Consider the following 55,920-nt stretch of genomic DNA (forward strand, 5'->3'; position numbering starts at 1 on the left):
CCATCACCCGGATGCTCTCCGAGCAGGTCGCCTACGCGGGGTCGAACTCGCTGTCGACGGACGACCGTCTCGTCGTCGAGGAGGCCCTGGACCACGACGAGTACGAACGACACTACTACGTCCACTCGGGCTACGGCCGGCGGCTCAACGACGGCTTCTCCCGCCTGCTCGCGTATCGCGTGGCTCAAGCGACCAGCGCCAACGTGAAAGTCGCCGTCGCGGACAACGGCTTCACCCTCTCGATGCCGCTCAACCGCAAGGTCGACGTGGAGGGACTGCTGACGGACATCGAACCGGACGACGTGAGAACCGACCTCCGGCGGGCGCTCCAGGGGACGGACCTGCTCCAGCGGTACTTCCGCATCAACGCGACGCGCTCCCTGATGATCCTCAAGCGGTACAAGGGCTACGAGAAGTCCGCGGCCGAACAGCAGGTCAGCTCCGAGATGCTGCTGAGTTTCGCCGAGGACCTGGAGGCGTTCGCCGTCATCGAGGAGACCTACCGCGAAATCCTGGAGGACAAGCTCAACGTCGCCGGCATCGAGGAGGTGACCGGCGCCATCCAGGACGGGGACCTCTCGGTCGAGACGGTCCGCGTCGACTCGCCGTCGCCACGGGCGTTCGGCCTCGCGACGCTCGCCGCGACGGACGTCGTCCTCGCGGAAGACGAGTCGGCCGTCCTCCAGGAGTTCCACCGCCGCGTCCTCGACGAGATAGACGGGGACGGGAGCACCGGACAGAGCCCGCCCGTCGAGAGCGAGTGACGGGACGGAAGCTGCGCGGGTAGCCCGACCGGTCCACCGGGACCGACGGCAACCCTTTTTGACCTCCCCTGCGCCGTTCGGCCCATGGAACGCCCTCACTCGCGGGTCAGGCTGCTGTGGATCGGTCGCGCCCTCCTGACCGCCACGGTGCTGGCCGTTATCGCCTTCGTCGTCGGCCGGGTGGTCCCCGAGCGGTTCTTCGCCGTGAGTAACGCGCTCGTCGCGGCGATATGGGTCGCTGCCGCCCTGCTCGGCGCGGTCCACGCGCTGCTGTACTACCGGAGCTGGCGGTTCGAGATACAGGACGACGCGCTGTACCTCGTCCGCGGCGTCGTCACCGAAGTCGAGACCGCCGTGCCATACGTCCGCGTCCAGCACGTCGACACCCAGCGGGGGCCCGTCGAGCGACTCGTCGGCCTGTCGAGCCTCGTCGTCTACACCGCCGGGACGCGGGGCGCGGACATCTCCATCCCAGGTCTCACGCCGGACCGAGCGAATCGACTGCGCGAACGCCTGCGCGACCTCGCCATCGAGAGCGAGGGATCCGACGCCGTATGAGGCGACTCCACCCACTCAGTGCCGTCCAGCGAGTGATCGCCACGGCCTTCCGGTTCGGGAGCACCGGCTTCTTCCTCGGCATTCTGCTGTCCGGCCCGCTCGACCTCGCGCCCTTCTGGGCTACGTTCGCGCTCGGTGGTGTCGGTGCCCTCGCCGGCGCCGCCTACGGCGTCGCTCGCTACCTGCGGTTCACGTACGAGACGGCCGGCGACACCTTCGCCGTCTCGTCGGGCGTGTTGAACCGCCAGGAGCGGGAGATTCCGCTCGGCCGGATCCAGAACGTCGACGTCACGCGGAACCTGATCCAGCGGGCGCTCGGCCTCGCCGTCGTGAACTTCGAGACGGCCGGCGGCGGCTCGACGGAGGCCGTCCTGAACGCCGTCGACCTGGAGGAAGCGCGACGACTCCAGGAGTTCGTCGCTGCCCACGGTCGCGAAGCGGTGGACGAAGCCAGTGGAACCATCGGTGAAGACGGCGAATCGGCGCCGTCGACGGCATCGGCCGGGACCGACCGAGCAGGCGCCGTCGAGACAGGTGGCGACGGAGCGGCCGGCGGTGGCGTGGCCGGTGACGCATCGAGCGACGAGCCGACGACGGCCCGGCGACGAGCGCCGGAGGAAGAGGATCTCTACCGACTCGACCACGCCGACTTGCTCCGGCTCGGTGCGATGACGGCGAAACCGGGCGCGCCGGTTCTCGTCGTCGTCGGGACGCCCTTCTTCGGCGACCTCGCGCTGGCCGTCCTGTCCGCGACGACCGCGGCTCTCGGTGGTCCCGAGCGGGTGGCCTTCGAACTCCTGCCGACGTACTCGCCGACCGAACTGGCCATCGTCGCGGGCGTGACGCTCGTCGAATTCGCCCTCGCCACGCTGGTAGTCAGCGCCGTCCTCACGATGGTCGAGTTCTACGACTTCCGGCTCAGGCGCGTCGGGGACGAACTCCGCTACGAGCGGGGCTTCCTCAACCGATACAGCGGGTCGATCCCCGTCGAGAAGATACAGACGGTGTCGATAAAGGAGACGGCGCCGATGCGATCCCTCGGCTACGCCGGCCTCTCCGTCGAGACCGCGGGGTACGGTCCGGGCGCGAACGACGGCCAGGCGTCGAACACGGCCATCCCGCTCGACGACAGCGCGACAGTCACCGAGCTGGCCGAATCGCTCGGGGAGTTCGAGACGCCGCCGGTCGAGCGGCCACCCCGGCGCGCGCGCCGGCGATACGCCGTCAGGTTCGCACTCCTGCCACTCGCGGTCGCCGCACTGGCCCTCCTCGTCGACCAGTTCCTCCTCGACGTCGGCTGGTGGTACGCGCCGCTGGCGCTGCTGGTCCTCGCCCCTGTGGCCGGCCACCTCACGTGGAAACATCGTGGGCACGCGACGACTGACGACGTCTTCGTCGCCCGGAGCGGCTTCTGGACCCGGACGACGCGTTCGGTCCCGTACTACCGCGTCCAGACGGTCATCGGAAGCCGGAGCGTGTTCCAGCGGTACCGCGACCTGGCCAGCGTCACCGCCGACACCGCCAGCACGTCGAGCCTGATGGGCGGCGACGCGACGGCCCACGACGTGGACGACGCGACGGCCCGGACGCTCCACGACGTTCTTCGCACGCGTCTCGGAGAGGACATCCAGCGTCGACGCGCCGAGGAAGACGACGGGAGCACCGACGCACTCAGGTGACTCCGCCGGGACGAGTCGGGTCTCGAACACGCACCCCTCGCCGAGCGCTCGCGGGTCTGAAAAGACGGGTTCTCCAGACGGCGTGTCCACCACGTCCGGACGGACGAGCGTTCGATTCCCGGTATTATCGCGGCTTCGACGCTCGCCGGACAGCGTCCAGCGGGAGGCGGTGGACGAGCGCGGGCAAGCGGAGTATCCCTGCGACGAGAAGCGTGTACGCGAGGACGACGAGCACCGGTTCGACGAGTCCGTCGGCGAGTGCGTCGGTCAAGAAGACGAATGGAACACCGACTGCAGTCAGGACGACGCCGTGGAAGCGAGACTGGAGTTCCGCCAGGCCGTCCAGACGGAGACCTCCGAGCACGCCGCCGAGGCTCCCGCCGAACGCGAGCAGCGCCTCGGCCCCGAGTCCGGTGACGGCGAGCGCGGGAACCGAGAGCAACGCCGCGAGCGCGAACCCACGAGTCGGGTCGTCGCCGACGAGGCGCACGCAGACGGCGAGCAGCGCCAGTCCGAGCGCGGTCCCGACAACCACGTCGCCAACGTAGTGCATCCCGAGAACGACTCTGGAAAGTCCGACGAGGGCGACGACGACGGCGACGCCGGTGACGGCCCGTCGGTCGTCGAGGCGGTCCCGGACAGTGACGAGGCCGCCGTAGACGACCACGGCGGCGACGGCATGCCCGCTGGGGAACCCGTATGGGTCCGCGTGGAGGGCGATCAGCCTGACGGCTTCCGGCGGTCGCGGGAGCGCGAGCGCGGCCTTGAGCCCGACGACGACGGCCAGCGCGATCAGCGCGTAGCTGACCACGGCGGCCGTCGACCGCCGCTCGTCGAGCCAATAGAGGAGCGACAGCGCCAGCAGCAGGAACGTCGCACTCCCGAGCGCCGTTATCACCCCGAACGGCGCCGCCGCGCCCGCCGGGACCGACTCCCAGATCAGTCGCGACAGCCCTTCGAGCCGAAACATGGTCGACGCATCCCCGGCGGGCCACATAAATCGGGCGACAACAGCGTCAGCGCGCCCACTCGACCATGCGACCGTACACTTCGTCGGTCGCCAGCGCGTCGGCGTCGCCGACCAGCACGAGCGCCTTCTTCGCCCGGGTCAGCGCGACGTTGATCCGGCGGTAGTCCTCGAAGATCGGTCCGTCGAGTGATCCGGTGGCGGTGAAGGAAACGACGATGACCTCCTTGCTGGAGCCCTGGAATCGGTCGACGGTGTCGACGGCGACGCTCTCGGGGACGTGTTTGCTGATCTCGGCGACCTGGGCACGGTAGGGCGCAATGACGCCGATATCGCTCGGGTCGAGGCCCGCGTCGACGTATTCGGACACCACCCGTGCGACCTCGGCGGCCTCCGTCGGGTTGGTGTTGCCCTCGGCGCTCCCGTCGGGGTCGACGAACGCCGCGCCGTCTCTGAGGTTCTCGGGCAGGGCCTCCGGGTCGACGTCCGGCAGGTCACCGATGCGCTGGGCGGCGACCTCGCCCGTGGCGGGGCGCAACTGGTTGTCGTAGAACTCCCGCGAAGAGAACGCCTGGATGCGCTGGGCCATCCGGTACTGGCGGTCGAGCAGGACGCTGGCGTCGGGATACTCGTCGATTAGTCGTTCGAACAGCGACTGGCCGAGCACCTCGTTGGCCTTCTCGGAACTGACGACGGGTGGCAACTGCTGGTGGTCGCCGACCAGCACGAAGCGGTCGGCCCGCGCCGTCGCGGCGAGGGTGCCCGGTTCCGTCAGCTGACCCGCCTCGTCGACGACGGCGGTGTCGAACTCCTGGGTCCGCATGATACGCGAACTGCACGAGGCCGTCGTCGCCGCGACGACGGCGGCGTCTTCGAGTTGACTCACGCACTCGTCGGGGTCGCCGGCGGTGTCGAGGCGGTACGCCTGCATGTCGTCGCGGACGCCGCTCTCGGTGCCGACGCGGACGACGTCTTCGAATCCCTGGTCCTCTAGGGCTTCCAGGCAGTTGTCGACCGCGCGGTTGGTGAACGCCGAGAGGAGGACCTGATCCCCTCTCGCCACGCAAGCCCGAACGACCTGAGCCAGCGTGTACGTCTTGCCCGTGCCCGGCGGGCCGTGGACCAGCGCGAAGTCCTCGGCGCCGACGGCCAGTTGCACGGCCTCGTTCTGGGCCGCGTTGTTGTCGACGAACGTCTCGGTCACCTCGGCGAACTCGGGCTCCCTGCGGCCGAAGAGGACGTCCTTCTGCTCGGGCGGCCGGGTGAGCACCGCGTCGTGGAGCGCCGTGAGCATCCGGTCGGTGCCGATCTCCGAGGGGTAGACGTCGAGCCGGCGGAGTTCGACCGGTTCGTCCGACGTCACGATCACCTCGTCCTCGTCGAGTCGCTCGATCCGGCAGAGTTCGGCGGCGCCCGTTATCGGGTTTCCGTCGCTCGCCAGTGCCAGGTCGCCCTCGCGGATCTTCGAGACGGCAGTCGTTCCCTTCGCCCGCAGTTCCCACTGGCCGTCGTCTAGCTGGGTCTGTCCGGCCGGTTCCAGATCCACGAGCGCGCGGTCGTCGTCGGCCCGTTCCTGGGGCGTCTGGTCCCAGAGCTTCGCGTACTCGCGGTGGACGGCCCGGCGCTCCTGCTCGATTGCCTGGTAGAACCGGTCAAAGTACTCGCGCTCTTCCTCGGGGATCGCCGACCCGATCTTGCCGGCCTTCGACTCCTGGTCGAGGCGGCCGGAGACCACCATGCAGGTGTCCTGCTCGAAGCAGTACTCGCACCTGGCGTCGGCCTCGTAGCCGGTCGGGACGCTGGCGTCGTACTCCATCGCCGCGATCTCGTTGCGCGTCCGGACGACGAAGTTCAGCAGGCCGCCGTTGATGGAGAACTCCTTGGCCGGCGAGAGGTCGCCCGACTCCTCGGTGCGCTCGACGGCGGCGTTCTTGGTGTACAGCAGCGTGCCCGTATCGGGCGCCTCTCCGTTTCGCTCTTCGAGAATGAGCGCGTAACAGGCGGCCTGGATCTTGTCCTGGAACCGCGGGTCGCGCTTGGTGTTCTTCCCGGTCTTCAGTTCGACCGGCATCCCGCGGCGGACGGCGTCGGCCCGCCCCTTCATCCCGAAGCGCTCGGAGACGAGCGTCATCTCGGAGCGCCACTCGTCTTCCTCGGTGAGGAGGCCCTGCTGGAGCCACCCCTCGATGGCAGAGGCGTGGTCCCGGACCTCCTGGCGTACCTCCTCGGCGTCCCGGCCCAGGAGGCCCAGGTCGAGGCCGGCGTCGTCGACGTGGTCGTCGATGGCCTCGTCGAGGTCCCGGCCGCGGAGCAGGTCGCCGAACACCTCGTGGACGATGGTCCCCTTGACGACCGGGTAGGCGTGGTCGGTGCCGCCGATCTTGTTGAGGTAGTACATCCGCGGGCACTGCACCCACGAGCGGACGTCGGTCACGTCGACGAGGAAGTCGGGTTCGACGACGAGCGTCGAATCGCCGCCGACGGAGTACTGGGTCTCGCCCTGGTACTCGCGTTCGTCGGGGTCGTAGACGGCGACCTCCATCCCGGGTTCGAGGTAGTCGGCCGTCTCCGCCCACTTGCCCCACAGCGTCGCCGTGACCGGTTCGGCGACGCCGCCCTCCGGCTTGAACGTCACCTCGCAGAGGTCGCTCTCCCCGTACTGCGTGTTCACCGTCTTGGCGTCGGATACGTCCACGACGACCCCACGTAATTGCACGGGAGAAGGCAAGAGAGCGGTCGGAAAAACCCTGTCGGTCGTCGGCCTGGATGTCATAGTACCGGTTGTAACTACGCTCGACCTGCATCGGCTATCGAGGACAATCTGGGACTGCACCAACCATCGGCAGCAAACTGCCGGGACAGAATTACAACCGGTACTATCAGTCGACCTGGGACGGGCTATCGGCGAACGCGTCTCCCTCGCCGGGTGATCCGTCGGTCTCGGTCGTCCCGTCGGAGTCTGGCTGGTCTGTGGCCGGTTCGGCCGCGTCGGCGTCGCCAGCGGAGCCGTCCGCGTCCGTCGGTTCGCTCCCGTCCGCTGACTCGCTCGCGTCCGGCGACACCGCGGGGACGTCGAGCGAGTCGAGCGCGTCACGAATCACGTCACCGGGCTGGACCCCCTCGACGGTCGCTTCTGTCGTGAGCACGAGCCGGTGGGCCATCGTCGTCTCCGCGAGACGCTTGACGTCGTCGGGGGTGACGTACCGGCGCCCGGCGACGAGCGCCGCGGCCCGGGCGGCCTCGAACACGCGCTGGACGCCGCGGGGCGAGACGCCGACGTCGACGCGGTCGTCCGTCCGCGTCGCCCGCGCGACGTCGACGATGTACCGCCGGACCTTCTCGTCGACGCGGACGTCCTCGGCCAGGTCCTGTAGCTCGACGACGCGCTCGCGGTCGACGACCGGTTCGACGCTGGGCGAGAGCGTCCGGCGGCCGGCCCGCCGGTCGAGCAGGGCCATCTCCCCGTCGACGTCCGGGTAGCCGAAGGAGGTCTTCACGCTGAAGCGGTCGCGCTGGGCCTCCGGCAGGCGGAAGGTCCCCTCCTGCTCGATGGGGTTCTGCGTCGCGATGACGACGAACGGCTCCGGGAGGTCGTAGGTCGTCCCGTCGACGCTCACCTGGCCCTCCTCCATCGCTTCGAGCAGTGCGGCCTGCGTTTTGGGGGGAGCGCGATTGATCTCGTCGGCCAGCACGACGTTGGCGAAGATGGGGCCCTTCGAGAACTCGAACTCCTTCGTGTGCTCGTCGTAGACGTTCGACCCGGTGACGTCGGCCGGCAACAGGTCCGGGGTGAACTGGATGCGCTTGAACTCCAGGCCCAGCGCCTCGGCGAACACCCGCGCCGTGACGGTCTTGCCCGTCCCGGGGACGTCTTCGAGGAGGACGTGACCCTTCGAGACGACGGCGGCCAGGATAGCCAGCAGGACCCCCCGCTCGACCACGGCGGCTTCTTCCACCCGTTCGACCACGTCGAGGCAGGTGTCGGCGGCGGCCTCGACCGTCCGACCCTGCAGCTCGTCTGTCATACGAACGACCTCTATGCCGACCACTATCAATCCCGTGACTGACTTCGAGACGAGAAGTGGCGACGGGACCTCACCCGCGGACGGGGATCAGGAGCAGGAGGACGGCGACAACGGCGAGCAAGATGGCGGGGCCCGCCACGAGGCCGCCGGCGACCGCCGTCCGCAGGAGGTCGACCCCCGCCAGGACGGCGACGACGACGATACCGACGCCCACGCCGAGGACCCCGTGGAACAGTTCGAGGCGACGCGTCTCGGGGATGTGGCCCAGGTCGGCCGTCACGCCGAGGCCGAACGCCGAGACGTCCCAGGCGACCATGCCGGCGGTGATGCAGGCGAAGACGGCGACCGGCGGGACGCCGGCGAGACCCGCGCCCACGGTCGCGACGACCATCCCCGCCGAGGCCACGGCCGGGCCGCCGGCGCGGTCGGGCAAGACCCCGACGGTCACACCGCCCAGGAAGGCGAGCCCCGCGACGAACAGCGCTGGCGGGCCGAGGATTACGAGAAGGACCGCCACCACGACGCGAAGCAGGGGCATGCCCGGGACGACGGAGAAGTAGAACGGGATGGTGAGCACCGTGAACGCGAACCCCGCGACGACGGCGGCGAGCAACTGGTTGGCGCGCCTGTCGGTCGGCCGGGTCACCCGGCGGAGCGCGAGCGCGACGAGCGCGGTGGCGAGGACGGCGACGCCGACGAGCAACAGCGGCCCGAGGACGAACGGCGAGGAGAGGCCGCCGAATACGGCCGAGGACGGCGGGAGCGCCGCGTACAGCCGGTCGAATCCGCCCAGAAGCCAGGCGACCACTGCGACGACGATCCCGGCGAAGGCGACGAGCGCGACGACGGCGGTCACCAGACGGAACCGGCCGAGGTTTCGTTCCAGACGCGGGCGACGGTCGCGCGGCGTGAGCTGTCGGAACGGGAGCCACCGCGTCCCGAGCCAGACCAGGACGCCGGTGACACAGAGTGCGAACAGGAAGACGATCAGCGACGGCGTCGGCGGAACCGACGTCGCCGGGCCGGTGAGGAACGTCCACAGGGCCAGCACTGTCCCGGCGACGACGATCAGACAGACGAACCAGACGAGCATCGACACGAAGGAGGCGCCGCCCTGGAACAGCGCGGTTTTGGTACTCTCGGCGTCGGCCACGTCGGCCCAGGTCGTCGCCAGCCCGGTCAGTGCAAGGGCGAAGCCGGTGAGCACGAGCCCGTACGCCGGCGCGAGGAGGAGCACCAACAGGGCGAACCCGACCAGTCCCGTCCCGCCGAGCACGTAACAGAGCTGACCGAGGAACAGCGCGAGGAACCGCTCGCGGTTCAGCAGCGAGAGTCCGACGGTGAAGAGCCCGACGAGCGTCCCGAGCGCGAGCGTCAGGCGCATGAACCCACCGGCCCAGCCGGTTGCGGCGACGACGGCGAAGACGACCACCGAGGCGATGGTGAGACTGGTCGCTCGCGGTCGCCCCTCGTCGCCGATGGCCGACGGCCTGTCGAGTCGCGGACCGAACAGCGGCATCAGGCGTCACCTCCAGTGCCGGCGCCGGTACCGGCGTCCGCGCGGCGGCGCGCCGCGTGGCCCGCGTCGGCGGCGAAGGCGTACTCCAGCGCGACCGGGAGCGGCGTGCCGCGACGCCAGTCGAGCGCGCGAGCGCCAGCGGCCTGACAGCGCGCCAGTCGGGCCCCCCTGCGGACCTGTTCGTACTGGCCGCTGACGGTGTTGCCGGTGATCACGTCCGGCGAGAGCACGACGACGGAGTGGTCGTGGGCGAGCCACGCCTCGACGGCGTCGGCCGGCGTGTCGTCGAGCAGCGGCGAGAACAGCGCGATCTGGGCGCCCGGCGGCGCGAGCCCGAGCAGTTGCGTGAACTGCGCTTCGGGGTCCTCCACCGTCGTCTCCGCGTCGGCCGCCAGTTCGAACCGGTCGAGTGCGCGCGAGCGCTGGCCGTCGCCACCGCCCGGCGGGAGCCAGTGGAGTCCCGCGGGCCCCGGCCCGTCGAGGCCGACGACGGCGACGGCGACGTCGTGGCCGGTGCGCAGGAACTCGCCGACGGCGTGGGTCGCGGCGTAGGCTTCCAGTTCGACCGCAGTCGGGCGACCCGGTCCGGGGACGACGCGACACACCTCGCGGGCGTCGACGACGGCGACGATGGAGGCCGACCGGTGTTCCCGGTAGTTGACAGTCGCGAGGGTGCCGCGCTTGGCGTAGTGGCGCCAGTCGATCCGTTTCGCGTCGTCGCCGTGACGGTACTCGCGCGTCGAGTGAAACTCCAGGCCCCGGCCCGGGCTGTCGGTCGTGATCTGACCCACGTGGTTGCTGGCGTCGTCGGCCAGCGGCGGCGCCTCGGCGTCGAGCCGGCAGACCAGTTCGACGTCGCCGTCGACCGGGAGGTCGGCCGTCGCCGCCGCGCCGGCGCCGAGACTCCGGAGGCGGACTCGCGGCGGGTCGAAGGCGTGCTCCCCGCGCCGGGCCACCATCGTGTATTCCAGGGTCACGGACTCGCCGGGTTCCAGCGTCGTGCCGACGCGCGGCGACCCGTCCATCACGGCCAGGTCCCCGGGGACGCCGTCGACGACGCGGACGTCCGAGAGCGTCCGGTCGGAGTCGTTCGTCACGGTCAGCGTGACGGCCACCGGACGGCCCGGCGGCGCCGGCGTCGGCTCGACGGTTCGGCTCGCCGTCAGCTCCGTCGGAAGCTCCGCCGTCGCGAGCGACCCGTAGGCGACGTAGGCGAGCGGAACGACCGCCGCCAGGAGTATCGGTCCGTTGCTGGTCGCGAGGCCGACGACGGCGAGGACGATAGTCGCCGCGACGCCGCCGCGCCAGCGCAGCGTCGGGTTGCTCATCGACGGGACACCCCCTCTCCCTCCTGGTCCTCGTCCACCGCTTCGTCGGCGACTACGTCGTCGGCCGCCGTTCCGTCCCGCTGGCTCCCGACCCGAATATCGGCCAGTGAGTCGGTCGCCGAACGGCGACGGGGCTCCCCGGCCGCTGGGTCGTCCTGCTGTGACTGACTGAGGCCGCCTCCGGCCGGCTCGTCGGTGGTACTGCCAGTGTGGTGGGCCGCCCGTCCGCCGTCGACGTCGCCATGGGTACGGCCACCGAGCGGCTCGACGGCACGCTGGAGGTGGCCATCGGCGCCGCGACGGAGATCTTCGAGCGTCGGCGCGAGGACTGGCACGGTGCGGGGAGCGTGCTGGCCGGGAACGGTCGGGAGTTCACGGTCCGCGACCGTCGCGATGGCCTGCATCGCCCGCCGGACCTCCTCACGGAGGACCTGTTCGGGGAAGAGCCACGCCTCGAACCGTTGCAGCACGCTCCAGCCCGGGTGGTCGACTGCGTCGTCGAGCACGGCGGCAGCCGTCGCGTCGTCTGTCCAGTCTCCCCGAGCGAGCAGGGCCTCCGCCGTGGACCGGTCGGTGCCACCCTGGACGAACACGCCCAGGAGTGCCTCGCGAAGGTGGGGTCGAACCACGTCGACGCCGGCGGCCACCGTGCCGTCGTCACGTGCCGCCTCGCCGGCCGCCGCGACGACGTCGGCGAGCGCCTCTCCCGAGAGGTCGGACGCCGCCGGCGAGCGCTCGGGCGCGCGCTCGACGAGGACGCCCGATTCCTCCCAGGGGGCGGCCGCCACGCCCCCGTCGGACTCGGAGCCCGCGACCTTCACGAGCGCGCCGATGACGCCGACGACGCCCACGAGGACGGCCATCGAGAGGAGCAGGGCGCTGTCCGAGACCGTCCCGGAACTCGCCAGGAGTGCGACGACCGCACCGACGATGGTCGCGACCCCGAACACCGCAGCGAGGGCCGCTCTCACGACCCGCTCACCTCGCCGCCGTCGTCGGCGTCGGTCGCTCCGTCGCCGTCAGTCCCATCAGACTCGTTCTCCCCGGCGTCGAGGGCGTCGTACGCGCGCTGGGCCTGCAGGTACCGGTCGTCGGAGAGGGACTCGCCGCCGTACTCGACGTCGCGGAACACCGACGTGAGTTCCACCACGGAGTCTCTCGGGAAGCCCGCGTCGATGGCCTGGCGCGACACCTCGCCAGGCGTCCGCTGGGGCCAGCGGTCCGGAACGACGCGCCGGGCGAAGCGACGCCAGAGTTCGCGAATCGCCGGGCCCGGCGGTCGGCGCTCGGGGGTCGGTTGCCCCGTTGGGTCGGTCACTTCCGACTCGTCGTCGGACGACCCGGGCAGTATCGATCCGAGGAGGCGCCGGGGAAGGCCGACGAGGAACCGGATCCCGGCCACGAACCGCCGAGGGAGCCCACCGAACAGGGTCCGGACGTCTGCGAGGAGTGCGGCGAGTTCGAACTCGCGAAGCCGACGGAGGACCGCACCCAGACTCGTCTCGATCCGGTCCACGAGGCGCTCGACGCGCCGCGTGATCCAGAGCACGCCATCGGTCACGCGGTCGATCCACGAACGGGCGACGTCACCCGCCGATCCGCCGGGCGTCACCAGCGCCGTGAGCCTGTCGCCCGCCCCGGAGACCAGGTCGGGCCGGCGGACGGCGAGGACGAGCGCCAGCAGTAACAGCGTCGAACCGACGGCGACGAGGGCACCGTCGCGGCCGGCCACGACGTAGCCAGCGGTCCCGGCGAGAAGGTTCGCGGCGAGGGCGACGAGCACGGCGAGGCCGCGCCGGCCGTCCGCCCAGTAGACGGCGAGCGGGCTCCCGACGAGCAGGAGGAGGGCGGCAACGGGAGTGACGATCGTCGGCGCGAACACCGACAGCATCGACCTGCTCGCGGTCCGGTCGCCGGTGGTCACGGTCACCGTCGCCAGCGGATCCCCGGGGAGCGTGATCGCTGCCTGCCCCGTCGCGTTCGTCGTGGCGACCCGCTCACCGTCGAGGGTCACCGCGGCGTCCGCGGCCGCGTCGGTGCCGATGGCCGCCCGGACCGTCGCGGACTGGCCCGGGAGGGGGAACCGCTCGCCCTGGACCGCGACGCGCAACAGCCTGACGTCGACGAACGTCCGGCCCTCTATCTCCCCGCGCTGGACGTTCACCCGGAGCCGTTCGGTCCCGTCGTCGGGAATCGTCAGCGCGTACTCCCCGTTCTCGTCGGTCCGTCCGACCCGGTCGCCGTCGACGGACACCGTCGCCGCGGGGACCGGGTCGCCCCGGATAGTGGCGACGAGCGTCACGGTCTCGCCGGGGTTGGGTTCCCCCACCACGTCGACGCCGATGGGGCCGAGGAAGCGGAACGAGTCAGAGACGTTGACCGCGTCTGTCGGCCGCGTGGGGGTCGGACTGTCGGTCGCCTGCGCGGCGGCCTGTCCCGTGGACTGACCCGTCTCTGGCGCGGCGTTCCCGGCGAGATTCGACGAGCCGGCTGGGGCGCCGAGCGCGGCAGACTGGTGCTGCACCGCGGTTCCTCCAGTCACCGTTTCGAACTCGCAGGACCCGCCGCCGGGCAGCCCCACTTTCACCGACAGTTTCCGAACGTAGGGCACCGTGCCCGTGACCTGGCCGGACCGGTTCGTGACGCCGATAGACCGGTCGTCGAACCACACGCGAACGTCCTGGATCGGTTCGCCACCGCGACGGACGGCGACCGTCACGTCGCGTCCCGGGACGGGATTTTCGGAGAGGAGGACGACGCAGTCGCCGGTCTGCCCGGACTCGTTGCCGAACAGGTCCCCGAGGGGGACGTCGGGGGAAGACGACCCCTGAGCGGTCGGCGGGGCCGCGAATGCAGCGACGACGAGTGCGAGGCTACACAGCGCGAGGAAGACGAGCTGTCGGGGCTCGCCTGCCAGCTTCGGGAGGGGTCCAGCCGGGTTCGTGTGTGACATTGGCGTTGTCTGCACGCCGCCGGTTCGGCTCTCGCTCGTCTGACTCCCGCACCCACGACGGGAGGCCGACCGAACGGCGGCGTACTGGAACTAGTCCCACTGTCACTTTCGGTAGTAAAGAAGCCCCGGGTCTCGATGCAGGCTGTGCAGTCGACGGTCCTCCGGGGCGCACCGTCGCGGGAACCGACACGTACTTTTCTGCCGGGACGCATGCGATATCTATGCGCGTTCGCGACTGGCAGGACATCCTCGACGACGTGGTCGAATCGAACGCCGACGCCGGGCAGTGGCGCGCGGTGGGCGGGGACCGCGCCAGCGGTATCGGCGAGGACCTCTACCTGGGCCACCCCTCTGCCGGCGTCTTCCAACTGAAGACGTACGCGAAGAACCCCTTCGAGGTCCAGGGCGTCGGGTCACAGGTCGCCCGGAAGATCGACGACGAACTCGAGCCGCTCTTTCCCGACCGGGGCGCTGGCGGCTTCGGCGTCCAGCAACCCGTCGAAGACGAGGACGAGGCCGAGGCGGTGGCCGGGAAACTGGAGAGCGTCCTGGAAGCCCACGCCGACGCGCCGACGACGCCGGACGCCCTCTTCGAGGACGTGATGGACGCGATGGACTCGCCGGCCTACGGCCCGATGGAGTTCGACCAGTACGACCGACCCGAGCAGATGGACGACCTGGCCGACACCTTCGAGGAGGCCGAGGAACTGCTCGAGGCGGAGTTCGACGACGTGGTCGAGGAGGACGTCGACCGCGGATTCTACTGATTTATACCGCCGGGATTACTCTGATCTCGTATGAGCGACGACGCCGTCGGGACGGAGTCCAGCGCGCGGGAGACGGTCCGCGCGTACTACGACGCGCTCCGCAACGGTGACCCGCTGGGACCGTTCTTCGCGGACGACGAGGACCTGGTCAAGTTCGGCATCTCCGAGCGACTCGTCGGCGGGGAGGCGGTGGCCGACGGACTGCGCGAACAGACAGAGACGACCAGCGGCTGGACGGTCGACAGCCGTGCGCTGGCCGTCACCGAACGCGACGACCACGCCTGGTTCTCGGACGAGGTGTTCCTGGGCTGGACCGGCTCCGATCCGCCGATCCGGTACGAGTTCGAGACACGCTGGAGCGGGACGCTCGAACGACGCGAGGGGGACGGTTCACCCTCCGCCGACGGCGACTGGCGCGTCGTCGGGATGCACGTCTCCACGGCGGGCGATATCTGATGGTCGGCCCGTCGATCACCGACGAGGAACGAGAGCAGTTTCTCTTCCGCCTCCGCGTCGGGTTCTCGCTGTTCGTCGGCGCGTCGATGGCCCTGGTCGTGGTGGCCGGCGACGGGTCCCTGCCGATGCTCGCGGGAGCCTTTCTGGCGGGCACCGCCGCAGGCGCTGCGCTCGCGTGGTGGGTGTTCCCGGACAGCATGGCCACGGGCCCGCGCGGGCGGCGGTAGACGGGGCCAGAGCCGAGAGAGGCGCCACCACCGGGCTCGTTGCTATCGCACGGACGGTATCCGTTACGACCCGCGTACCCGCCGATAGCTCTTTGCGTCCGCCGGTCACAGTTCCCCGACGTGACTGACCATCGGGAGGACGACGAGGACGCGGCCGAGACGGACGTGTTCACGCCGAGCGACGCGTTCCAGAGCCTCGGCGGCGAGGCGCGTACCGCCGTCCTTCGGGCGCTCGCCGCCGACGGACCACAGCAGTTCTCCGAACTGCACGACGCCAGCGGCGTCGACACCTCTGCCGGCTTCGCCTACCACCTCCGGCAACTGGACGGCCATTTCGTCCGCCAGCGCGCGGACGACAGGTACGAACTGACCTGGGCCGGCCGGGAAGTCGCGCGCGGAATTCGGGCCGGCGTCTACACCGATAGCGTGGCCGTCGGCCCGGTCGAACTCGACGAACGATGCCCGTTCTGCCAGGAGACCGGTCTCGTCGCGCACGCGGCGGACAACGTGACAGAGGTCGCCTGCGAGGACTGTGAGACGCCGGTACTGGGCCTGTCACTTCCGCCCAGTGGATACGCCAAGCGAGACGACGGGTCGCTCCCGGCCGCGCTCGACTCGTTCTATCGCCACCGGATCCGCTCGTACGGCGACGGCGTCTGTCCGGACTGCGGGGGCGCCGTCACCGTGGCCGTCGAACCCGCGTCCGGGGGCGAACTCGCGGACGGCGGCGAGCGGGACCGGGACGAGACGGCACACGGACCGGTGCAGGCGACCTTCGACTGCGAGGGGTGCGGGAGGGGCCTCCGCTGTCCGCTGTCGCTGACAGTCCTCGACCACCCCGCCGTCGTCTCGTTCTACCGTGACCACGGCGAGGACGTCCGCGACCGGCCGGTGTGGAACGTCGGCCCCGAGTGGCGCGAACACGTCGTCTCGCGCGAGCCGTGGTGCGTACTGGTCAGTACTCGTCTCGACAACGACGTCCTCGACCTGTACGTCTCCGTCGACGGAAACATCGTCGAACACCGTCGACGCACCGTTAGCGACGCCGGTCTCGGCGCGAACCGTGCGAACCTGGACCCCACCGGTTCGGCAGGTGGCGAGAACGGGCCCGCCGACGAGATGCGAGAAGACGACGCCACTGCGTGAGCGGAAACCGACTTACGACGCCCGGGAGAGCCCGGCCTCGTCGAGTGCACGCTGGCGGCGGCCCCGGTCGAACGATTCGAACCCGTCGGCGTCGACGGACGCGAGGGCGAGGTCCGACGCCGTCAGGTCGCGGTCGATTCCCTCGGCGAGCGACCGAAGTGCCAGCGTGAGTCCGGTCTCGACGTCGACCTCCCGGTCGTACTCGGCTTCGAGGTGCGATCGGATCGCCTCGCTCCCGGCGCCGACGGCCGTCGCCCGCCACTCGGTGGGCGTCCCGGACGGGTCGAGTTCGTAGAGAGATGGAGCGTCGTCGACGGCACCCCCGAGAAGCACTGCCGCGCCGAATGGTCGGGTTCCACCGGTCTGAGTCGACTCCTGGACGTAGTCGGCGAGAGCTTTCGCGACGGGTTCCACGCCCGGGGCTTCCCCGTACCGCAGGCGCTCGCGCTGGGCGTACTGTCGACCGTAGTCGACGAGGTGGCGGCCGTCGGCGACGTGCCCCGCCGTGGCCATTCCCAGGCGCCCGTCCACGTCGTGGAGTTTCTCGATGCTCTCCGGTTCGACCAGGGACGACCGGCGGCGCCTGTGCGTCGCGAGGACGACGCCGTCGATCGTGCGAACACCGACGGTCGAACTCCCGCGTTCGACGGCCTCGCGGGCGTACTCGACCTGGTAGAGGCGCCCGTCCGGCGAGAAGATGGTACTGCCCCGGTCGTAGGCTCGCTGGCGATCGGACTGCATTAGCTGGCCCTCCGTTCGTCGAAGGCGACTCCGTCGGCGGTGACCGTGGTGAGAGTGACCCCGTCACCGCTGGCCGTGTCTCGTTCGCACGCCGCCTCGACGGCAGCGACGGCCGTGTCGGCGGCCGCCTCGACGTCCGCGTCGGCGTCGACACGTCGTTCGAGCACGCCGTAAGCGACCTGCATCCCGCTGCCGCCCGCGGCGTAGCTATCCCCCACCACGCTTCCGCCACCGTCGAGTTCGAACACGTGTCCACCCGACTCGTCGACGCCGGCGAGCAGCGGGGCGACGGGCAGTCCCCGAACGTGCTCTCCGGCGGCGTTCGAGAGCGCCGTCATACTCATGGGTTCGTCGCGTCGCGATTCGTACAGGCTCGCCTCGGCCCGGAGCGACTGTATCAGGTCCTGTGCTGGGCCGACGGACCCGGCGATAGCCATCGTCGCCGTCGGGTGGACCTGTTCGATCTTCTGGACGTCCTTGTTCGCTGTGAACTGACCGCCAAGGCTCATGCGCTGGTCGGCGGCCATCATGACGCCGTCCGTCGCTCGCAGCGCGACGATGGTCGTCCCGGTTTCGAATCTCGGGGCATCGTGCGACACGTCGTCCGTCTGCCTACCGGACGACGGACGTTTCGCTAGGGACGCTTCTGGGATCAGTTCGGCGTCTTCTGGCGAGCCAATCGGTCGTGCGGGTGAGTTCGGTCGCAGTTCTGGTCGGGTCATCACCCCGGACTTCGGGCAGGGGTGGAAAATATGTTAGCTAAAATATATTTTAGCTGGTGGGCTGAGACGACCGGGTACCGAACGCGAGAGAAAACGGACCAGAAGTTATTCTGCGACTCGCCCGAGCCAGAGCCGGGGGTGGTCGAGTTCCTCGTCCGTCGGGAGGTGCGAGGGGTCCTCCCAGACCTTGCTCGCGCCCGCGACGCCGCGTTCGTCGGCGACGACGTCGAAGAAGGCCTTGCCTCGCTCGTACTGGCGGCGCTTCATGCCCAGGCCGAGCAGGCGGCGGACCAGCATCGCGATCGGGCCACGACCGCTCCGGCGGGCCTCGAGTTTCGCCCGGAGGTCGTCGTACTCGTCGTCGAAAGCACGGTCCATGACGAGTTCGGCGTACCCCTCGACGGCGGTCATCGTGGTGTCGAGTTCGCCCAGCGAGTCCCGGTCGAGTCGCCCGTCGGTCAGCGCGCCGATGGTCTCCTCCATCGTCTCCTCGAGGTGGGTCGAGAGCCACGGGGCGGCGCCGAACTCGGCGGCGTGGGCCACCTCGTGGAAGGCGATCCACCGGCGGAATCGGTCCCGGTTCACGTCGAGTTGTCCAGCGACGCGCTCGATGTTCGGGTGGACGAAGTACAGCGCGTGGTCGTCGGCCTCGGCCAGGAGGAGCGGGTCGTACTGACCGAGCACGTTGTTGCCGAGGAAGGAGAGCGCGAAGGCCATCGACCCGGTGTTGGCGAGCCGGGCGAGGCCCGGCATGTACTTCGCCTGCTGTTCGAGCGGGCGCATGAGGCGCTCGAACGTCGTCACGTTGGCGTCGATCCAGTGGTGGCGGTCCTGGACCTCGACGGTCCCGGGGAGGTCGAACTCCACCGCGCCGACGTCGCTGACCCGGTCGCGGGCGTCGCGGACGTCCCCCGCGTAGCCCTCGCGTTCCGCCTCGGACAGGTCGACAGAGCCGGGTGCGACCGACCCCTTGGCCGCCTCGGCGACGGCGTGCCAGTCGATAGGACCGTCGCCTGACGCGTTCGCGACGGCCTGGACGCTCCGATACAGTCCCATACCACCGTTTTGGTGTCAGTCGGGATATGCCTTCTCCCTAGAACACCGGGGCCTGCTCGGTCGCTTCGGCGTCCGAGCGGTCGGAACGACCGCGGGAGAGCAGCTTCCGGCCGAGCGCGATGGCGCCGGCCGCGAGGACGAGGCCCGCGAAGAGTGCAGCGGGCGACGTCCCGACGCCCGACGGCTCCGCGTCTCCCTGGAGTCGCTCCTCGATCGTCTCACCGACGCTCTCCGTGGCGCTATCGGCGTCGGCCCCGCTGAAGGGTGCCGCGGCGTTGAACTCCGCACCGTCCAGGTTGACCTCGAACAGGGTGAATCGAACCATACGTACACTTGTTCCGTCTGTCACTTATTCGTTCGTACCGGGCGACGGTTCCACACGCGTCGCTTCTCTGACGGCGGCCCGCTCCCTGATCCGACGGCTGACAGGTCAATGAAGATTTACGTATTGGTTGACTACTATTCCGTGTCAATGGCCTCCTACGAGGTGACCCTCCTCTTCGTCGGTCTCGCGATCATGGGCGCCGTCGCACTGCCTCGCGTCCTGTCTGACAAGCCGATGTCGTTCCCGCTGGTGTACGTGATCGTCGGCTTCGTCCTGTTCGCCCTCCCCCTGGAGACGACCCCCCCGGACCCGATCGAACAGGTCCTCGTCGCCGAACACCTGACAGAACTGGTCGTCATCGTCGCGCTGATGGGGGCCGGCCTGAAGATCGACCGCCCGTTCGATCCGCGGGGCTGGTCGACGACCTGGCGACTCCTCCTGATCGCGATGCCGATCACCATCCTTGTCACCGCCGTGCTCGGGGTGACCGTGCTCGGCACGCTCACCGCTACCGCCATCCTGCTCGGCGCCATCGTCGCACCGACGGACCCGGTGCTCGCCTCGGACGTCCAGGCGACGCCGCCGACCGAAGAAGTCGACGAGGACGTCGACGCAACCAGACAGGAGGGGACGATCCGGTTCGCGCTGACCTCGGAAGCGGGCCTCAACGACGGGCTGGCGTTCCCGTTCACGTACCTCGCCATCGCGGTGGCCGCCGCCAGCGGCACGTCGTCGCTCGTCTGGCTCGCCGACTGGGCACTGTACGAACTGCTCTACAAGATCGCGGCCGGCACGGTGATCGGCTACGTCTCCGGTCGGGTCTTCGCCTGGTTCATCTTCGGCTCGCCGGCGACGACCGACCTGGCGCGCGTCATGGCGGGCGCCGAGGCGCTGGCCGCGACGCTGATCTCGTACGCGGCCGCCGAGCTGATGGGGGGATACGGGTTCATCGCCGTGTTCGTCGCCGCGCTGGTCCTCCGGAACTACGAGTGGGACCACGACTACTACTTCGACCTCCACGACTTCGCCGTGACGACGGAGCGGTTGCTGATGGCGGCCGTGCTCGTGCTGTTCGGCGGCGCCATCGCCGGCGGGTTGCTCGCCCCACTGACCTGGACCGGTGCGCTGGTCGGCCTCGTGGTCGTCTTCGTCGTCCGGCCCGTCGCGGGGATGATCGCCCTCCTCGGCAGCTCCGTCTCGATGGCCGAACGGCTCGTCATCTCGGCGTTCGGCATCCGGGGAATCGGCTCGTTCTACTACCTCGCCTACGCGCTCAACGAGGCGTCGTTCCAGGAGATCGAACTGCTGCTTGCCGCCGACGAACTCTGGGCTATCCTCGGATTCGTCGTTCTGGTCTCCGTCGTCGTCCACGGCATCAGCGCGAACTACGTGATGGACGCGCTCGACCGCCGGCGGAAGGGTCACGAGGTGACCGAGTCGGCGCACTGACGCGAGTGACGACCTGTGCACGGCTCGCAGGCGGTCCGGAGCGGCCGAACGGCCGGCGCCCCTGTTTTTATCACCTCGCCACCGGTCCCGGCTAGTATGTCGCCCGAAATCACGAAGATAGAGAGCGTCGAGTTCGCCTACGAGATCCCGGACGTGGGCACCGACGAGAACGGGTTCAACCTCGTCTACGAACCCGGAACGACGACCGAACGCAAACTGTTCGGCATCAAAATCTACACTGACGAGGGGATCACCGGCGAGTACGTCGGCGGCAACTCCCCCGGCGCCGCCCAGATCAACACCTTCGCCGACTACCTCGTCGGCAAAGACCCCCTCCAGCGGGAGAAACACTGGTCGGAGATCAAACGCGCCCTGCGCAAGTACGACCGGATGGGTATCGGCCCAATCGACATCGCGCTGTGGGACTACGCGGGCAAACGATACGACGCCCCCATCCACGAACTGCTGGGCACGTACCGCGAGCGCCTCCCCGCCTACGCGTCGACCTATCACGGTGACGACGCCGGCGGGCTGGACTCGCCGGAGGCGTTCGCCGACTTCGCCGAGGAGTGCCTGGAGATGGGCTACGGCGGCTTCAAGATCCACGGCTGGGGCGGCGGCGACGAACTCCGCAACCTCGACCGCGAGATCGCGGCGGTCCACGCCGTCGGCGAGCGCGTCGGCGACGAGATGGACCTGATGCACGACCCCGCCTGCGAGCTGGAGACGTTCGCCGACGCGCTCGAGCTGGGGCGCGCCCTCGACGAGGAAGGCTTCTTCTGGTACGAGGACCCGTACCGCGACGGCGGCATCTCCCAGCACGCCCACCGCAAACTCCGCCAGATGCTCGACACGCCGATTCTCCAGACCGAGCACGTCCGCGGGCTCGAACCCGCGACGGACTTCGTCGCCAACGAGGCCACGGACTTCGTGCGCGCGGACCCCGAGTACGACGGCGGTATCACCGGCGCGATGAAGCGCGCCAAAGTAGCGGAAGGATTCGGCATCGACGTCGAGTTCCACGCGCCCGGGCCCGCACAGCGACACTGCATCGCCGCCGCGCGCAACGCCAACTACTACGAACTCGCCCTCGTCCACCCCGAGGCGCCCAACACCCAGCCGCCGGTCTACGAGGGCGACTACTCCGACATGATCGACACCGTCGACGAGAACGGCACCGTCCCCGTCCCCGACGGCCCTGGCCTCGGCGTCGAGTACGAATGGGACTACATCGAGCGCAACGCGACGGGCAGCGTCCACGTCTACGAGTGAACCGTCTCGGTCCCGCGTAGAGACGAACTACCAAGGGGACTTGTCCCGTAGCGAGCGGTATGACACCGTATCGCGCAGGCATCGTCGGCACCGGCGGCATCGCCGGGATGGGCATCCTGGGGATGCACGAGGAGGACGAACTCGGCCAGCAGAAGGTCGAGGCGAGCCACGCGGGCGGCTACGACGCGACGGACGGGATAGAACTCGTCGCCGTCGCGGACGTGGACGAGGAGAAGCTCCGGCGCTTCGGTGACGTCTGGGGAATTCCCCAGGAACGGCAGTACGTCGGTCACGAGGCGATGCTCGCGTCCGAGGACCTCGACGTCGTCTCCGTCTGTACTCCCTCCTTCCTCCACCACGACCACGTCGTCGACGCGGCCCGTTCGGCCGCCGACCCGGCCGTCGTCTGGTGCGAGAAACCCATCGCCGCCGCTGTCGCCGACGCCGAAGAGATGGTCGCCGCCTGTGAGGAGACCGACACGGCGTTGCTCGTCAACCACTCGTTCCGGTTCACCGAGAAACTCCAGCGGCTCCGTGAACTGGTCCAGGAGGAGGGGATTCTGGGCGAGGTTCACTCGGTCACCACCCAGTTCCGCATGGAACTCCTGCGAAACTCGACGCACCTGCTCGACACGCTCGTCTACCTGCTCGACGCCCGCGCCGACCAGGTGTCGGGGTACATCACCGGGGAGAACGAGGCGATCGACTCGCTCGGCGCCGACCGGGAGGTCGACGACGCCGGTGGCGGCGGGTTCGTCGTGATGGACGACGGCACCTTCGTCACCGTCGACTGCACCGTCCCGCGGGCCGACTCGTCGATGCTGCTGAACTTCGTGGGCAGCGAGGGCAAACTGTACGTGAACAACGACGACGGCGAGTGGCGCTACTGGCGACTGGAGGACGGCGACCACGTCGAGGCACCACTCCCGGGCATCGACGGCTCCTGGACCTGGGAGGACGACTACCAGCGGGCGTTCGCCAACGCCGCCCGCCACGTCGAGGAGCTGCTCGACGGAACGGCCACCAATCGGTCGACGGGGCGGGAGGCGACTCGCTCGCTGGAGATCATCGTCGGCTTCTACCTCTCACACTACACCGGCGGCCAGGTCGACGTTCCGCTCGAACGACCGCTCCGGGACGTCGAGATAACCTCCTGGTAGCCGCGGTTCCACGTGTCGGCGCCGCGTCCGGAAGCGCAGGGTTTCTTGGTCGAATGCGACAAGGACCGGCCATGGACGAACGACGACGCGAGTTCCTGGACGACCTGCTGGCGACGGCCAACCCCTCGGGGTACGAGACCGCCGGCCAGCGGGTCTGGATCGACTACGTGAGCGAGTACGCCGACGACGTCCGGACGGACGACTACGGCAACGCCGTGGCCGTCCTGAACGGCGACGGCGACAGCGAGGTCGCCTTCGCCGGCCACGGTGACGAGATCGGCTTCATCGTGCGTGACGTCACGGACGACGGCTTCGTCCGCATCGCTCGCATCGGCGGGTCGGACAAGACCGTCTCGCGCGGGCAGCACGTCACCGTCCACACCGACGACGGGCCGGTCTCCGGCGTGATCGGTCAGACGGCGATCCACCTCCGGGACCGCGACGACGACTCCGTGCCGGAGATCAGCGAACAGCACGTCGACGTCGGTGCGACGGACAGCGACGAGGCCGAGGCACTCCTCGACCGCGGCGACCCGATCACCCTCGACCAGTCGGTCACCGAGCTCGCGAACGGCCGCCTGGCCGCCCGCGGGATGGACAACCGCATCGGCACCTGGGCGGCCGCCGAGGGGTTGCGTCGTGCGAGCGAGCGTGGTACCGACGCGACGGTGTACGCCGTCTCCACGGTCCAGGAGGAGGTCGGCGTCCAGGGCGCCAAGATGGTCGGCTTCGACCTCGACCCCGACGCCGCCGTCGCGGTCGACGTCACCCACGCCACGGACACGCCCGACTCGCCCGGCAAGCACTCCTCCGGCGTCGAACTCGGCGGCGGTCCCGTCGTCGCCCGCGGCAGCGCGAACCACCCGGTCCTCGTCGAGGGGTTCCGCGAGGCGGCCGACGGCGACGACATCGACGTCCAGTTGCAGGCGACGGGGAGCCGGACCGGGACCGACGCGGACGCCTTCTACACCTCCCGCGGCGGCATCCCCTCGCTCAACCTCGGCCTGCCGAACCGGTACATGCACACCCCCGTCGAGGTGATCGACCCCGACGATCTCGACGCGGTCGCGGATCTGCTTGCCGGCTTCGCGGTGCGAGCCGAGGAATTCGCCCCATTTAGCGTCTCGATATAGGAGTGCAAGCGGTACGTTTATGCACGAGTCGCCAGCCCGTTAGTGGTATGAGTGGAAGACCGCTCGACGTGCTGGAGGCGTCGCTGGGCGAGACCGTCACAGTGTCACTCAAGGACGGCGAGGTATTCGAAGGCGAGCTCTCGGGATACGACCAGCACATGAACCTGGTCATCGAGGGCGAAGACACAACGATTATACGCGGCGACAACGTCGTTTCCATCAACACATGACTGGCGCAGGAACTCCGAGTCAGGGCAAGAAGAACACGACCACGCACGTCAAGTGTCGCCGCTGTGGCGAGAAATCCTACCACTCGAAGAAGGGCGTCTGTGCGTCCTGCGGCTTCGGGAAGTCCGCGAAGCGCCGAGACTACGCCTGGCAGAGCAAGTCCGGCGAATAGCTCCACACTATGCACGAAAAGTGCGGCGTCGTCGGCATCGCACTTGACGACCGAGACGCCGCCCGACCTCTCTACTACTCTCTGTACGCCCTCCAGCACCGCGGCCAGGAGTCGGCGGGCATCATCACCCACGACGGGTTCCAGCAGCACGACCACGTCGAGATGGGGCTCGTCGGGGACGCGTTCGCACCCGACGACCTGGCGTCGCTGAACGGCGCCAACGGCATCGGTCACGTCCGCTATCCCACCGCAGGGAGCGTCGACTCCTCGTGTGCCCAGCCCTTCTCCGTCTCGTTCAAGTCCGGCTCGCTCGGGCTCTCGCACAACGGGAACCTCGTCAACGCCGGCGAGATTCGCGAGGAACTCGCGGAACTGGGCCACGCGTTCACGAGCGACGGCGACACGGAAGTCATCGCCCACGACCTGGCGCGCAACCTCCTCGAGGCCGACCTCGTCCGTGCGGTCAAGCGGACGATGTCCCGGATCCACGGCTCGTACTCGCTGACCATCATGCACGACGAGACCGTGATGGGCGTGCGCGACCCCGAGGGCAATCGCCCGCTCTGTATCGGCGAACTGAAGGACGGCTACGTGCTCGCCTCCGAGTCCGCCGCGATCGACACCCTCGACGGAGAACTCGTCCGGGACGTCCGACCGGGCGAACTCGTCGTCCTCCACGACGACGGGTCGGGCTACGACACCTACCAGCTCATCGAGCAGGAGAACACGGCCCACTGCTTCTTCGAACACGTCTACTTCGCGCGGCCGGACTCCACCATCGACGAGAAGCTGGTGTACGACGTCCGGCGGGAGCTGGGCCGGTCGCTCTGGGAGGAATCGGGCATCGAATCCGACGTCGTCCTGCCCGTGCCCGACTCCGGGCGCGCGTTCGCCTCGGGCTACGCCGAGGCGGCCCAGGACGCCGGCAGAGACATCGAGTTCGCCGAGGGACTGATGAAGAACCGGTACGTCGGCCGGACGTTCATCATGCCGACCCAGGACGAGCGCGAGCGGGCCGTCCGGCTGAAGCTCAACCCGATCAAGTCCACCATCGAGGGGCGAACCGTCACTATCATCGACGACTCCATCGTCCGCGGCACCACCTCCAACCAGCTCGTCGAACTGCTCAGGGACGCCGGGGCCGAGGCCGTCCACGTCCGCATCGGCGCACCGAAGATCCTGGCACCCTGTTACATGGGCATCGACATGGCGACCCGCGAGGAACTGATCGGCGCCGAGAAAGGGGTCGACGAGATACGCGAGGAGATCGGTGCCGACTCGCTGTCGTACCTCTCCATCGACGCCGTCGCAGGCGCCCTGGAGACGAGCGAGTCGGACCTCTGTCTCGGCTGTGTCACTGGCGAGTATCCCTACGAGATCGAGGGCGAGGAGACGGACCGGGACGTTCAGCGGCCAGTCATCGGCGGCGGTGAAGTCAGCGCCGACGATTAGATCGCTCCCGGACCAACACGTTCGGCGGGTGGACGTGCCCGACAGTGCGAAATTTTGAGTGGCCCGTCCCCGTCCCTTCGATCACATGAACCTCGAACTCGTGCTGGCGCTCCTGACCGGTCTGGTCGCCGGCGCACTGTTCCGAACGCTCCAGATCCCGATCCCGGCACCGCCGAACCTCGCCGGCATCCTCGGCATCGTCGGCATCTACCTGGGGTACAAACTCGTGGAGTGGGCCGACGTCGGCGTCGACCTGCTGGGAATGCTGAACGAGCTCGTCTAGTACCAGTCGAATTTCTCCCCGTCGAGAGCGAGCACGAGGCCGAGCGTGAGCGGGACGGCGGCGACGGTTACTGCACCGACGCCGGCCAGCATCGCGTCGAATCCGAAGACGCTCCGGATGTCGAGCACGAACGTCGTCGACAGCGCGACGAGCGTCGTGAATGAGGCCACCGCGCCGAAGCCGAAGGAGCTACGGGCGAGTTTTCGTCGTCCCGTGGTTCGATACCGGTCACGTTCGAGGGTGCGAAACACCGCGACGAGAACCGCAGTGAAACCGCCGAAGAAGACGAGACTCACGGCGACAGTGCCGAGCGCGACTGTACCGACCATGTCAACGGGGTCAGTATCGCACGTAATGAGCGTTCCGGCTCAGTAGACCACGTACAGGAGCAGGTAGACGACGATGCCCAGCGCGAAGGAGACGAGCCAGAGGACGGCCGCGACGCGGCCGACGCGGGGGTGGTTCGTGGCGGGGAGTTCGGCGACGGGATAACTGTAGGCGAGCAACAGGACGTAGTACAGCAGGGGGAGACAGACGATGGCCAGTCCCATGTGGACGACCAAGATCGGGAGGTAGAGGGACGTCTCGACCCACCCCGGGCCGGCGAAGTGGGTGGGGCCGACGAGCGAGACGCGGTAGAGGTAGAGCACCAGGAAGGCCAGGAAGAGGCCGAATCCGGTGAGCATCAGGCGGCGGTGGCGGTCGACGTTCCCTCGCTTGATCGCGCGTAGCCCAGACAGGACGACGACGATGGCGAGCGCACTGATCGCGGCGTTGACCGGCGGAATCGCGTCGAGGACGACCTCGGGTGCGCGGGGAAGGACCGCGGCCGGAACGTAGCCGCGGACGGCACCGACGACGAGGGCGAGCGACACGATCGTAAGCAGGGCAGTCAGCGACGGAATCCGGTCGCGGACCTGCAGCTCCATAGTGGGTGGTGGCCGTCGGGAGACAAGCCGGTTTCCTTCTCGGGATGGCCAGCGTTTTGTCCCGCGCGTCCCGACGGCCACCATGCTCGACACCGGCGAAGTCGCTCCCGAGTTCGAACTGACCGACCAGGAGGGCGAGCCCGTCGCCCTCTCGGATTACGCCGACCAGCGCGTCGTCCTCTACTTCTACCCGCGCGCCGACACACCCGGCTGTACGACCGAAGCCGCCGGCTTCCGCGACACCCTGGCTGAGTTCCAGGCACGAGACGTCGCGGTCCTGGGCATCAGCGACGACCCGGTCGCCGACCTGGCGGCGTTCGCCGAGGAGTACGACCTGTCCTTCCCGCTGCTCTCCGACGAGGACGGCGAGGTGGCCAGCGCCTACGACAGCTACGGCGAGAAGAACATGTTCGGCGACACCTTCGACGGCGTCTTCCGGAACACGTACGTCGTCGGGACGGACGGGACGATAACGCACGTCTACGAGGACGTCGACCCGGAAGGCCACGCCGAGGAACTCCTCGACGACCTGGACTGAACGGTCCGGGGTTTTCTCGAACCCTCAGTCCGACGGCTGGCGGCCGTTGCTACCGCGTGAACCAACGGTAGCGCCGGTGAGCGGCGCTATCGGTCTGTCGACGTCGGGATTGCACTCCCGGCAGGTCCACCTGATCGTTCGGTGCGTCATCGATTCTGATCGTTCGCTGTGGCGCCATACCTCCGACACGGTGGCACCGCAGTCGTCGCACTCTGGCATGTTACCTGTTATCACACACCGCCAGTATATACGTCCTTCCCTAAACGGCCATGAACCGGTTGGGAACGGCTGAATATCCCTAATACAATTGAAGGTCACGAAGGCAGCCCACCCCAGTGAGTCTCGGTACCTCGTCACAATAACGCACACAAATCCCCGGCCCGACGTTCGACGCATGCCGGACGCCTTCGGCCGCGCGATCCGCGACTGGGACCGGGACGAGCAGAACGAGCCGCTGCTGCAGCGCGACGGGGAGCAAGTCCTCGAACACCCCATCGAGGCGTTCTACTTCGGCGAGTTCGACGCCGAGAGCGACTACGGCTCCTGGCTCGAATTGTGGCTGGACGGGCCACTGCTGGATCTGGGTGCCGGCGCCGGCCGGGACGCGCTTCACTTTCAGGACCGCTTCGAGACGGTGGCTATCGAGGTCAGCGACCACCTCGTCGAGACGATGGCGTCCCGGGGCGTCGAGGACGCTCGGCGTGGGAACATGTTCGAACTCCGCGAGCAGTTCGAGGCAGGACGGTTCCAGTCGGCCCTCGCCCTCGGGACCCAGCTGTGCCTCGCGGGTTCCATGCAGGGCCTCCGGACGTTCCTCGCCGACCTCGCCCACGTCACGACGCCCGACGCCACCGCCGTCGTTCACAGCTACGACCCAGGTGCCGACGGCATCGAGGACCTGCTCGGATTTCGGGACGATCCGACGCCGGGCCTCGCTCATCGCGTTCAGTGGTTCGAGTACGAGGACGAGGTGGACGAGGCGCTCTACTTCAGACTGTTCAGCCCCGCCAAATTGCGCGAGGCAGCAGACGCTACTGGCTGGAAAGTGTGCGAGGTACGACGACCGTTCGACCCGGTCAGTTACCGGGCGGCGTTGGAAAAACGATAGTGGCGGGGCGGTCGCGGAAGCGGTGAAACGAGCAGACCGCGACCGAAGGTCGCCGAAAGATGCGCAGCATCTTTCGAGCCTTCGCTCACTCCGTTCGCGAAGACGCGGTTTCACTTCTCGCGAGGCGAAGCCGAGCGAGAAGGACGTTGGTAGCGTAGATTTTTACGACGAGAGGTGCCCACAGGGGCGCGAAGCGCCCCGAGGACACCCGAGGTGGTTCGAAAGAGCGCGGAGCGCTCTTTCGTCATCACGAGAGAGCGAAGCTCTCTCGAACGAAAGTAAAAAGGGACTACTGGAACGTCCGGCCGACCGTCTCCTCGTCGCCGATACCGGCCTCGTTGTGGTCGAAGCGCTTCTCGATCTCCTCGTAGCGCTCGCGGACCTCCTCGTCGACGCTGGGGCCGACCTCGTCGAGGGCGTGCTCGAAGTGGTCCATCGTGATACGAACGTTCGAGACCGTGTCACCGATCTCCTCGGGGTCGACGCTGTTGACGAACTCGCGGGTCGCGGCCATGGAGGCCTCGCGGGTGACGGCCTCGATGTCCGCGCCGACGTAGCCCTCGGTGCGACGGGCGAGCTGGTCGAGGTCGACGCCGTCGGCCAGGGGCTTGTTCCGGGTGTGGACCTGGAAGATGGCCCTGCGGGCCTCCTCGTCCGGCACCGGCACGTGGACGTGACGGTCCAGGCGACCGGGGCGGATGAGCGCCGAGTCGATGAGGTCGGGTCGGTTGGTCGTGGCGACCACGACGACGTCCTGCATCTCTTCGAGGCCGTCGAGCTCCGTCAGGAGCTGGGAGACGACGCGTTCGCCGACGCCCGAGTCCGTGCTCGTGCCACCACGTTCGGCGGCGATGGAGTCGATCTCGTCGAAGAAGATCACGGTCGGGGCGTTCTCGCGGGCCTTCTCGAAGACCTCGCGGACGCCCTTCTCGGACTCGCCGACGAACTTGTTCAGCAGTTCGGGCCCCTTCACGGAGATGAAGTTCGACTGGGCCTCGTTGGCGACGGCCTTGGCCAGGAGCGTCTTCCCGGTCCCCGGCGGGCCGTACAGCAGGACGCCCTTGGCGGCGTTGAGGTCCATCGCCTCGAACACGTCGGGGTACTCGAGTGGCCACTGGATCGTCTCGCGGAGGCGTTCCTTGGTGTCCTCCAGGCCACCGACGTCCTCCCAGGAGACGTCCGGGACCTCGACGAACACTTCGCGGAGCGCCGAGGGCGAGATGCCCTTCATCGCGTCCTTGAAGTCGTCCTCGCTGACCTCCAGCCGTTCCAGCACCTCGGCGTCTATCTCGTCCGATTCGAGGTCGAGTTCGGGCCGGATGCGACGGAGCGCGTTCATCGCGCTCTCTTTCGTCAGCTGTTCGAGGTCGGCGCCGACGAAGCCGTGGGTGCTCTCGGCGTACGCGTCGAGGTCGATCCCCTCGGCCAGAGGCATCCCGCGGGTGTGGACCTGCAGGACTTCCTTGCGGCCCTCCTTGTCCGGGACGCCGATCTCGATCTCGCGGTCGAAGCGGCCACCGCGGCGCAGCGCCGGGTCGATGGCGTCGACGCGATTGGTGGCGCCGATGACGATGACCTGTCCGCGCTCCTCGAGGCCGTCCATCAGCGAGAGCAGCTGTGCGACGACGCGGCGTTCCACGTCGCCCTGGGTCTCGCCGCGCTTGGGCGCGATGGAGTCGATCTCGTCGATGAAGACGATGGCGGGGGCGTTCTCCTCGGCCTCCTCGAAGACCTCGCGGAGCTGCTCTTCGGACTCCCCGTAGTACTTCGACATGATCTCCGGGCCGCTGATGGTCGTGAAGTACGCGTCGATCTCGTTGGCGACGGCCTTGGCCATCAGCGTCTTCCCGGTACCCGGCGGACCGTGGAGGAGCACGCCCTTCGGCGGCTCGATGCCGAGCTGCTGGAACAGCTCGGGGTGGCGCATCGGGAGCTCGATCATCTCGCGGACCTGTTCGAGTTCGTCGTCGAGGCCACCGATGTCCTCGTATGCGACGTCGGGCGTCTCGCGGTCACCGCCCCCGCCACCGCGACCGGGGCCGCCGCTGATCTGCTCGGCGGGCTGTTCGGAGACCTCGATGTCGGTCTGGTCCGTGACGACGACCGTCCCCTCGGGTTCGGTCTCGGCGATCTTGAGGGGAATCTTCTGTCCGCTCATGCTCGAGAGCGGGCCGAGGCCGAAGCTCACGGGCACGGTCTGTCCCTGCGTGACGGCCTGGCCGCTGAGGTTGTTGCGGATCATCGGGCCGACGTTGCCCCGGACGCGGAGGTTCTGGGGGAGGGCGACCGTCACGGCCTTGGCGACCTGGACGTCCGCCTTCTCGACGTTCACGTTGTCGTCGATGCCGACGTTGGCCTCCTGGCGGAGCTGGCCGTCGATGCGGACGACGCCCCGGCCCTCGTCCTCGGGGTAGCCGGGCCAGACGCGTGCGACGACGCGGTTCTCGCCGCCCTCGATGACGATGTAGTCACCGTTCTCCAGGTCCATCTCGTTCATCGCGCCCCGGTCGATGGCGGCGAGCCCACGACCGGCGTCCTTCTGCTTGAGTGGTTTGACAGTGAGTTTCATTAGTGGGCCTCCTCGGAGTCGCTCGTCACTTCGACAGTGAGGACCCCGTTTTTGATAAACGCTTGCGCGTCGCCTGCAGGGAGCGCCAGGTCGTACTGGTCGGACCCGGAGACGACGATGGCCGTCTCGTCGACGACGTCGACGGAGGCGTCACCGGCGACGCCGAGGTCTGCCGCGAGTACTCTCGTACCGTCGTCGTACTCGAATCGGCGCACCGGCGCGTCGTCGACGAGCTGCTGGTTTCCATTCATACTAACCAATAGTAAACACCGAGAGTATTTAAAGTTTGCGCCGCCGAACACCACCCGTTGTCGGGATCACGCGGAAGATGACTGAAAGCGGTTCACACCGATCGGTTCGACCGCCCGGCGCTTATCAGTGCTGCTTTCGAACGACAGGTATGGACACCGTCGCCCACGACGGCCGGACCACGGCGTTTCGCCGGACGAGCGGCGCCGGCGAATCGGTCGGTGACGCTACGATCCTCTACGTCCACGGCAGCGGCGCGACGCATCGCGCGTGGGCACACCAGTACGGCCCCGACGGACCTCGCCACCCGGCCGCTGCAGTCGACCTGAGCGGCCACGGCGACAGTGTGGACGTCGACACCGACCCCGGCCCGGAGACGCTCACAGCGTACGTTGCGGACGTCACGGCGGTTGCCAGGGAAACGAACGCCGACGTCTTCGTCGGGAACTCGCTCGGCGGCGCAGTCGTCCTCCAGGCCGTCCTCGACGGCGTGGTTTCACCGTCGGCACTCGTTCTCGCCGGAACGGGTGCGAGGCTCACCGTCCACGAGCACCTCCGGGAGTTACTCGCCCAGGACTTCGGGCGGGCCGTCGACTTCCTCCACGGCGACGACCGCCTGTTTCACGACGCGGGCGCAGAGACCGTCGAACGGTCGAAGGCGGAGATGCGGAACGTCGGTCAGCGGATTACCCGGCGGGACTTCCTGACCTGCCACGCGTTCGACGTCCGCGACAGGCTGGACAGAATCGGCGTTCCGACGCTCGCCGTCTGCGGCGAGTACGACCAGCTAACCCCGCCGGAGTACCACGAGTATCTGGCCGATAACGTGTGGAACGGGCAGTTCGAGACCGTCCCCGACGCGGCGCACCTGGCGATGGTCGAGCGACCGGACGAGTTCGACGAGGCGGTCGCAGACTTCCTCGACTCAGTAGAGGTCGTCTAGCTCGTCCTCGACGTAGCTGTGCTCGTCGGCCGGGAACTCCCCGCTCTCGACGGCGTCGAGGTAGTCGCCGACGGCGCGTTCCATCTCGCCGCGGACGTCGCCGAAGCGCTTCGAGAACGGCGCGGCGCCCTCCGTGAGTCCGACCACTTCGTCCACAGTCAGCACCTGTCCGTCGCAGTCCGGTCCAGCGCCGATGCCGATGGTGGGGATGTCGATGGCATCGGTGACGGCGGCGCCGAGGTTGGCCGGGACGTGTTCGAGGACGAGCGAGAACGCGCCCGCGTCCTCGTGCTCGCGCGCGAGGTCCAGTATCTCCTGGGCTGTCTCCTCCTCGGTCCCCTGCCGGAAGAGGCCGGTCTCGTTCTCGTGCTGGGGTGTCAGGCCGAGGTGGGCCTGAACGGGGACGCCGAGTTGTGTCAGCCGCCGCGTCAGGTCGACGGTGTGGGGGCCACACTCGAGTTTCACGCCGTCGGCCCCGGCCTCCTTGACCATCCGGCCGCAGTTCTCGATCGCCGCGGCCTCGTCCGCGCCGAACGAGAGGAAGGGCATGTCCGCCAGGACGAAGGCGTCCTCGACCACTCGGGCGACCGCTGCCGTCGCGCTGGCCATCTCGTCGACGGTCACCGGCAGCGTCGAGTCGTGGCCGAGGCGGAGGTTCCCCATCGAGTCGCCGACCAGGACGACGTCCGTCCCGGCCTCGTCGACGATTCTCGCGGTGGGCGCGTCGTAAGCTGTGAGCATCGTCACCGGCTCCTCGCCGGCCTTTGCCCGGATGTCTTTGGCCCGCATACCCCCGTCTGCGGCGGGCGACTGGTTAAACACTGTCATGGAACCGCGGCCGACGGGGCGCTCCGGCGACACGTGACGCGCCGACGCCATCCGTAACTGATTACCGCCGGAACGACGAGTGTGGCCGTATGCCCGAGCAGGTAGAGCGGACCGACCCAGAGGGCGTCGACTTCGGGTGGGTGATGCAGGTCACCTTCGTCGTGACGATACTGGTCGGTGCGCCGCTGGTCGCCGTGCTCTCGCTCGGGACGGAACTGCCGACCTGGGGTGCGCGCGCGGAGTTCGCCATCCGCGTCGGCGCCGTCGTCTGGTTTCTGACCGCCGCGAGCGCCTTCGGCTACGCGAAGAAGTACCAGGACTGAGGCTGCAGGTCCGGACCCGAAAATTTAGACGCGGTCCCGGACCCACTGGAAGTCCGTCCCGGCCCGTTCCGCCGTCGTCCTGTCGCTCTCCGAATCGCCGACGAACAGCGCCTGCGACGGCTCGCTACCGAGTTCCTCGACCGCGGCCAGCAGCGGTTCGGGGTCGGGCTTGAACGTCCCGACGGTGTCGCGACCGATCACGACGTCGACGTGGTCGGCCAGGTCGTGGCGGTCGAGCGCGCGCCGGCAGGCGTCCTCGCAGTTGAGCGAGACGACGCCGACGGGCACCTCGTGGGGCAGGTCCTCGGCGAGCGCCAGTATCGACGCCGTCTCCGCGCCGTCTCGCTCGTGGGCCGCGATGGCCTCCTCGACGATGTCCCGGTGACCGGTCTCGACGGAGCGTTCGAGCACGTCCCAGAGGTCGTGGCCGTCGGTGTCGATATCGTGGTCGGCCAGCGCCGCGTCCACGTCCCGGGCCACCGAGTCCCAGTCGACGTCGAGGCGCACGAGCGTCCCGTCCAGGTCGTAGACGACGGCGTCGTAGTCGGCTGCTGTCACGCCCGTGGATAGTCGGCGGGCCGTCAAATGAGCGTCGGTTAGCCGGCCCGCCTCACCGCCCGGGCTCCCGCCTGGATTCCCCGCCGGACCGCGTGGGCCGCTCAGTCCTCCAGTAGCTCCCTGGCGATTACGTTCCGCTGGATCTGGGTAGTCCCCTCGTAGATGGTCGTCACCTTCGCGTCGCGGTAGAACCGTTCGACGGGGAACTCGGAGACGTAGCCGTAGCCGCTGTGGATCTGGACGGCCTCGTTGCTGACGTCCATCGCACCCTCCGTCGCGAAGGACTTCGCCATACTCGCGAGGCCACGGGCGTTCTCGCCGGCGTCCATCGCCCGCGCGGCGTCCCAGGTGAGGAGGCGGCCGGCGCGGACCGTCGTCCACATCTCCGCGAGTTTGTGCCGGATACTCTGGATATCCGCGATGGGGCCGTCGAACTGCTCGCGGTCCTGCGCGTACTCCACTGCCTCGTCCAGGGCCGCCTGGGAAAGGCCGACGGACTGCGCAGCGATGCCGACGCGCCCGCCCGTGAGAATCGAGAGCGCCGCGGCCAGCCCGTCGCCCTCGTCGGTCAGCCGGTACCGTTCGGGAATCCTGACGCCGTCGAATGTCAGGCTCGTCGTGTCGCTCGCGCGCAGGCCGAGTTTGTCTTCCGGGTCGCCGACGGACAGCCCGTCCGTCTCCTTCGGGACGAGGAACTGCGTTATCGAATCGGGGTCGCCGGGGTCAGTCCTGGCGAAGACGACCAGCACGCCCGAGCGCTCCCCGTTCGTGATCCACTGCTTCTCGCCGTCGAGGACGTACTCGTCCCCGTCGCGCCGCGCGACGGTGCTCATCTCCCGCGGGTTCGACCCCGCGCCGGGTTCGGAGAGGGCGAACGCGCCGACCGGGCGGCCGTCGACCATCTCCGGGAGCCACTCCTCGCGCAGCTCCTCGTCGCCGAACTCCGCGACGCAGGAGGTGGCCAGACAGTGCACCGACAGCGCCGTCGCGACGGCGAGCGAGCCGTAGGCCACCTCCTCGTTGACGAGCGCGTACGTCCGCCGGTCGGCGTCGAAGCCGCCGTACTGTTCCGGCACCGTCAGTCCGGTCAGGTCCAACTCGGCGAGTGCGTCCCAGACGTCCTCGGGGAACCGCTCCTCCCGGTCGCACTCGGCGGCCGTCGGCCGTATCTCCTCGACGGCGACCTCGCGGACGGTCTCGCGTATCGCCGCCTGCTCGGGCGACAGATCCATAGCTGGCCTACGACGGCCTCCGCAAAAGGTGTGGGCCCGTCGAAACGGTCCGGGCCCGTGGAGGTACCGAGCTCGTCCGCCCGCTCAGGTATCTTCGGCGAGCTGAACGTCGAGGCGCTTCTCGAGCGCGCCGATGACGGAGCCGCCGACGCCGGCCTTGGTCGCGCGGCCCTGTTCGACGGCGAGCAGGTCCGACTCGTCGACGTCGATCTCGTCGGCAAGCTCCTGGGTCTGGAGGCCCGCGTCCTGGCGCGCCTCGGTCACGCGCTCGCCGTAGTCCCTGACGAGGTAGGGAAGCTGGTCGTCGTCGTAGTCCGCGCCGTCCTCCCAGTGGGAGCTGTCGGCCTGCTGGGCGTCGCGCATCCGCGCGGCGTTGCGGGCGGCGCGCCGGCGTCGGTCCGACTCGCTCCCGCTACCGGGCTGTCCGCCACTGGACTGTCCACCGCCCCCGCCGCCTCCGCCGCCCGAACGGCGCGACTGGGCGTCGTCGCCGTGGGTGACGCAGTCCGAACAGAGTTGCAGGGTCGCGCCGGCGACGGTCCCCGTCTGGAGATCGACGCCGTCCGCGCCACAGAGTTCGCAACTGTCGCTCTCGCTCCCACCGCCACTACCGGTGGAGTACTTGGCCATGGGCCGCTTTGGGTCCCGTGTCTATTTGAAACACGCGCTTCACGAGCGGGTGCGAACGAGTGCCGTCCGGACACGCAAACGAAAGCGCTTTTATCCAACCGTCGGATAGCACAGAGTGCAGAGAGACAGCGAGCGTGGGTAGCCAAGCCAGGCCAACGGCGCAGCGTTGAGGGCGCTGTCCCGTAGGGGTCCGCCGGTTCAAATCCGGTCCCACGCATCGCACGGCGGCACACCCGCCGAGAACGATGCAGGTGTTGTCCCTACCCGGGATCAGCACCCACGCACAATTCCTACCGACGCAAACTACAGACTGGCGAGACCATCGACAGAGGACGCTGTCCCGTAAGGGTCCGCCGGTGAGCAATCGCGCCAGCGATTGCGAACCCTGGAAGTCGCAGCCCGCGCAGGGCCGACGGCCCGAGCAGGAACGTCTTCGTCCGGTGAGCAATCGCGCCAGCGATTGCGAACGCCGTCACGAACCGGGTCACCAGCGTGGCGATTCGTACGAATGTTCCTCCCCCAGAGAATCACCAGTGATAATTCGAGGTAGTTGCGTACAGATTTGGCCTATACTGCCTATGACCGCATTCTCGAACCGATCTTCGCGCTACCCATCAAACCAGATCCGATAATCGGCCACAACGGTTTTAATCGTGCAGCCACCAGTTTTCGATAGGCACCATCCCGGTGCCACCCCACCCACCCACCCACCTTTCCTACTTTCGTCACTCGATAGCGCCAGCGGTGGTCGGCGATCGTTCGCACGAGTGTGCACGTACGAATGATGGCTCTCCGGGGAGCGACGGCGAACGGCGAGAAAAGTCGACGGCGGCGGCTCAGTAGGAGCGTTCCTTCGGCTCGTACTCCTTCCACTGGCTCTCCAGCAGGACGGGCTTGTAGTACAGTTCAGGGGTTCCGTCGTTCCAGGCGAGCATCGTGTGCTTGATCCAGTCCTCGTCGCGCCGTTCCTGATACTCCGCGCGCCAGTGGGCGCCGCGGAACTCGCGTCGGGCAAGCGCGCCCAGCGCGATGGCTTCGGCGACGTCGAGGACGTTGCGCGTCTCGATGGTGTGGATGAGGTCGGTGTTGTACGTGCGCGATGGGTCGGAGACGGAGACGTCCTCGTAGCGCTCGCGCGCGTGTCGGATGTCGCGCAGGGCCTCACGGAGGTTCTCCTCCTGGCGGAAGACGTTGACGTTGGCCGTCATCGACTCCTGGACCTCCGAGCGGACCTCGGCGTGGTTGAGGCCGTCGCCCTCCATCAGGTCCTCGATGCGCTGGCGCTCGCGCTCGATTGTGTGCTCGAGAACCTGGTCGGCGTCGACCACCGCCCCGTCGGCGGCGGCGTCCTCACCGCTCGCGCCGACCGCACCGGGTTCGACCGGCGGTTCGACGTCGCCGTCCTCGCTCTTGGCCGAGTAGCCGGTCTGGATTTCGGCCTCTTTCATGTCCCGGCCGGCGGCGTGGTGGCCGGCGCGGGCGCCGAAGACGAGCAGTTCGGGCAGGGCGTTTCCGCCGAGGCGGTTGGCGCCGTGGAGCGAGACGCAGGCGGTCTCGCCGGCGGCGTAGAGGCCGTCGATGCAGGTCTCGCCGTTCTCGTCGCACTCGACGCCGCCCATGGCGTAGTGCTGGCCGGGCTTGACCGGCATCGGCTCCTCGAGGCCGTCGACGCCCTCGAAGTCCTCCGCGAGGTGGAGGATGTTCTCCAGGCGGTCGAGGATGCGGTCCTCGCCGAGGTGGCGCATGTCGAGGTCGACGTACTCGTCCTCGATGCCCCGGCCCTCGTTGACTTCCGTCAGCTCGGCGCGGGCGACGACGTCGCGTGAGGCGAGTTCGCCGGCGTTGTTCGCGTAGCCGTACTCGTACATCAGGCGCTCGCCCTCGTCGTTGTAGAGGATGCCGCCCTCGCCGCGGACCCCCTCGGAGATGAGGACGCCCGTGCTCGGGAGCGTCGTCGGGTGGAACTGGATCATCTCCATGTCCTCCATCGGGACGCCGGCGCGGTAGGCCATCGCGGCGCCGTCGCCGGTGTTGGCGATGGCGTTCGTGGTGTGGTCGAAGGCCTGGCCCGGGCCGCCGGTGGCGAGGATGACGCCGTCGTTGGCGCGGAAGCCCTCGATCTCGCCAGTGGCGATCTCGTAGGCGACGACGCCGTGACACTGGCGGTCCTCGGGGTCGTCGTGGTCGGTGACGGCCAGGTTGGTGACGTACCACTCGTCGTACACCTCGATGCCGCGCTTGACGACCTGCTGGTACATCGTGTGCAGCATGTGGTGGCCGGTCTCGGCGCCGGCGTAGGTCGTCCGCGGGTGCGAGAGGCCGCCGAAGGGGCGCTGGGAGACGGTGCCGTCCTCCTCGCGGGAGAAGGGCATCCCCCAGTGTTCGAGGTTGATGACCTCTTCGGGGGCGTCCCGGGCGAAGGTGTCGACCGCGGGGGCGTCCGCGAGGTAGTCCGACCCCTTCATGGTGTCGTAGGCGTGCAGCTCCCAGGAGTCCTCCTCGTGGAGCGCCGCGTTGATACCGCCCTCGGCCGCGCCCGTGTGGCTCCGGACCGGGTGGAGTTTCGTCACGAGGGCGACGTCGGCGCCTTCCTCGTGAGCCGCGATCGCCGCACGGAGGCCGGCGCCGCCCGCGCCGACCACGATGACGTCGTGTTCGTACATGAGTTACCAGAACTTCAGGTTGGACTTGACTGCCTCCCGCTTGAGCTCCTGAATGTGCTCGGTGAGCGGGATGTCTTTCGGACAGACCTCGGTACAGGAGAACTGGGTCTGGCAGCGCCAGACGCCGTGTTCCTGTTCGACGATCTTCAGCCGGTCCTCCTTGCGGATCTCGCCTTCGCGTTCGTCCATGGCGAAGCGGTAGGCCATGTTGATCGCGGCCGGGCCGAGGTACTGGTTGTCCTCGGCGGCGATGTTGCAGGAGGACATGCAGGCGCCACACCAGATACACCGCGTGGACATCTTCACCTTCTCGCGGTTCTCGGGCGTCTGGCGCTGGGTCTCGTCGTCCTCGGGGAGTTCGTCGGCGTCGAAGTACGGCTCGACCGAGTCCATCTGGTCGTAGAAGTGCTCCATGTCGACGACCAGGTCCTTGACGACGTCCTGGTGAGGGAGCGGTTCGACGCGGACCGTTTCCGAATCGAGGTCGGCGATTTGCGTCTGGCACGCCAGCCGCTGGCGACCGTTGATGAATAGCGCGTCGGAGCCACAGACGGCCTGTCGACAGGAGTGGCGGAACGTGAGCGACGAGTCGTAGGTATCGCGCGCGTAGATGAGCGCATCGAGGACGGTCATCCCCTTGAAGAAGGGGACGTGGAAGTCGTCGAAGCGTGGTTCCTGCTTGCCCTCGACCTCGGGGTCGTAGCGGAACACCTTGATCTGGACCGTCTCCTCCTCGTCGAGCGTCTCTTCGGCCTCCGCCCGCTCGGCCTCGCGCTCGGTCGCGCGCTCTTGCTTCTCGCGGCGACGGCGGTCACCGGGCGATTCGACGGCCGACTCCGTCTCCGTCGCGGCGGCCTCTGACTCTTCGATCTCTGTCTCGGATTCGGGTTCTGTTTGCGTGCTCATTGTTTAGACGAGATTCGTCATGGCGATAGCGACGCGGGTCCCCTGGGCGATCAGTAGCAGGCTGGCTAGGACGAGCAGCCACTTGACTGCGTTCTTCCGGGTTCCCTCCAGGCCCTGGTTGATCAGCGCGTTGTAGACGCCGTTGACGCCGTGGAACGTCGCGGTGACCAGGAACAGCCACATCGTCGCGAAGTAGCCGAACTGGCTCATCCGAGCTTGCGTGCCCATGAACGTGATCTCCGAGGCGTGGTTCACGAAGTGCAACAGGAAGAAGTGGAAGGCGAGAACGCCGATCAGGAAGACGGCGGTGACCCGCTGGAGCAGCCAGCGCGTGCCGCCGCGCTGGAACGAGGAGTAGTGTTCTGCCATCTACGCGAGCACCCCCCCGATGAACGTGGGCACGCTCGCGACGGTGATGGCGCCGGTCAGGACCAGCGACGCGTAGAAGCTGCGGTCCTGGGCCTCCAGGCCGACGCCGAGGTCGACGAACAGGAGGCGCACGCCGTTGAGGATGTGGAACACCGCGACGGCGAGCAGGCCGACTTCCAGGAACCGGACGATAACGAGCGCCTCCAGCCCCTGCAACGTGTCGGTGTACACCGCCGGGTCGCTGGCGGTCGCGGTACTCAGGACCGCGATGTGCGTAAAGAGGTAGCCGATGAGTACCCAGCCGGTGAACTTGTGGAAGATCCACGCCCACATCCCGGCCGAGAACTCACGCCACCGCCCGAAGTCCTCGATAAAGCCGCGGTCGTACGAGTGGCTCATACAGTTGGGGGTTGGAGCGGTGATAAATAGAAGTTTCCTTAAAGGGGCGTGAGTTTTCGGACGAGGTGGACAAAGTAGTGTTTTCTGGCCTGCATTTCGAACGAATCGACGACGCAGTGGGATAACCTATCGGCGGTCTCAGCAGTCGCTCGACCCGTCGCCGGCCACGCGCACGACGTCGGTGAACTCGAAGCGCGCACCGCCCGCGCCGTGGCGCTGGCCAGACGCAAGCTCGGTCCGGCCGCCGGAGTCGCCGCCGTCCGCGGCGTCCGTTACCGCGACCGACCAGTTGTGGGCTTCCGCGATGTTCCGGACGATAGGGAGACCGAACCCGGTTCCGCCCTCGCTGGTCGAGAACCCGCGATCGAACACCTCCTCGCGCGCGTCGGTCGGGATCCCGGGGCCGTCGTCGGCGACGTAGAAACCGTCTGCCAGGTCACCGACGGTCACGGAGACGCCTGATCCGGCGTGCTCCACCGCGTTCCGGTAGACGTTTTCGAACAGTCGGCTGAGCCGGTCCGGATCCGCGCGGATCGTCTGGGTCGCCGGTACGTCGAGGCTGGCGTCGGCCGTTTCGACGGCGCGCCAGGCGTCGCGGGCGACCGTCTCGACGTCGACCGGGTCCGGCGACGCAACCGTCTGGCCCTGGATGACGAACGTGCGGAGCTTCGAGATCATCGTCGACATCCGGTCGAGGGCGGCCTCGGCCTTCTCCGCAGTGGGGTCGTCGTATTCCTCCCGAAACATCCCGACGCAGGACGTCGCCACGCTCAGCGGATTCCGCAGGTCGTGGGCGAGCACCTCCGTGAACTCTTCGAGGCGCTCGTTCTGCCGTTCGAGTTCCCGCTCGTAGACCAGCCGGTCGGTGACGTCCATCGTCACCCCGACGATGCCGACGACGTCGCCGTTCGCGTCGTACCGCGGCGCCTTCGTCGTCGACGTGAAGATCGTCTCGCCGAGGTTGGTCGTCGACTCGACGACGTCGTCGACCACCGACTCCTCTGACTCCATGACCGCCCGGTCCTGGGCGACCGCCCCTTCGGCCAGATCCGGGTCGTAGAGGTCGAAGTCCGTCTTGCCGACGATATCCGCCGGGTGAACGTGCCGTTTCCCCTCCGGGCCCGTGATGTAGCTGTCCGGGTCCGAACAGAGCATGGCGGCGCTCACGCGCTCGTGGCGGCTCCGCCGGTCCTTGAAGTAGATGGACATCGGGATGTTGTCGAGCAGGGACTCGAGCATCTCCCGCTCGCGTTCGAGTTCCGCGTCGCGGCGGACGGAGTCCGTGACGTCCCGGAGCGCGCCGACGAGCCTCCGGTCGTCGCGTCCCTCGCCGACCGTCCACTCGCTCTCGACGACGACCGCGTCGGCCTCGGTTCCGGCCGCGTTCCCGTCGGTTCGATCGAGGTCGAACCGGACCCTGATGGGGTCGTCGACGCCCGCCGCGTCGTCGGCGTTCGCCAGCGCCTCGGTCACCCGTTCACGGTCGCTGGCGGCGACGAAGTCGGGAAAGCGCGAGCCCACGAGCGACCCCGACCCGGCGCCGAACAGGCGTTCCATCGCCGGGTTCGCGTAGGTGATCGTTCCGTCCCGGATGACGCAGTGCGCGGTAGCGCTCCGCTCGATAGCGTCCCGCGGTGGGGGCGAGCTCTCCGAGGTCATATCCGTCACGTCTGGATCGGAACGAATAGTTATTTCGACTACACGACGTGCGGGTTCGCTGGCCGTCACTCGCCACGGGAACGACTCACCGAAGAGTGGCAGCGTCGAACGGCGAGTCGGCCAGTAGTGTCGGTCGTCGCTGAAAGGAGGTGCAACCGACAGTATCAGTCCCCGTCGCTCACGCCGCCGTTGCGCGCGAGTGCTCGCTGTGTCCGCTCGTCGAGTTCCACAAGGTGACAGATCGGGTTCCCGGGGTAGACGAGCGGGTTCTCGAGGCTCCCGACGAGGAGGCCCGGGAACGGCGCCTCGACGGTCGTCGTCTCCGTCTTGAAGGGGTTCGTGATCGTACAGATTGGGTCACCCTCCGGGACGAACGCGCCGCGCGCGTGGTGCATCTCGACGAGCCCACCGACGTCGGCGCGGATCCACGTCTTCTCGTCCTGACCGTCGACGACCGTCCGCCAGCCGGGCCAGTGGACCGACTCGTCCGGGTCGAGTCCGAACTCGGCCATGACCGACCGGACGCCGTCGAGGGCGCGGTCGATGAGGTCGCGCTGGAACCGGTGGGCCTCCCCCATCTCGACGGTGATGGTCGGAACGGCCTGGTCCGAGGCCTCGCGGCGCAGGGTCCCCGACGGACCCGAAGAGGAGATGATGACGTTCGAGGCGAACGAGTTGGCCAGGCGCGAGACGTCGGGGTCGTCCATGTCCGCGCGGACGTGGAGCATGTTCGTCCGGCCGCGCGTGGAGGTGTGGAAGTCCAGGCCGATGTCACAGGGCTCGACGAAGTTGTGGAAGATGCGGTGGGCCATCCGCCTGGCGCTCGTCGACGTCTCGTGGCCCGGGAACGACCGGTTCAGGTCCCGGTCGTAGATCGGCAAGTAGCGTTGCTGGGCGATGAACCCGGGGACGTTCAGCACGGGCAGGCAGACGAGCGTGCCCTCGAGTCCCGCGTGGTCCCACTCGTGGGCCACCTCGCGGACGACCTCGACGCCGTTGAGCTCGTCGCCGTGGGCGGCCGCCGAGAGGAACATCGTCGGGCCCGGCTGCTCGCCGTTGACGATGGTGACTGGCATCCGCACCGGGTCCCCCATGTACGTCTCGCTTATCGTGTACCGGACGTTCTGCGTCTCGCCCGGGTCCACCCGGCCACCGTCGTAGGTGAACGGGTCGGCCTCGCTCATAGCGCCACAAAGACGTGGAGGACATTAACCTGTGGGACACGACGGCGTGATAGTGATTGTTGTCGCTGTTTACCGGCTATCAGCTCCCTCGTTCGGATTATCGCGGGTCAGAGATCAGAACAATCGCCGTGAGTCGACCGTCACCAATTTGTGGTGGCCAGCGGTAATTACCGTATGAGCGCTTCTGACGACATCACTGTCGGTGTTTTGAGCCTACACAACAGCAAGGAGACGAAGGCAATCCTCAACGCGGCCGAGGACCTGGGCTACGACACAGAGTGGCTCCGTACCGAGAACACGGCCGTCGACGTCACCGCCGGGAGCGCCGCGCTGGAACCGGACGTGGACGTCATCGCCAATCGCATGCTGCTGTCGAACGACGAACAGCCCATCGAGGGGCTCGGCCTCGCCCTGACGCTGGAACGGCTCCAGCCGATGCTGAATCCGCCGCGGGCCGTCGCGACGGCGCTCCACAAGTTCGCGACGGCGGCCGCCCTCATCGAGGCGGACGTCCAGGTTCCGGACGCGCTGCTCGCGCTCTCGGGCGACCGGCTCAACGCGGGCCGCGAGCGCTTCGGTGAGAGCGCCGTCTACAAGACCGCCATCGGCACCCACGGCGGCGGGACGTGGATGGTCGACCTCGACGAACCGCTGAACCCGCAGGTCGGGCAACGACACGCCTTCCTGCAGAAGTTCATCGACCGCGACGAGACCCAGCACCACGACCTGCGCGTCTACGTCGTCGACGGCCAGGTCATCGGCGCGATGAACCGCTACGCGCCGGAGGGCGACTGGCGGACGAACGTCGCCCTCGGCGGCGCCGTCGAGGACATGAGCGAGGACCTCCCGAGCGAAGTGGCCGAAATCGCCAGGCGGTCGGCCGAGGTCGTCGGCCTCGACTACGCCGGCGTCGACGTCGTCGAGGGCGAGGACGGCTACTACGTCCTCGAGGTGAACCCGACGGCAGGATTCAAGGGATTCTTCGAGGCGACCGGTATCAGCCCCGCGCCCTACATCGCCAAGCTCGCCATCGAGCGCGCCGGCGGCGAGGTCGACGACGAGGACGTCCGGCGGATCTCCCAGCACCTCGACGACTCGCGGCCGTCGAGCATGCCAGCGAAGGACAAGGTCCAGAAGTCGGAGAACGTCTCCGTCGGCTACATCGAGGAAGTCATCGTCTCCGGCACGCGCGGGTCCGAGACGGTGCTGGCCAAGTCCGACACCGGCGCGACGCGGACGAGCATCGACACGGAACTGGCGGCCGGCATCGGGACGGGTCCGATCAAGGACATCGTCCGCGTGAAGTCCGGGAGTTCCAAGAGCGGTCGGTCCCGTCCGGTCGTCGACATCGTCGTCGGCGTCGGCGGCACCCAGCACACCGTCACCGCCAGCATCGAGGACCGCGACCACATGGACTACCCGCTCCTGCTGGGCCGGGACATCCTCAAGCACTACCAGGTCGACGTGACGCGCCGCGCGGACGAGGAGAGCGTCCCCGAGTCCGAAGAGGAAGAAGAAGCACTGGAGTAAGCGCGGTCCGACGCACAGTCCGGTAGAGAAGCAATTTTGCCGGCACTCAGGCCGGAATGGCGTCGTCACAGGAGACGTCGCCCAGGTCCTCGTCCGGTTCGTCGACCGGTTCGGCCGGGACGCCGACGACCGTCGTTCCGGGTGCGACGTCGTCGACGACGACCGCTCCCGCACCGATGGTCGCTTCCGTCCCGACGGTGATGTCGCCGATGAGCGTCGAGTCCGCGCCCAGCGTGACGCCGTCGCAAACCGTCGGGTGGCGCTTCTCGGGGTTCGAGGACTTGCCGCCGAGCGTGACGCCGTGGTACATCTGGACGTCGTCGCCGACGACGCTCGTCTCGCCGATGACCGTGCCCATCCCGTGGTCGATGAACACACGGTCCCCAAGCGTCGCGCCGGGGTGTATCTCGACGCCGGTGGCGAACCGGGCGAAGTGGGCGATCAGTCGGGCGGTGAGGGTGTGTCCCCGGTTCCAGGCGGCGTGGGCGACGCGGTGGATCCAGACGGCGTGGAGACCGGAGTAGGTCAGCAGGACCGCCAGCGGGCTCGTGGCGGCAGGGTCGTTTTCCGTGGCGGTTCGAACGTCCGTTTTGAGTCGGTCGAACATCGATTGTGGTGGTGTGAGTCGGGTACCGTGGATAGTGACGAAGGCGATACGGGCGCGGAGAAGAGCGGACGTTCACCGACAACAGCCGGCCGACGCGGCGTCGGCTGGCTGGACGGCGGTGCGGTCGGACGGTGACGCGCGCCCGTGGGACATGATCAGAAGTCAACGCTGGACGACCTTAAAGGCAGTCGATGCGTCCGGCGCCGCCGGTCGGACCGAGAGAGTTTCCTGCCTCGGTCCCCTGTTCCCACTACTCGAATGATCGACGACGCGAAACCAGTACTGCGGGAGGACCCCGTGATGGCCGAACTGCTCGAGGAACACGACCCCTACGCCGAGGCGGACTGGACCGAGTTCGAGCGGCTGTGCGTCTCCATCATCAACCAGCAGCTCTCGACGGCGTCGGCGGCGGCCGTCAAGGAGCGCGTGTTCGACCTGCTCGACGAGGACGTGACGCCCGAAGCCGTCCTCGAGGCCGACGAGGACGCCCTCGGTGAGGCCGGCCTCTCCGGGATGAAGATAGAGTACATGCGCAACGCCGCCGAAGCGTTCCAGGAGAACGACCTCACGCGAGCGGGACTGGCAGACCACACGCCCGACGAGGTGATCGACGAGCTGACCGAGATCAAGGGCGTCGGCGAGTGGACCGCCCGGATGTACATGATGTTCGTCCTGGAACACGAGGACGTCCTCCCGCTGGGCGACCTGGCGATACGGCGCGGGATCGAACAGCTGTACGGCGACGGCGAGGAGGAGCTGACCCGGGAGGAGATGCGCGAGATCGCCGAAGCGTGGCGGCCCTACCGGTCGGTCGCGGCGCGGTACATCTGGGCGGCCTACGAGTCGGACTAGCCGGTAGCGGAGAGCGACCCGTCGGCGGCGCGACGGAACGGCCGCTCAGACCATCCCCTTGCCGAGCAACTCGCGGGCGACGATGTTCTTCTGTATCTCGCTCGTCCCCTCGTAGATCTGGGTGATCTTGGCGTCGCGGTAGAGGCGTTCGACGTCGAAGTCGTCGACGTAGCCCGCGCCACCGTGGATCTGGAGGGCTTCGTCGGCGACGTCGACGGCGACCTGCGAGGCGAACTCCTTGGCCATCGAGGCGAGCATCGTCAGGTCGTCGTCCGAATAATCGACGCTCCAGGCGGACCTGTAGGTGAGCAGCCTGGCGGCCTCCGTCCGGGTGTGCATCTCCGCGAGTTTGTGCTGGATGGCCTGGAACTCGCTGATGGACCGGCCGAACTGCTCGCGCTCCTGGGCGTACTCCAGCGCGCGCTCGGCGGCACCCTTCGCGATGCCGACGGCCTGGGCGGCGACGCCGGTCCGGGTCTCGTCGAAGAACTGCATCAACTGGAGGAAGCCGGCCCCCGGCGTGCCGATCAGGTTCTCCTCGGGCACGCGGACGCCGTCGAAGACGAGTTCGGCCGTGTCGGAGGCCCGGATCCCCATCTTGCCGGTGATCTTCTCGGCCTCGAAGCCGTCGCGATCCGACTCGACGACGATCTGTGAGAAGCCGTTGTACCGGCCCTCGGCGTCCGGGTCGGTCTGGCAGAGGACGACGAAGAAGTCGCCGACGGAGCCGTTCGTGATCCACATCTTGGATCCGTCGATCACCCACTCGTCTCCCTCCTTCTCCGCGGCCGTCGACACCGAGGAGACGTCCGACCCGGCGTGGGGCTCGGAGATCGCGGCGCCCATGACGGCCTCGCCGGTCGCGACGGGTTCGAGGAAGCGTTCCTTCTGGTCCTCCGTCCCGAAGCCGATGATCGCGTCCGAGCCGAACGCCGCGGACTGGACGCACAGCCCGATGCCGGGGTCGACGGCAAACAGTTCCTCGGCGATTATCGCGTTGGTGAGCGTGTCGTAGCCGACGCCGCCGTACTCGACCGGGATGTTCGCGCCGGTCAGTCCGAGTTCAGCGGCCTGATCGACGATGTCTCGAGGATACGTCTCCCCCCGGTCGTGCTCCCGTGCGACGGGGGCGATCTCGTTCTCCGCGAAGCGGCGGACCTCCTCGCGCACCTGCCGTTGTTCGTCAGAGAGAGCGAACTCCATGTGGTCTTTGTTATCGATGCCCAGGCATAATGGTTTTTAATCTTGAATAAACTCGATCGTTGTTGTTTCCCGAGAGAAACGTTGAAACGGCTCCCGGGAGTGGAAATCAGTGACATGGACTTCGAGGACATCGACACCGTCGCGGTACTCGGCGCCGGTAACATGGGACACGGCATCACCGAGGTGGCGGCGCTGGCCGGCTACGACGTCCGGATGCGCGACATCGAGGACGAGTTCGTCCAGGACGGCTACGACAGCATCGAGTGGTCCCTCGACAAACTGGCCGAGAAGGACCAGATCACCGAGGAGGAGGCCGAGGCGGCCCTCGACCGGGTGACGCCACTGGTCGACCTGGAAGAAGCTGTCGGCGACGCCGACGTCGTCGTCGAGGCCGTCCCCGAGAAGATGGAGATCAAGAAAGACGTCTACACCGACGTCGAGGAACACGCTCCCGACGAGGCCATCTTCGCGACCAACACTTCCAGTCTCTCTATCACCGAACTTTCGGAAGTCACAGAGCGCCCCGAGCAGTTCTGCGGCATGCACTTTTTCAACCCGCCGGTCCGGATGCAGCTCGTCGAGGTCATCTCCGGCGCCCACACGAGCGACGAGACGCTCGACGCCGTCGAGGAACTCGCCGAGGCGTTCGGCAAGACGCCGGTCCGCGTCCGCAAGGACTCGCCCGGCTTCATCGTCAACCGCATCGCCGTCCCGCAGATGAACGAGGCCGCGTGGCTCGTCTCCGAGGACGAGGCGACGATCGCCGAGGTCGACGCGACGACGAAACACGACATGGGCCTGCCGATGGGCGCGTTCGAGCTCTCCGATTACGTCGGTCTCGACGTCTCCTTCGACGTTCTCGAGTACGTTAACGGCGAGCTGGGCCGCGCTTACGAGCCCTGTCCACTGCTCCGGGAGAAGGTCGAGGCAGAGGAGTTCGGCACGAAGAGCGGGAAAGGCTTCTACGACTACGACGGGGGCGAGGGCGTCCAGATCCCCCGCGACGAGGGCCGCGAAGACCTCCAGTCGCTGTTCGTCGCCGTGACCGCCAACGAGGTCGCGAAGCTGGTCGACGAGGACGTCGCCGACCCCGCAGAGATAGACGAGGCGGTCATGCTCGGCCTCGGCTGGCCGCAAGGACCCGCGAAGATGGCCGACGAGCACGGCCTGGCTGACCTCGTCGAGACGCTCGATGAGTGGCACGAGCGACACGATCACCCGCGCTACGAGGCCGCCGACTACCTGCGCGAAGTCGCCGAGTCGGGCGGCTTCTACGGGACCGAGGAGTCCGGAGGCCGAGACCGCGAGTTCGAGACCATCACCGTCTCCGTCGAAGAACGCGTCGGACGGGTAGAGATCGACCGTCCCCACCGGATGAACACCATCACGCTGGAGATGCTCGACGAGATCGACGCCGCGATAGACGAGTTCGAGGCCGACGAGGACGTCCGCGCGGTCCTCCTGACCGGCGCCGGCGACCGGGCCTTCTCGGCCGGGTTCGACGCCTCGACCGCTGCGGCCGGGAGCGGCATCGAGGCCCAGGAACTGTCCCGGAAGGGCCAGCAGACGTTCGGTCGGTTCGAGGAGTGCCCGAAGCCCGTCGTCGCGGCGATCGACGGCTACTGCCTCGGCGGCGGCATGGAACTCGCGACCGCCGCCGACATACGGATCGCGAGCGAGCGCGCGCAGTTCGGCCAGCCCGAGCACAACCTCGGCCTCTTGCCCGGCTGGGGTGGCACCCAGCGGCTCCGCGCCATCGTCGGCGAGGGACGGGCCAAGGAGATCATCTTCACGGCGCGCCGGGACTACGACCCCGAGACGATGTACGACTACGACTTCGTCAACGAGGTCGTCGCGAACGACGAGTTCGAAGCCCGCGTCGCGGAGCTGACCAGCGACCTGGCCGCCGGCCCGCCGGTCGCCCAGAAGTTCACCAAGATGGCGATGCACGCCGGCCGGGACGACACCGACGCCGGGCTCGAAGTCGAGAACTTCGCCTTCGGTCATCTGTTCACCACCGACGACATGTGGGAGGGGATGGCCGCGTTCCAGGAGGACCGCGAACCCGAGTTCGAAGGGAAGTGAGGCGAGCGTAGCGACCCGAGAACGCCGTCGTTAAGACCCGCCCTCGCACAGGTTGCGGTATGGAGGCCACGCGACTCGCCCCGTCCGTCGGTATCGTCGCCTCGGCGCTCGTCCTCTTCGTGCTGACGATTCCGTACGCGCTCGTCGACGCCGGGAGCGCTGTCGCCACGTACTACGCCAGCGGCGCCGTCAACCCACTCGTCGTCGGGCTGTTCGCACTCGTCGCCGTCATGGTCTTCGCCGCCGGCCGGCAGGGCCGGTCACCGCCCGACCTGGTCGCCGGCGCAGCGCTGGTCCTCGGGCTGTTCATGTTCGTCATCTCGCTGCTGTGGGCCGTCACTCTCCCCGGGAACCCGCTCCTGGAGTTCTCGATGTCCACGATACTCGAGTACCACCGGACAGCGCTCGTCCTGACGAGTCTGGGAGTGCCGGTGAGCGCTGTCTGGTACGCCCGCGCGCTACGGATTTTCTGAATACGTCGATTCGTGATCAGTACAGTGTGTAGGGGTATCGTTTGGTAGGTTTCGAACTGGTGACGCGACTGGTAACGACAACACCTCGAAAGCCCTCGGCGCGCTCGACTCGTGCGAACCCGCTGTGCGCGCTCGTGCCTCGCGTGCTTGCGGGTTCGGACGTCGTCGACCGCACCTCGCCCTTTCAGTCCTCCAGGCACAGCCTCGCTCGCGCGATAAAACGCGCTCGCGATTGGGACCACCAAACCTCCCCGGTCGCGCCTGGCGGCGCGACACGCTTCCTGCCCGCTCCGCACCCGCCCGGCCGGGAGCGAGTAGCCGAGCGAAAGCGAGGCTCTCGCGGCCATGGGAAGGGCAGGGCTGCGGTGCCTGGCTGACTGAAAGGGCGAGCGCCGCGAGGGCTTTCTGGGTGTTAGCGGTCTTGTTTCTTCCATCGAGATCGCGACGAACCACCCACTCAGTACACAGGTGTACGTTCCATCCTACGGCGGAACGGAGTCACGCAATAGAGAATCCCTAAAACGCCCGTTCAGGGCGGAGTTGAACCAGAGACCAGCGAGAGTCGCGTTCGCGACCGTCCAGCGCGGGAGGTGTGGCATCGGTCCACACGAGTGAACGTTAGTTATTCTGTCTCCCTGTACTAAACAAACGGCCACAAACGCCGATAAACCGTACAAAACGTTCTGCACTCGTATCGACCAATTCGAACAGAACCGAACGTCCGACCGGGTTTATCTCCCATCCTCGCTCACGAACCGAGTGCAATGTTCGCCAACCGAACCCTGCTGACGATCGCGGTCGCGGCGGCGGTGCTCCTCGCGGGCACGGCGCCCGCGGCCGCCCAGACGAGTGGTACAGCCAGCCAGACGTTCACGGCGACCGTCGAGGTGACCGAGGACGCGACCATCGTCACCGTCGAGGAGAACGGCTCCGCCGCGGCGGACGTGGACGTCCACGTCGACTCGGTCGGTGACGCGTCCTACAGCGGCGACGGCACGCACACGACGGACGCGGACGGGCAGGTCGTGTTGGCCCACCCGGACGCGGAGACGACCGTCGAACTGACCGTCGAGTCCGACGACGCCCGCGCGAACGGGACGGTCGTCCTGGACCCCGACCCGGCAGTCGAGGGCGAGGCGACCATCACGCTCTCGGCCACGTCGGCGGGTGAGGTCGCGAGCGAGGCCGGCGACGAGACCGAAACGAACGAGTCGAACGAGTCGGACGAGGCGACTGAATCGAACGAGTCTAGCACCGAGAGCGACGACGGCGACGACCGCCAGTCCAGCGGTGAGTCCGACGACCGGTCCGCGGCAGAGAGCCAGGGCGGCTTCGGCGCCCAGATCTCCGCCTTCGTCGGCTCCATCGTCGACGCCAGCGCGTCCATCGGCCAGGACGTCTCGGCGTTCGCACAGGAGAACAACCCCGCGGCGAACGACGACCGACCGGGCGCGAACGCGTCCGCTGACGTCCGCGCGAACGCTTCGGCTGACGCCGGTGTAGACGCCGGCAACGCCTCGGCTGACGCTGGTGTGGACGCCGGTAACGCTTCGGCTGACGCCGGTGTGGACGCGAGCGCGAACGGTGACGCCGATGCCGACGCCGACGCGGACGCCTCGGTCGAGTCGGACAGTACGGTCGACGCCAACACGACGAACGGGACCGTGAACGCCAGCGGCAACGTCAGCGCCTCCGGGAACGCCGACGCCGGGCTGTTCGGTCTCCTGTAAGGAGTCACCTGTAGCCCGAAGTCCCCCTCTCGGTCTGTTTTTTCGACGCGAGCGACCGCGCTCGCGCTACTCGGACGTGACCGAACTCGACGAGTGTCGCCGAACGGAACTGAGAGAGCGTCTGCTACGTGACTTCGACTCCGAGCGTGAGGTGAGGGGACGTGAGAACGAGCGTTACCGCTCGGACGGAGGTGAACCCGAACTACGCCAGCTCGCGCTCGAAGACGTCACGAAGTTCGGCGATTGCAGCCGCGTCGTAAGCCAGCGATTCGCCGTTGACGGTCACGTCGAGCGTACCGGAGTCGTCGGCCTCGCCCAGGTCGTACACCGGCGCGACGCCGTCGAAGGCCTGCCGGACAGCCTGCGGATCCGTCGTCTCGACGATCACGCGCCCGGCCTGTTCGCCGAACAGCAACTCGGCGGCGCTCCCTTTGTTCGGCGCGTCGATGGCGACGTCCGCGCCGGCGCCCTCGGTGACCATCTCCGCCAGTCCGACGGCGAGCCCGCCGTGGCTCAGGTCGTGGGTCGCCAGCGTGTTCGCCTCGTTCGCGACGTCGGCGATAGTGGCGACGAGGCCGGCAGGGTCCGCGGGCAGTTCCGGGAAGCGATCCGTCCCGCCGAACTGGGCGAGGTACTCGGACCCACCGAGGCGGGGTTCGGCGTCGCCCTCGAGCGCGCGAGCGGCGACCAGCAGGAGCGTTCCCTCACCGGAGAGGCCCATCGGGGGTGCGTCGTACCCCTGCTTCGTCCCGGCGAGCGCGAGCGTCGGCGTCGGCGGGATGGGACCGGCGACGGAGTCGTTGTACAGCGAGACGTTACCACCCACGACAGGGACGTCGAGCGTCGAGCACATGTCCGCCAGGCCGTCGACGATGTCCTTGAACGCGCCGTACACTTCCGGTTTCTCGGGGTTGCCGCCGTTGAGGCAGTCGACGGCGGCCAGCGGCTCGGCGCCCTTCGCGGCGACGTTCGTCGCGTTCTCCAGTGCGACGGCGCGGGCGCCCTCGTACGGCGCGGCGTCGGTCCAGTTAGGGTCGGCACCGGAGGAGAAGGCGAGCCCAGTGTTGGCCTCCCGAACCGCGAGCACGGCCGCATCGTCGCCCGGCAGCACCGACGTCCGGACCTGGACCTCATGGTCGTACTGTCGGTACACCCAGCGCTTGGAGGCGGTGTTGGGACTGCCGACGACGGCCTCGAACGCTTCCGTGAGGTCGACGTCCTCCGGCAGGTCGCGCTCCTGTTCCGCCGGTTCGACCATCGGGAGGTCGTTCATCGGGGCACCTTCACCGAGGAAGTGGGCGTCGACGTCGACGACCGTCTCGCCCTCGAACGTACACCGGTAGGTGCCGTCGGTGACCTCGCCGATGACCGAACAGCCCAGGTCGAAGCGCTCGGCGACTTCGCGCACGCGGTCGACATTCTCCGGTTCGACCTCGTAACACATCCGCTCCTGGCTCTCGGCGAGCAGGTACTCCATGGCGTTCATGTTCGGCTCCCGTTCGTGGACGTTCGAGAGCTCGATATCGGCGCCGAGGCCGCCCTTGGCGACCATCTCGGAGCTCGCGCCGCCGAGGCCCGCGGCGCCGAGGTCACGGGCCGACTCGACCAGGTCCTCGTCGAGGAGCGCCTCGTTGGCCTCGACGAGGAGTTTCTCGGTGTAGGGGTCCCCGACCTGGACGGCCGGGCGGTCCTCCGTCTCTGCGTCTTCGGCGAGGTCCTCGCTGGCGAAGGACGCCCCGCCGAGGCCGTCACGCCCCGTCGAGTTGCCGACGAGGACGAGCTTGTTGCCGGGCTCCTGGGCCTCGGCCGTGACCATGCGCTCGGGGTCGTCGATGAGACCGATGCAGGCCACGTTGACGAGGGGGTTCCCCTCGTAATCGTCGTGGAAGGCGGTGCTTCCCGTCACCGTCGGGACGCCGATGCAGTTGCCGTAGTGGCTGATCCCCTCGACGACGCCCTCCATGAGGTAGCGAGAGTGTTCACGGTCGAAGTCGCCGAAGTACAGCGAGTCCGCGAGCGCGATGGGGTAGGCGCCCATCGACAGCGTGTCGCGGACGATGCCGCCGACGCCCGTCGCTGCGCCGTCGAACGGGTCGACGTAGGAGGGGTGGTTGTGGCTCTCGACTCCCATCGTGATGTACGTCTCGCCGTCCCCGTCGCCGTGGTCCGGGAGGGCGACGACGGCGGCGTCGTCCCCGGGCCCGACGACGACCTGGTCGCCCTCGGAGTCGAAGGCCGAGAGCAGCGGCCGCGAGGACCGGTAGGCACAGTGCTCGCTCCAGAGGTTCTCGAAGAGAGCCGCCTCGGCGGGCGTCGGCTCCCGGCCGAGTTCGGCTACCACGAGGTCGTGGTCTGCGTCGGACAGGCTCATTACCTGCCCGTCGCCACCGGCCGGCTAAATCGCTTTCCATGCGGGGTTGTACCCGCTGCCCTCAGTGACGGAACGTCGCTCTGACGAGCGTGCCACGTGTCCTCGCTGGCTCCGCCCCGGGATCCGGAATCCCTGTCTGGGCACCCCACCGTTCCGCCCTGACCTGACGTCGTAAGAGAATGTTATCGCAGGGTAAGAAACAGTTAAACCGCAGTACGGCAAACCGATGGCAACGCTACGATGTCGGACGTTCCCCGCCGCGATCCGGCTGCCCTCCTCGCAGACCCCCGCATCAACTCCGAACAGTTACGTCTCTACGACGACCCCGACGGCTGTCCGGTGCTCGTCGTGGGATGCGTCCACGACCATCCGGCGAGCACGTTCCGGGCCCGCGCACTCGTCGAATCACTCCGACCGGACGTCGTCGGCGTCGAACTGCCCCGCCTCGCACTCCCCCTGTTCGAACGCGTCGGTCGCGATGCGAACGGCGACGCTTCCACCGGTGGCGAGATGAGCGCCGCCCTCGCCGCGGCGGCGAACACCGGCGCGGACCGAACCGGAATCGACACGCTCGGTCCGCGGTTCGCCAGGTCGCTCCTGTCCGAACTCCGCCGGGAATCGGCGTCGCTCGACACCCTCGAACGGGTTCTGGGCTCCGTTTCGGACGTCGCCGGTCACGCGCTCTCCTGTCGCCTCTCGGCCGCGCTGGGCCGGTTCGGGACGGCAGCTCCCGTCAACGACCGCGCGAACGAACACGACATCGGACGGGACGCGACGCCGTCGATGCAGGCCGAGGACGAACACCGACAGCTCACGCGGAGTCTCTCTGTGCTGCGAGCGTTCGAACAACCTCTCGCCAACGACGTCGTCGACGCGGCCCGCGAGGAGACCATGGTCGCGAGCCTGGCCGACGTCCGCCAGCGGGGCAGCGTCGTCGCGGTCGTGGGGTTCGACCACCTCTCCGGGATGACGAAGCTACTCGACGCCCGGGGCTGGACACGATACGATCCGGACGCCGAATCGCTGGAGCGGTTCCTGCACTGACCTCTCGTCTCCGAACCGCCCGTGACGACGGCCAGACGACGACGGCCGGACGACGACGGCCCGATCCCGTCGCAGTGTGTGAGAAACGACTGCATAACTCAAGTACTTCCATCTCCTAGCCGCAGGTGATGACCTCAAACGACGACGCCCCCAGCGGACCCGGGGCCCCAGTCCGTCAGTCGGAGAGCGGCGACAGCTACGTCGCCTACGAGACCGAGGACGGCGCCTTCGTCATCCGCGACGAGTCCCAGCCCGAGGCGTGGATCCGCTCGGACACGGTGGTGGGCCTCTCCGCGGACGGCGCGTGACGGGCCGGGCGTTCCTGCCCGCTCACGACGCAGTAAGGCCCTTTCTTCCGCTGGTTTCGACGTTGTTACTGGCGATCTAGTTGCGAGTGCCCGATCACCAGCCCAGTAATCTCGGTTTCGCCCGATAGCAGCCGTCTTAGAGGCATCTGACGGGCGTATCGCGGACCGGGGCGTTTTTCATACTACGTCGCCAACCCACGGGCGTGCTATCGGTCGAGCTTCACGCCCACTCCGCGCTGTCGTACGAC

At 68.2% G+C, this 55,920-nt stretch carries 55 protein-coding genes and 1 tRNA gene (2 of these 56 cut by a window edge); 28 read left to right on the forward strand and 28 right to left on the reverse strand.

The features are described 5' to 3' along the window. From BM337_RS16465 to BM337_RS16475, 3 genes are all read left to right on the forward strand, one after another. Positions 1–764: the final stretch of an ATP-dependent helicase gene (locus BM337_RS16465; RefSeq protein ID WP_089817904.1), read on the forward strand. It extends 1,990 nt beyond the left edge of the window; the window shows 764 of its 2,754 coding nt (coding positions 1,991–2,754); its start codon lies beyond the left edge, outside the window; it ends in the stop codon at positions 762–764. An 84-nt stretch (positions 765–848) separates the two neighbouring features. Further along, complete coding sequence (locus BM337_RS16470) at positions 849–1,322, forward strand: PH domain-containing protein (RefSeq protein WP_089817906.1); 474 nt, start codon at positions 849–851, stop codon at positions 1,320–1,322. Next, positions 1,319–3,001, forward strand: coding sequence for a PH domain-containing protein (locus tag BM337_RS16475; protein WP_089817908.1), 1,683 nt, complete (start codon positions 1,319–1,321; stop codon positions 2,999–3,001). The genes BM337_RS16470 and BM337_RS16475 overlap by 4 nt, the downstream gene beginning before the upstream one ends. A 124-nt stretch (positions 3,002–3,125) precedes the next feature. Here the strand turns inward: BM337_RS16475 and BM337_RS16480 are convergent, their stop codons facing one another. The 7 genes from BM337_RS16480 to BM337_RS16510 all read right to left on the reverse strand — a co-directional run bounded on the left by BM337_RS16480 (position 3,126) and on the right by BM337_RS16510 (position 13,793). Then, positions 3,126–3,971 (reverse strand): phosphatase PAP2 family protein, encoded by an 846-nt coding sequence (locus tag BM337_RS16480; RefSeq protein ID WP_177227582.1) that lies wholly within the window; start codon positions 3,969–3,971, stop codon positions 3,126–3,128. A gap of 46 nt (positions 3,972–4,017) precedes the next feature. Next, complete coding sequence (locus BM337_RS16485) at positions 4,018–6,741, reverse strand: AAA domain-containing protein (RefSeq protein WP_177227585.1); 2,724 nt, start codon at positions 6,739–6,741, stop codon at positions 4,018–4,020. A gap of 106 nt (positions 6,742–6,847) precedes the next feature. Further along, positions 6,848–7,993: an AAA family ATPase gene (locus BM337_RS16490; protein WP_089817912.1), complete on the reverse strand. Its 1,146-nt coding sequence runs from the start codon at positions 7,991–7,993 to the stop codon at positions 6,848–6,850. Positions 7,994–8,063: 70 nt separating this feature from the next. After that, positions 8,064–9,512, reverse strand: coding sequence for a DUF7519 family protein (locus BM337_RS16495; protein ID WP_089817914.1), 1,449 nt, complete (start codon positions 9,510–9,512; stop codon positions 8,064–8,066). Next, complete coding sequence (locus BM337_RS16500) at positions 9,512–10,840, reverse strand: DUF58 domain-containing protein (protein WP_089817916.1); 1,329 nt, start codon at positions 10,838–10,840, stop codon at positions 9,512–9,514. Before BM337_RS16500 ends, BM337_RS16495 begins: the two co-directional genes overlap by 1 nt. Further along, positions 10,837–11,811 (reverse strand): DUF7269 family protein, encoded by a 975-nt coding sequence (locus BM337_RS16505; protein WP_089817918.1) that lies wholly within the window; start codon positions 11,809–11,811, stop codon positions 10,837–10,839. The genes BM337_RS16500 and BM337_RS16505 overlap by 4 nt, the downstream gene beginning before the upstream one ends. Next, entirely contained in the window at positions 11,808–13,793 is a 1,986-nt protein-coding gene (locus tag BM337_RS16510; RefSeq protein WP_089817920.1) for a DUF4129 domain-containing protein, read from the reverse strand. The genes BM337_RS16505 and BM337_RS16510 overlap by 4 nt, the downstream gene beginning before the upstream one ends. A gap of 221 nt (positions 13,794–14,014) precedes the next feature. Here BM337_RS16510 and BM337_RS16515 point away from each other — a divergent pair, with 221 nt between their 5' ends. The 4 genes from BM337_RS16515 (at position 14,015) to BM337_RS16530 (ending at position 16,389) form a co-directional block, all read left to right on the forward strand. Continuing rightward, entirely contained in the window at positions 14,015–14,560 is a 546-nt protein-coding gene (locus tag BM337_RS16515) for a hypothetical protein (RefSeq protein ID WP_089817922.1), read from the forward strand. 30 nt (positions 14,561–14,590) lie between these two features. Then, positions 14,591–15,016 carry a nuclear transport factor 2 family protein gene (locus tag BM337_RS16520; protein ID WP_089817924.1) on the forward strand — a complete coding sequence of 142 codons (426 nt, stop codon included), beginning with the start codon at positions 14,591–14,593 and terminating at the stop codon, positions 15,014–15,016. Continuing rightward, positions 15,016–15,243, forward strand: a complete 228-nt coding sequence (locus tag BM337_RS16525) for a hypothetical protein (protein WP_089817927.1) — start codon at positions 15,016–15,018, stop codon at positions 15,241–15,243. The genes BM337_RS16520 and BM337_RS16525 overlap by 1 nt, the downstream gene beginning before the upstream one ends. Before the next feature lie 120 nt (positions 15,244–15,363). Beyond that, positions 15,364–16,389: a DUF7351 domain-containing protein gene (locus tag BM337_RS16530; protein WP_089817929.1), complete on the forward strand. Its 1,026-nt coding sequence runs from the start codon at positions 15,364–15,366 to the stop codon at positions 16,387–16,389. Between the two features lie 12 nt (positions 16,390–16,401). On the opposite strand, the gene BM337_RS16535 is transcribed toward BM337_RS16530, so the two are convergent. From BM337_RS16535 to BM337_RS16550, 4 genes are all read right to left on the reverse strand, one after another. Further along, positions 16,402–17,130, reverse strand: coding sequence for an archaeal proteasome endopeptidase complex subunit alpha (locus BM337_RS16535; protein WP_089817932.1), 729 nt, complete (start codon positions 17,128–17,130; stop codon positions 16,402–16,404). Continuing rightward, on the reverse strand, positions 17,130–17,729 hold the full coding sequence (locus BM337_RS16540; protein ID WP_245778686.1) for an Ntn hydrolase family protein: 600 nt from the start codon (positions 17,727–17,729) through the stop codon (positions 17,130–17,132). The genes BM337_RS16535 and BM337_RS16540 overlap by 1 nt, the downstream gene beginning before the upstream one ends. A 228-nt stretch (positions 17,730–17,957) precedes the next feature. After that, complete coding sequence (locus tag BM337_RS16545; RefSeq protein WP_089817936.1) at positions 17,958–18,908, reverse strand: zinc-dependent metalloprotease; 951 nt, start codon at positions 18,906–18,908, stop codon at positions 17,958–17,960. A 37-nt stretch (positions 18,909–18,945) separates the two neighbouring features. Continuing rightward, positions 18,946–19,233 carry a hypothetical protein gene (locus tag BM337_RS16550; protein ID WP_089817938.1) on the reverse strand — a complete coding sequence of 96 codons (288 nt, stop codon included), beginning with the start codon at positions 19,231–19,233 and terminating at the stop codon, positions 18,946–18,948. Between the two features lie 147 nt (positions 19,234–19,380). Here BM337_RS16550 and BM337_RS16555 point away from each other — a divergent pair, with 147 nt between their 5' ends. The 8 genes from BM337_RS16555 (at position 19,381) to BM337_RS16590 (ending at position 26,382) form a co-directional block, all read left to right on the forward strand. Next, on the forward strand, positions 19,381–20,682 hold the full coding sequence (locus tag BM337_RS16555; RefSeq protein ID WP_177227587.1) for a cation:proton antiporter: 1,302 nt from the start codon (positions 19,381–19,383) through the stop codon (positions 20,680–20,682). A gap of 96 nt (positions 20,683–20,778) precedes the next feature. Next, positions 20,779–21,954 carry a mandelate racemase family protein gene (locus BM337_RS16560; protein WP_089817943.1) on the forward strand — a complete coding sequence of 392 codons (1,176 nt, stop codon included), beginning with the start codon at positions 20,779–20,781 and terminating at the stop codon, positions 21,952–21,954. Between the two features lie 59 nt (positions 21,955–22,013). Continuing rightward, positions 22,014–23,114 (forward strand): Gfo/Idh/MocA family protein, encoded by a 1,101-nt coding sequence (locus BM337_RS16565; RefSeq protein ID WP_089817945.1) that lies wholly within the window; start codon positions 22,014–22,016, stop codon positions 23,112–23,114. 71 nt (positions 23,115–23,185) lie between these two features. Next, complete coding sequence (locus BM337_RS16570) at positions 23,186–24,247, forward strand: M20/M25/M40 family metallo-hydrolase (protein WP_089817946.1); 1,062 nt, start codon at positions 23,186–23,188, stop codon at positions 24,245–24,247. Positions 24,248–24,294: 47 nt separating this feature from the next. Then, positions 24,295–24,477: an LSM domain-containing protein gene (locus tag BM337_RS16575; protein WP_089817949.1), complete on the forward strand. Its 183-nt coding sequence runs from the start codon at positions 24,295–24,297 to the stop codon at positions 24,475–24,477. Continuing rightward, a complete protein-coding gene (locus BM337_RS16580; RefSeq protein ID WP_089817951.1) occupies positions 24,474–24,647 on the forward strand; it encodes a 50S ribosomal protein L37e in 174 nt (57 codons plus the stop codon). Before BM337_RS16575 ends, BM337_RS16580 begins: the two co-directional genes overlap by 4 nt. Before the next feature lie 9 nt (positions 24,648–24,656). Beyond that, positions 24,657–26,099 (forward strand): amidophosphoribosyltransferase, encoded by a 1,443-nt coding sequence (gene purF, locus BM337_RS16585; RefSeq protein WP_089817953.1) that lies wholly within the window; start codon positions 24,657–24,659, stop codon positions 26,097–26,099. A gap of 85 nt (positions 26,100–26,184) precedes the next feature. Then, entirely contained in the window at positions 26,185–26,382 is a 198-nt protein-coding gene (locus tag BM337_RS16590; protein ID WP_089817955.1) for a XapX domain-containing protein, read from the forward strand. Here BM337_RS16590 and BM337_RS16595 read toward each other — a convergent pair. Both BM337_RS16595 and BM337_RS16600 read right to left on the reverse strand, forming a co-directional pair. Then, positions 26,379–26,711 (reverse strand): hypothetical protein, encoded by a 333-nt coding sequence (locus tag BM337_RS16595; RefSeq protein WP_089817957.1) that lies wholly within the window; start codon positions 26,709–26,711, stop codon positions 26,379–26,381. The two genes, BM337_RS16590 and BM337_RS16595, sit on opposite strands and share 4 nt — an antisense overlap. A gap of 39 nt (positions 26,712–26,750) precedes the next feature. Next, complete coding sequence (locus tag BM337_RS16600) at positions 26,751–27,311, reverse strand: DUF420 domain-containing protein (RefSeq protein WP_089817961.1); 561 nt, start codon at positions 27,309–27,311, stop codon at positions 26,751–26,753. Between the two features lie 82 nt (positions 27,312–27,393). On the opposite strand from BM337_RS16600, the gene bcp reads away from it, so the two are divergent. Then, positions 27,394–27,849 (forward strand): thioredoxin-dependent thiol peroxidase, encoded by a 456-nt coding sequence (gene bcp / locus BM337_RS16605; RefSeq protein WP_089817963.1) that lies wholly within the window; start codon positions 27,394–27,396, stop codon positions 27,847–27,849. A gap of 394 nt (positions 27,850–28,243) precedes the next feature. Next, complete coding sequence (locus BM337_RS16610) at positions 28,244–28,957, forward strand: class I SAM-dependent methyltransferase (RefSeq protein ID WP_089817965.1); 714 nt, start codon at positions 28,244–28,246, stop codon at positions 28,955–28,957. A 289-nt stretch (positions 28,958–29,246) separates the two neighbouring features. On the opposite strand, the gene BM337_RS16615 is transcribed toward BM337_RS16610, so the two are convergent. Both BM337_RS16615 and BM337_RS16620 read right to left on the reverse strand, forming a co-directional pair. Continuing rightward, positions 29,247–31,526: a CDC48 family AAA ATPase gene (locus BM337_RS16615; protein WP_089817967.1), complete on the reverse strand. Its 2,280-nt coding sequence runs from the start codon at positions 31,524–31,526 to the stop codon at positions 29,247–29,249. Continuing rightward, positions 31,526–31,777, reverse strand: a complete 252-nt coding sequence (locus BM337_RS16620; RefSeq protein WP_089817969.1) for a DUF7127 family protein — start codon at positions 31,775–31,777, stop codon at positions 31,526–31,528. Before BM337_RS16620 ends, BM337_RS16615 begins: the two co-directional genes overlap by 1 nt. 149 nt (positions 31,778–31,926) lie before the next feature. Here BM337_RS16620 and BM337_RS16625 point away from each other — a divergent pair, with 149 nt between their 5' ends. Next, the gene (locus tag BM337_RS16625; RefSeq protein ID WP_089817971.1) at positions 31,927–32,718 is read left to right on the forward strand and encodes an alpha/beta fold hydrolase; all 792 of its coding nucleotides are present in this window, start codon (positions 31,927–31,929) and stop codon (positions 32,716–32,718) included. Here the strand turns inward: BM337_RS16625 and panB are convergent. Beyond that, on the reverse strand, positions 32,701–33,507 hold the full coding sequence (gene panB / locus BM337_RS16630; protein ID WP_089817973.1) for a 3-methyl-2-oxobutanoate hydroxymethyltransferase: 807 nt from the start codon (positions 33,505–33,507) through the stop codon (positions 32,701–32,703). The two genes, BM337_RS16625 and panB, sit on opposite strands and share 18 nt — an antisense overlap. A gap of 128 nt (positions 33,508–33,635) precedes the next feature. Here panB and BM337_RS16635 point away from each other — a divergent pair, with 128 nt between their 5' ends. Then, positions 33,636–33,869, forward strand: coding sequence for a DUF5822 domain-containing protein (locus tag BM337_RS16635; protein WP_089817976.1), 234 nt, complete (start codon positions 33,636–33,638; stop codon positions 33,867–33,869). Positions 33,870–33,893: 24 nt separating this feature from the next. Here the strand turns inward: BM337_RS16635 and BM337_RS16640 are convergent, their stop codons facing one another. The 3 genes from BM337_RS16640 to BM337_RS16650 all read right to left on the reverse strand — a co-directional run bounded on the left by BM337_RS16640 (position 33,894) and on the right by BM337_RS16650 (position 36,289). Further along, on the reverse strand, positions 33,894–34,427 hold the full coding sequence (locus BM337_RS16640; RefSeq protein ID WP_089817978.1) for an HAD family hydrolase: 534 nt from the start codon (positions 34,425–34,427) through the stop codon (positions 33,894–33,896). Positions 34,428–34,528: 101 nt separating this feature from the next. Next, positions 34,529–35,659 carry an acyl-CoA dehydrogenase family protein gene (locus tag BM337_RS16645; RefSeq protein ID WP_089817980.1) on the reverse strand — a complete coding sequence of 377 codons (1,131 nt, stop codon included), beginning with the start codon at positions 35,657–35,659 and terminating at the stop codon, positions 34,529–34,531. A gap of 84 nt (positions 35,660–35,743) precedes the next feature. Further along, on the reverse strand, positions 35,744–36,289 hold the full coding sequence (locus BM337_RS16650) for a helix-turn-helix domain-containing protein (protein ID WP_089817982.1): 546 nt from the start codon (positions 36,287–36,289) through the stop codon (positions 35,744–35,746). A gap of 132 nt (positions 36,290–36,421) precedes the next feature. Here BM337_RS16650 and BM337_RS16655 point away from each other — a divergent pair. Further along, positions 36,422–36,506, forward strand: a tRNA-Leu gene (locus BM337_RS16655). A gap of 619 nt (positions 36,507–37,125) precedes the next feature. Here BM337_RS16655 and BM337_RS16660 read toward each other — a convergent pair. The 6 genes from BM337_RS16660 to BM337_RS16685 all read right to left on the reverse strand — a co-directional run bounded on the left by BM337_RS16660 (position 37,126) and on the right by BM337_RS16685 (position 43,469). After that, entirely contained in the window at positions 37,126–38,952 is a 1,827-nt protein-coding gene (locus BM337_RS16660; protein ID WP_089817984.1) for an FAD-binding protein, read from the reverse strand. A gap of 3 nt (positions 38,953–38,955) precedes the next feature. Continuing rightward, positions 38,956–39,858, reverse strand: a complete 903-nt coding sequence (locus BM337_RS16665) for a succinate dehydrogenase/fumarate reductase iron-sulfur subunit (RefSeq protein WP_089817986.1) — start codon at positions 39,856–39,858, stop codon at positions 38,956–38,958. Positions 39,859–39,861: 3 nt separating this feature from the next. Continuing rightward, positions 39,862–40,227, reverse strand: coding sequence for a succinate dehydrogenase hydrophobic membrane anchor subunit (locus BM337_RS16670; RefSeq protein WP_089817988.1), 366 nt, complete (start codon positions 40,225–40,227; stop codon positions 39,862–39,864). Beyond that, positions 40,228–40,626, reverse strand: a complete 399-nt coding sequence (gene sdhC / locus BM337_RS16675; RefSeq protein WP_089817990.1) for a succinate dehydrogenase, cytochrome b556 subunit — start codon at positions 40,624–40,626, stop codon at positions 40,228–40,230. It abuts the gene before it with no gap. 138 nt (positions 40,627–40,764) lie between these two features. Continuing rightward, positions 40,765–42,285, reverse strand: coding sequence for a sensor histidine kinase (locus tag BM337_RS16680; RefSeq protein WP_089817992.1), 1,521 nt, complete (start codon positions 42,283–42,285; stop codon positions 40,765–40,767). A gap of 164 nt (positions 42,286–42,449) precedes the next feature. Beyond that, positions 42,450–43,469, reverse strand: a complete 1,020-nt coding sequence (locus tag BM337_RS16685; RefSeq protein WP_089817994.1) for a succinylglutamate desuccinylase/aspartoacylase family protein — start codon at positions 43,467–43,469, stop codon at positions 42,450–42,452. Positions 43,470–43,643: 174 nt separating this feature from the next. Here BM337_RS16685 and BM337_RS16690 point away from each other — a divergent pair, with 174 nt between their 5' ends. After that, on the forward strand, positions 43,644–44,999 hold the full coding sequence (locus tag BM337_RS16690) for an ATP-grasp domain-containing protein (protein WP_089817996.1): 1,356 nt from the start codon (positions 43,644–43,646) through the stop codon (positions 44,997–44,999). A gap of 46 nt (positions 45,000–45,045) precedes the next feature. Here the strand turns inward: BM337_RS16690 and cysE are convergent, their stop codons facing one another. Further along, positions 45,046–45,606: a serine O-acetyltransferase gene (cysE, locus tag BM337_RS16695; RefSeq protein ID WP_089817998.1), complete on the reverse strand. Its 561-nt coding sequence runs from the start codon at positions 45,604–45,606 to the stop codon at positions 45,046–45,048. Between the two features lie 258 nt (positions 45,607–45,864). Here cysE and BM337_RS16700 point away from each other — a divergent pair, with 258 nt between their 5' ends. Then, on the forward strand, positions 45,865–46,458 hold the full coding sequence (locus tag BM337_RS16700) for a DNA-3-methyladenine glycosylase family protein (protein WP_089818000.1): 594 nt from the start codon (positions 45,865–45,867) through the stop codon (positions 46,456–46,458). 45 nt (positions 46,459–46,503) lie between these two features. Here BM337_RS16700 and BM337_RS16705 read toward each other — a convergent pair whose 3' ends face one another. After that, a complete protein-coding gene (locus BM337_RS16705) occupies positions 46,504–47,661 on the reverse strand; it encodes an acyl-CoA dehydrogenase family protein (RefSeq protein WP_089818002.1) in 1,158 nt (385 codons plus the stop codon). Between the two features lie 114 nt (positions 47,662–47,775). Between BM337_RS16705 and BM337_RS16710 the strand changes: the two genes are divergently transcribed. The 3 genes from BM337_RS16710 to BM337_RS16720 all read left to right on the forward strand — a co-directional run bounded on the left by BM337_RS16710 (position 47,776) and on the right by BM337_RS16720 (position 51,949). Then, a complete protein-coding gene (locus tag BM337_RS16710; protein WP_089818005.1) occupies positions 47,776–49,746 on the forward strand; it encodes a 3-hydroxyacyl-CoA dehydrogenase/enoyl-CoA hydratase family protein in 1,971 nt (656 codons plus the stop codon). A 59-nt stretch (positions 49,747–49,805) separates the two neighbouring features. After that, the gene (locus BM337_RS16715; protein ID WP_089818007.1) at positions 49,806–50,219 is read left to right on the forward strand and encodes a DUF7548 family protein; all 414 of its coding nucleotides are present in this window, start codon (positions 49,806–49,808) and stop codon (positions 50,217–50,219) included. Between the two features lie 764 nt (positions 50,220–50,983). Continuing rightward, positions 50,984–51,949: a hypothetical protein gene (locus BM337_RS16720; RefSeq protein WP_089818009.1), complete on the forward strand. Its 966-nt coding sequence runs from the start codon at positions 50,984–50,986 to the stop codon at positions 51,947–51,949. A 202-nt stretch (positions 51,950–52,151) separates the two neighbouring features. On the opposite strand, the gene purL is transcribed toward BM337_RS16720, so the two are convergent. Next, on the reverse strand, positions 52,152–54,320 hold the full coding sequence (purL, locus tag BM337_RS16725; RefSeq protein WP_089818010.1) for a phosphoribosylformylglycinamidine synthase subunit PurL: 2,169 nt from the start codon (positions 54,318–54,320) through the stop codon (positions 52,152–52,154). 240 nt (positions 54,321–54,560) lie between these two features. Between purL and BM337_RS16730 the strand changes: the two genes are divergently transcribed. From BM337_RS16730 to BM337_RS16740, 3 genes are all read left to right on the forward strand, one after another. Then, positions 54,561–55,364 (forward strand): hypothetical protein, encoded by an 804-nt coding sequence (locus tag BM337_RS16730; protein WP_089818011.1) that lies wholly within the window; start codon positions 54,561–54,563, stop codon positions 55,362–55,364. A 128-nt stretch (positions 55,365–55,492) separates the two neighbouring features. Next, positions 55,493–55,672: a DUF7331 family protein gene (locus BM337_RS16735; protein ID WP_089818013.1), complete on the forward strand. Its 180-nt coding sequence runs from the start codon at positions 55,493–55,495 to the stop codon at positions 55,670–55,672. Between the two features lie 203 nt (positions 55,673–55,875). Continuing rightward, positions 55,876–55,920, forward strand: partial view of a CehA/McbA family metallohydrolase gene (locus tag BM337_RS16740; protein WP_089818015.1) — the 5' end (the start) only. The gene runs 642 nt beyond the window's last position; the window shows 45 of its 687 coding nt (coding positions 1–45); the start codon lies at positions 55,876–55,878; its stop codon lies off the right edge, out of view.

The sequence above is a fragment of the Halomicrobium zhouii genome (assembly GCF_900114435.1).
GTDB classification, from domain to species: domain Archaea; phylum Halobacteriota; class Halobacteria; order Halobacteriales; family Haloarculaceae; genus Halomicrobium; species Halomicrobium zhouii.

Bases quoted from the DNA above. Each gene is read 5' to 3' on its own strand.
- BM337_RS16470 (WP_089817906.1), top strand. From the start codon at position 849: ATGGAACGCCCTCACTCGCGGGTCAGGCTGCTGTGGATCGGTCGCGCC.
- BM337_RS16475 (WP_089817908.1), top strand. From the start codon at position 1,319: ATGAGGCGACTCCACCCACTCAGTGCCGTCCAGCGAGTGATCGCCACG.
- BM337_RS16480 (WP_177227582.1), bottom strand. From the start codon at position 3,971: ATGTTTCGGCTCGAAGGGCTGTCGCGACTGATCTGGGAGTCGGTCCCG.
- BM337_RS16485 (WP_177227585.1), bottom strand. From the start codon at position 6,741: ATGACATCCAGGCCGACGACCGACAGGGTTTTTCCGACCGCTCTCTTG.
- BM337_RS16490 (WP_089817912.1), bottom strand. From the start codon at position 7,993: ATGACAGACGAGCTGCAGGGTCGGACGGTCGAGGCCGCCGCCGACACC.
- BM337_RS16495 (WP_089817914.1), bottom strand. From the start codon at position 9,512: ATGCCGCTGTTCGGTCCGCGACTCGACAGGCCGTCGGCCATCGGCGAC.
- BM337_RS16500 (WP_089817916.1), bottom strand. From the start codon at position 10,840: ATGAGCAACCCGACGCTGCGCTGGCGCGGCGGCGTCGCGGCGACTATC.
- BM337_RS16510 (WP_089817920.1), bottom strand. From the start codon at position 13,793: ATGTCACACACGAACCCGGCTGGACCCCTCCCGAAGCTGGCAGGCGAG.
- BM337_RS16515 (WP_089817922.1), top strand. From the start codon at position 14,015: ATGCGCGTTCGCGACTGGCAGGACATCCTCGACGACGTGGTCGAATCG.
- BM337_RS16520 (WP_089817924.1), top strand. From the start codon at position 14,591: ATGAGCGACGACGCCGTCGGGACGGAGTCCAGCGCGCGGGAGACGGTC.
- BM337_RS16525 (WP_089817927.1), top strand. From the start codon at position 15,016: ATGGTCGGCCCGTCGATCACCGACGAGGAACGAGAGCAGTTTCTCTTC.
- BM337_RS16535 (WP_089817932.1), bottom strand. From the start codon at position 17,130: ATGCAGTCCGATCGCCAGCGAGCCTACGACCGGGGCAGTACCATCTTC.
- BM337_RS16545 (WP_089817936.1), bottom strand. From the start codon at position 18,908: ATGGGACTGTATCGGAGCGTCCAGGCCGTCGCGAACGCGTCAGGCGAC.
- BM337_RS16550 (WP_089817938.1), bottom strand. From the start codon at position 19,233: ATGGTTCGATTCACCCTGTTCGAGGTCAACCTGGACGGTGCGGAGTTC.
- BM337_RS16555 (WP_177227587.1), top strand. From the start codon at position 19,381: ATGGCCTCCTACGAGGTGACCCTCCTCTTCGTCGGTCTCGCGATCATG.
- BM337_RS16560 (WP_089817943.1), top strand. From the start codon at position 20,779: ATGTCGCCCGAAATCACGAAGATAGAGAGCGTCGAGTTCGCCTACGAG.
- BM337_RS16565 (WP_089817945.1), top strand. From the start codon at position 22,014: ATGACACCGTATCGCGCAGGCATCGTCGGCACCGGCGGCATCGCCGGG.
- BM337_RS16570 (WP_089817946.1), top strand. From the start codon at position 23,186: ATGGACGAACGACGACGCGAGTTCCTGGACGACCTGCTGGCGACGGCC.
- BM337_RS16575 (WP_089817949.1), top strand. From the start codon at position 24,295: ATGAGTGGAAGACCGCTCGACGTGCTGGAGGCGTCGCTGGGCGAGACC.
- BM337_RS16580 (WP_089817951.1), top strand. From the start codon at position 24,474: ATGACTGGCGCAGGAACTCCGAGTCAGGGCAAGAAGAACACGACCACG.
- purF (WP_089817953.1), top strand. From the start codon at position 24,657: ATGCACGAAAAGTGCGGCGTCGTCGGCATCGCACTTGACGACCGAGAC.
- BM337_RS16590 (WP_089817955.1), top strand. From the start codon at position 26,185: ATGAACCTCGAACTCGTGCTGGCGCTCCTGACCGGTCTGGTCGCCGGC.
- BM337_RS16595 (WP_089817957.1), bottom strand. From the start codon at position 26,711: ATGGTCGGTACAGTCGCGCTCGGCACTGTCGCCGTGAGTCTCGTCTTC.
- BM337_RS16600 (WP_089817961.1), bottom strand. From the start codon at position 27,311: ATGGAGCTGCAGGTCCGCGACCGGATTCCGTCGCTGACTGCCCTGCTT.
- bcp (WP_089817963.1), top strand. From the start codon at position 27,394: ATGCTCGACACCGGCGAAGTCGCTCCCGAGTTCGAACTGACCGACCAG.
- BM337_RS16610 (WP_089817965.1), top strand. From the start codon at position 28,244: ATGCCGGACGCCTTCGGCCGCGCGATCCGCGACTGGGACCGGGACGAG.
- BM337_RS16615 (WP_089817967.1), bottom strand. From the start codon at position 31,526: ATGAAACTCACTGTCAAACCACTCAAGCAGAAGGACGCCGGTCGTGGG.
- BM337_RS16620 (WP_089817969.1), bottom strand. From the start codon at position 31,777: ATGAATGGAAACCAGCAGCTCGTCGACGACGCGCCGGTGCGCCGATTC.
- BM337_RS16625 (WP_089817971.1), top strand. From the start codon at position 31,927: ATGGACACCGTCGCCCACGACGGCCGGACCACGGCGTTTCGCCGGACG.
- panB (WP_089817973.1), bottom strand. From the start codon at position 33,507: ATGCGGGCCAAAGACATCCGGGCAAAGGCCGGCGAGGAGCCGGTGACG.
- BM337_RS16635 (WP_089817976.1), top strand. From the start codon at position 33,636: ATGCCCGAGCAGGTAGAGCGGACCGACCCAGAGGGCGTCGACTTCGGG.
- BM337_RS16645 (WP_089817980.1), bottom strand. From the start codon at position 35,659: ATGGATCTGTCGCCCGAGCAGGCGGCGATACGCGAGACCGTCCGCGAG.
- BM337_RS16650 (WP_089817982.1), bottom strand. From the start codon at position 36,289: ATGGCCAAGTACTCCACCGGTAGTGGCGGTGGGAGCGAGAGCGACAGT.
- BM337_RS16660 (WP_089817984.1), bottom strand. From the start codon at position 38,952: ATGTACGAACACGACGTCATCGTGGTCGGCGCGGGCGGCGCCGGCCTC.
- BM337_RS16665 (WP_089817986.1), bottom strand. From the start codon at position 39,858: ATGAGCACGCAAACAGAACCCGAATCCGAGACAGAGATCGAAGAGTCA.
- BM337_RS16670 (WP_089817988.1), bottom strand. From the start codon at position 40,227: ATGGCAGAACACTACTCCTCGTTCCAGCGCGGCGGCACGCGCTGGCTG.
- sdhC (WP_089817990.1), bottom strand. From the start codon at position 40,626: ATGAGCCACTCGTACGACCGCGGCTTTATCGAGGACTTCGGGCGGTGG.
- BM337_RS16680 (WP_089817992.1), bottom strand. From the start codon at position 42,285: ATGACCTCGGAGAGCTCGCCCCCACCGCGGGACGCTATCGAGCGGAGC.
- BM337_RS16685 (WP_089817994.1), bottom strand. From the start codon at position 43,469: ATGAGCGAGGCCGACCCGTTCACCTACGACGGTGGCCGGGTGGACCCG.
- BM337_RS16690 (WP_089817996.1), top strand. From the start codon at position 43,644: ATGAGCGCTTCTGACGACATCACTGTCGGTGTTTTGAGCCTACACAAC.
- cysE (WP_089817998.1), bottom strand. From the start codon at position 45,606: ATGTTCGACCGACTCAAAACGGACGTTCGAACCGCCACGGAAAACGAC.
- BM337_RS16700 (WP_089818000.1), top strand. From the start codon at position 45,865: ATGATCGACGACGCGAAACCAGTACTGCGGGAGGACCCCGTGATGGCC.
- BM337_RS16705 (WP_089818002.1), bottom strand. From the start codon at position 47,661: ATGGAGTTCGCTCTCTCTGACGAACAACGGCAGGTGCGCGAGGAGGTC.
- BM337_RS16710 (WP_089818005.1), top strand. From the start codon at position 47,776: ATGGACTTCGAGGACATCGACACCGTCGCGGTACTCGGCGCCGGTAAC.
- BM337_RS16715 (WP_089818007.1), top strand. From the start codon at position 49,806: ATGGAGGCCACGCGACTCGCCCCGTCCGTCGGTATCGTCGCCTCGGCG.
- BM337_RS16720 (WP_089818009.1), top strand. From the start codon at position 50,984: ATGTTCGCCAACCGAACCCTGCTGACGATCGCGGTCGCGGCGGCGGTG.
- purL (WP_089818010.1), bottom strand. From the start codon at position 54,320: ATGAGCCTGTCCGACGCAGACCACGACCTCGTGGTAGCCGAACTCGGC.
- BM337_RS16730 (WP_089818011.1), top strand. From the start codon at position 54,561: ATGTCGGACGTTCCCCGCCGCGATCCGGCTGCCCTCCTCGCAGACCCC.
- BM337_RS16735 (WP_089818013.1), top strand. From the start codon at position 55,493: ATGACCTCAAACGACGACGCCCCCAGCGGACCCGGGGCCCCAGTCCGT.